Annotated in this window: 41 protein-coding genes, 2 tRNA genes and 2 pseudogenes (1 of these 45 running past the window's edge); 17 read left to right on the top strand and 28 right to left on the bottom strand. The window is 66.1% G+C overall.

Annotated features, from left to right (window positions below):
• The 3 genes from plsX to PVW49_RS01340 all read right to left on the bottom strand — a co-directional run.
• On the bottom strand, nt 1-197 hold the start of the coding sequence (plsX, locus tag PVW49_RS01330; RefSeq protein WP_048531891.1) for a phosphate acyltransferase PlsX. Its footprint begins 937 nt before the window's first position; the window shows 197 of its 1,134 coding nt (coding positions 1-197); the start codon lies at nt 195-197; its stop codon lies off the left edge, out of view.
• A 27-nt stretch (nt 198-224) separates the two neighbouring features.
• Nucleotides 225-431 (bottom strand): 50S ribosomal protein L32, encoded by a 207-nt coding sequence (gene rpmF / locus PVW49_RS01335; RefSeq protein ID WP_048531890.1) that lies wholly within the window; start codon nt 429-431, stop codon nt 225-227.
• A 244-nt stretch (nt 432-675) separates the two neighbouring features.
• Complete coding sequence (locus PVW49_RS01340) at nt 676-1,245, bottom strand: YceD family protein (protein ID WP_274589702.1); 570 nt, start codon at nt 1,243-1,245, stop codon at nt 676-678.
• An 88-nt stretch (nt 1,246-1,333) separates the two neighbouring features.
• Here PVW49_RS01340 and PVW49_RS01345 point away from each other — a divergent pair, with 88 nt between their 5' ends.
• The 3 genes from PVW49_RS01345 to PVW49_RS01355 all read left to right on the top strand — a co-directional run bounded on the left by PVW49_RS01345 (nt 1,334) and on the right by PVW49_RS01355 (nt 4,626).
• On the top strand, nt 1,334-1,795 hold the full coding sequence (locus PVW49_RS01345; protein ID WP_074835719.1) for an outer membrane protein assembly factor BamE: 462 nt from the start codon (nt 1,334-1,336) through the stop codon (nt 1,793-1,795).
• Between the two features lie 116 nt (nt 1,796-1,911).
• Nucleotides 1,912-2,643, top strand: coding sequence for a GNAT family N-acetyltransferase (locus PVW49_RS01350; RefSeq protein ID WP_074835813.1), 732 nt, complete (start codon nt 1,912-1,914; stop codon nt 2,641-2,643).
• Nucleotides 2,644-2,817: 174 nt separating this feature from the next.
• Nucleotides 2,818-4,626, top strand: a complete 1,809-nt coding sequence (locus PVW49_RS01355; RefSeq protein WP_074835717.1) for an ABC-F family ATP-binding cassette domain-containing protein — start codon at nt 2,818-2,820, stop codon at nt 4,624-4,626.
• A 97-nt stretch (nt 4,627-4,723) separates the two neighbouring features.
• Here PVW49_RS01355 and PVW49_RS01360 read toward each other — a convergent pair whose 3' ends face one another.
• Complete coding sequence (locus PVW49_RS01360; RefSeq protein ID WP_074835716.1) at nt 4,724-5,824, bottom strand: AbrB family transcriptional regulator; 1,101 nt, start codon at nt 5,822-5,824, stop codon at nt 4,724-4,726.
• A gap of 99 nt (nt 5,825-5,923) precedes the next feature.
• On the opposite strand from PVW49_RS01360, the gene PVW49_RS01365 reads away from it, so the two are divergent.
• A complete protein-coding gene (locus PVW49_RS01365; RefSeq protein ID WP_274589703.1) occupies nt 5,924-7,072 on the top strand; it encodes an acetoin utilization protein AcuC in 1,149 nt (382 codons plus the stop codon).
• Here PVW49_RS01365 and PVW49_RS01370 read toward each other — a convergent pair.
• The 7 genes and pseudogenes from PVW49_RS01370 to PVW49_RS01400 form a co-directional block, all read right to left on the bottom strand.
• Nucleotides 7,051-7,124 (bottom strand) — tRNA-Gly (locus PVW49_RS01370). The two genes, PVW49_RS01365 and PVW49_RS01370, sit on opposite strands and share 22 nt — an antisense overlap.
• A 141-nt stretch (nt 7,125-7,265) precedes the next feature.
• Entirely contained in the window at nt 7,266-7,808 is a 543-nt protein-coding gene (locus PVW49_RS01375; RefSeq protein WP_244526451.1) for a fasciclin domain-containing protein, read from the bottom strand.
• A gap of 12 nt (nt 7,809-7,820) precedes the next feature.
• Nucleotides 7,821-8,378 (bottom strand): annotated as a pseudogene (locus tag PVW49_RS01380) (fasciclin domain-containing protein); the annotation flags it as partial.
• Between the two features lie 149 nt (nt 8,379-8,527).
• Nucleotides 8,528-9,061, bottom strand: coding sequence for a cytochrome P460 family protein (locus tag PVW49_RS01385; RefSeq protein ID WP_048531880.1), 534 nt, complete (start codon nt 9,059-9,061; stop codon nt 8,528-8,530).
• Nucleotides 9,062-9,156: 95 nt separating this feature from the next.
• Entirely contained in the window at nt 9,157-9,996 is an 840-nt protein-coding gene (locus PVW49_RS01390; protein ID WP_274589704.1) for a class I SAM-dependent methyltransferase, read from the bottom strand.
• Nucleotides 9,997-10,027: 31 nt separating this feature from the next.
• On the bottom strand, nt 10,028-12,079 hold the full coding sequence (locus PVW49_RS01395; RefSeq protein ID WP_274589705.1) for an ASKHA domain-containing protein: 2,052 nt from the start codon (nt 12,077-12,079) through the stop codon (nt 10,028-10,030).
• Between the two features lie 88 nt (nt 12,080-12,167).
• A complete protein-coding gene (locus PVW49_RS01400) occupies nt 12,168-13,325 on the bottom strand; it encodes a CaiB/BaiF CoA transferase family protein (protein WP_274589706.1) in 1,158 nt (385 codons plus the stop codon).
• A gap of 239 nt (nt 13,326-13,564) precedes the next feature.
• Here PVW49_RS01400 and PVW49_RS01405 point away from each other — a divergent pair, with 239 nt between their 5' ends.
• Nucleotides 13,565-14,734: a pyridoxal phosphate-dependent aminotransferase gene (locus PVW49_RS01405; protein ID WP_274589707.1), complete on the top strand. Its 1,170-nt coding sequence runs from the start codon at nt 13,565-13,567 to the stop codon at nt 14,732-14,734.
• A 4-nt stretch (nt 14,735-14,738) separates the two neighbouring features.
• Here the strand turns inward: PVW49_RS01405 and PVW49_RS01410 are convergent, their stop codons facing one another.
• From PVW49_RS01410 to PVW49_RS01480, 15 genes are all read right to left on the bottom strand, one after another.
• Nucleotides 14,739-15,755 carry an ABC transporter ATP-binding protein gene (locus tag PVW49_RS01410; protein ID WP_074835708.1) on the bottom strand — a complete coding sequence of 339 codons (1,017 nt, stop codon included), beginning with the start codon at nt 15,753-15,755 and terminating at the stop codon, nt 14,739-14,741.
• Nucleotides 15,752-16,729, bottom strand: a complete 978-nt coding sequence (locus PVW49_RS01415; RefSeq protein WP_274589708.1) for an oligopeptide/dipeptide ABC transporter ATP-binding protein — start codon at nt 16,727-16,729, stop codon at nt 15,752-15,754. Before PVW49_RS01415 ends, PVW49_RS01410 begins: the two co-directional genes overlap by 4 nt.
• Before the next feature lies 1 nt (nt 16,730).
• Nucleotides 16,731-17,684 carry an ABC transporter permease subunit gene (locus PVW49_RS01420; protein WP_371398930.1) on the bottom strand — a complete coding sequence of 318 codons (954 nt, stop codon included), beginning with the start codon at nt 17,682-17,684 and terminating at the stop codon, nt 16,731-16,733.
• 4 nt (nt 17,685-17,688) lie between these two features.
• Nucleotides 17,689-18,612 carry an oligopeptide ABC transporter permease OppB gene (gene oppB, locus PVW49_RS01425; protein WP_274565488.1) on the bottom strand — a complete coding sequence of 308 codons (924 nt, stop codon included), beginning with the start codon at nt 18,610-18,612 and terminating at the stop codon, nt 17,689-17,691.
• Between the two features lie 54 nt (nt 18,613-18,666).
• On the bottom strand, nt 18,667-20,295 hold the full coding sequence (locus PVW49_RS01430) for a peptide ABC transporter substrate-binding protein (RefSeq protein ID WP_274589710.1): 1,629 nt from the start codon (nt 20,293-20,295) through the stop codon (nt 18,667-18,669).
• A 167-nt stretch (nt 20,296-20,462) separates the two neighbouring features.
• On the bottom strand, nt 20,463-23,081 hold the full coding sequence (locus PVW49_RS01435) for an AAA family ATPase (protein WP_274589711.1): 2,619 nt from the start codon (nt 23,079-23,081) through the stop codon (nt 20,463-20,465).
• Nucleotides 23,078-24,208, bottom strand: coding sequence for a metallophosphoesterase family protein (locus PVW49_RS01440; protein WP_274589712.1), 1,131 nt, complete (start codon nt 24,206-24,208; stop codon nt 23,078-23,080). The genes PVW49_RS01435 and PVW49_RS01440 overlap by 4 nt, the downstream gene beginning before the upstream one ends.
• A gap of 89 nt (nt 24,209-24,297) precedes the next feature.
• The gene (locus PVW49_RS01445) at nt 24,298-26,277 is read right to left on the bottom strand and encodes a TRAP transporter permease (RefSeq protein ID WP_274565485.1); all 1,980 of its coding nucleotides are present in this window, start codon (nt 26,275-26,277) and stop codon (nt 24,298-24,300) included.
• Entirely contained in the window at nt 26,274-26,741 is a 468-nt protein-coding gene (locus PVW49_RS01450; RefSeq protein WP_170850516.1) for a DUF1850 domain-containing protein, read from the bottom strand. Before PVW49_RS01450 ends, PVW49_RS01445 begins: the two co-directional genes overlap by 4 nt.
• Nucleotides 26,738-27,697 carry a TAXI family TRAP transporter solute-binding subunit gene (locus tag PVW49_RS01455; protein WP_074835696.1) on the bottom strand — a complete coding sequence of 320 codons (960 nt, stop codon included), beginning with the start codon at nt 27,695-27,697 and terminating at the stop codon, nt 26,738-26,740. The genes PVW49_RS01450 and PVW49_RS01455 overlap by 4 nt, the downstream gene beginning before the upstream one ends.
• A 261-nt stretch (nt 27,698-27,958) precedes the next feature.
• Complete coding sequence (locus tag PVW49_RS01460) at nt 27,959-29,383, bottom strand: carnitine 3-dehydrogenase (RefSeq protein ID WP_074835694.1); 1,425 nt, start codon at nt 29,381-29,383, stop codon at nt 27,959-27,961.
• Nucleotides 29,380-30,303: a 3-keto-5-aminohexanoate cleavage protein gene (locus PVW49_RS01465; protein ID WP_274589713.1), complete on the bottom strand. Its 924-nt coding sequence runs from the start codon at nt 30,301-30,303 to the stop codon at nt 29,380-29,382. Before PVW49_RS01465 ends, PVW49_RS01460 begins: the two co-directional genes overlap by 4 nt.
• Nucleotides 30,304-31,089: a carnitinyl-CoA dehydratase gene (locus tag PVW49_RS01470; protein ID WP_074835691.1), complete on the bottom strand. Its 786-nt coding sequence runs from the start codon at nt 31,087-31,089 to the stop codon at nt 30,304-30,306.
• Nucleotides 31,089-33,149 carry an acetate--CoA ligase family protein gene (locus PVW49_RS01475; RefSeq protein WP_274589714.1) on the bottom strand — a complete coding sequence of 687 codons (2,061 nt, stop codon included), beginning with the start codon at nt 33,147-33,149 and terminating at the stop codon, nt 31,089-31,091. The genes PVW49_RS01470 and PVW49_RS01475 overlap by 1 nt, the downstream gene beginning before the upstream one ends.
• Nucleotides 33,149-34,309 (bottom strand): acyl-CoA dehydrogenase family protein, encoded by a 1,161-nt coding sequence (locus PVW49_RS01480; RefSeq protein ID WP_074835688.1) that lies wholly within the window; start codon nt 34,307-34,309, stop codon nt 33,149-33,151. The genes PVW49_RS01475 and PVW49_RS01480 overlap by 1 nt, the downstream gene beginning before the upstream one ends.
• A 76-nt stretch (nt 34,310-34,385) precedes the next feature.
• Here PVW49_RS01480 and PVW49_RS01485 point away from each other — a divergent pair, with 76 nt between their 5' ends.
• The 3 genes from PVW49_RS01485 to PVW49_RS01495 all read left to right on the top strand — a co-directional run bounded on the left by PVW49_RS01485 (nt 34,386) and on the right by PVW49_RS01495 (nt 41,409).
• Nucleotides 34,386-35,330 (top strand): GlxA family transcriptional regulator, encoded by a 945-nt coding sequence (locus PVW49_RS01485; RefSeq protein ID WP_074835687.1) that lies wholly within the window; start codon nt 34,386-34,388, stop codon nt 35,328-35,330.
• 951 nt (nt 35,331-36,281) lie between these two features.
• Entirely contained in the window at nt 36,282-38,273 is a 1,992-nt protein-coding gene (locus tag PVW49_RS01490; RefSeq protein ID WP_274589715.1) for a Hint domain-containing protein, read from the top strand.
• A 529-nt stretch (nt 38,274-38,802) separates the two neighbouring features.
• Nucleotides 38,803-41,409: a Hint domain-containing protein gene (locus tag PVW49_RS01495; RefSeq protein WP_274589716.1), complete on the top strand. Its 2,607-nt coding sequence runs from the start codon at nt 38,803-38,805 to the stop codon at nt 41,407-41,409.
• Here PVW49_RS01495 and PVW49_RS01500 read toward each other — a convergent pair.
• Nucleotides 41,406-42,005, bottom strand: coding sequence for a nucleotidyltransferase family protein (locus PVW49_RS01500; protein ID WP_274589717.1), 600 nt, complete (start codon nt 42,003-42,005; stop codon nt 41,406-41,408). The genes PVW49_RS01495 and PVW49_RS01500 overlap by 4 nt on opposite strands.
• 148 nt (nt 42,006-42,153) lie before the next feature.
• Between PVW49_RS01500 and PVW49_RS01505 the strand changes: the two genes are divergently transcribed.
• From PVW49_RS01505 to PVW49_RS01540, 8 genes are all read left to right on the top strand, one after another.
• Nucleotides 42,154-43,560 carry a cryptochrome/photolyase family protein gene (locus tag PVW49_RS01505; RefSeq protein WP_274565474.1) on the top strand — a complete coding sequence of 469 codons (1,407 nt, stop codon included), beginning with the start codon at nt 42,154-42,156 and terminating at the stop codon, nt 43,558-43,560.
• Nucleotides 43,561-43,625: 65 nt separating this feature from the next.
• A complete protein-coding gene (locus PVW49_RS01510; protein ID WP_048531842.1) occupies nt 43,626-44,837 on the top strand; it encodes an SAM-dependent methyltransferase in 1,212 nt (403 codons plus the stop codon).
• The gene (locus PVW49_RS01515) at nt 44,837-45,277 is read left to right on the top strand and encodes a TrgA family protein (RefSeq protein WP_048531839.1); all 441 of its coding nucleotides are present in this window, start codon (nt 44,837-44,839) and stop codon (nt 45,275-45,277) included. The genes PVW49_RS01510 and PVW49_RS01515 overlap by 1 nt, the downstream gene beginning before the upstream one ends.
• 4 nt (nt 45,278-45,281) lie before the next feature.
• Complete coding sequence (locus PVW49_RS01520; RefSeq protein ID WP_274589718.1) at nt 45,282-46,424, top strand: NUDIX domain-containing protein; 1,143 nt, start codon at nt 45,282-45,284, stop codon at nt 46,422-46,424.
• 55 nt (nt 46,425-46,479) lie between these two features.
• A complete protein-coding gene (locus tag PVW49_RS01525) occupies nt 46,480-47,514 on the top strand; it encodes a cysteine synthase A (protein WP_074835680.1) in 1,035 nt (344 codons plus the stop codon).
• The gene (locus tag PVW49_RS01530; RefSeq protein ID WP_139211241.1) at nt 47,514-50,003 is read left to right on the top strand and encodes a DUF3772 domain-containing protein; all 2,490 of its coding nucleotides are present in this window, start codon (nt 47,514-47,516) and stop codon (nt 50,001-50,003) included. The genes PVW49_RS01525 and PVW49_RS01530 overlap by 1 nt, the downstream gene beginning before the upstream one ends.
• On the top strand, nt 50,000-50,719 hold the full coding sequence (locus PVW49_RS01535) for an alanyl-tRNA editing protein (RefSeq protein ID WP_074835678.1): 720 nt from the start codon (nt 50,000-50,002) through the stop codon (nt 50,717-50,719). The genes PVW49_RS01530 and PVW49_RS01535 overlap by 4 nt, the downstream gene beginning before the upstream one ends.
• 95 nt (nt 50,720-50,814) lie before the next feature.
• Nucleotides 50,815-50,904 (top strand) — tRNA-Ser (locus tag PVW49_RS01540).
• Between the two features lie 300 nt (nt 50,905-51,204).
• Here PVW49_RS01540 and PVW49_RS01545 read toward each other — a convergent pair.
• Nucleotides 51,205-51,699 carry a hypothetical protein gene (locus tag PVW49_RS01545; protein ID WP_274589719.1) on the bottom strand — a complete coding sequence of 165 codons (495 nt, stop codon included), beginning with the start codon at nt 51,697-51,699 and terminating at the stop codon, nt 51,205-51,207.
• 95 nt (nt 51,700-51,794) lie between these two features.
• Here PVW49_RS01545 and PVW49_RS01550 point away from each other — a divergent pair.
• Nucleotides 51,795-52,078, top strand: a pseudogene (locus PVW49_RS01550) (transposase); the annotation flags it as partial.

Below are 52,078 nucleotides of genomic sequence, written 5' to 3' on the forward strand. Positions count from 1 at the left end.
TTGGCGACAAGCGCGCGCAGTTCGTCCTCGGGACCGTGCAGGATAAAGCCCAGATCGGGGTTTTTGCGTGCCGAGCGGTCACATCCCGCGACAACGGGGCCGGGACCTCGGTCCCCGCCCATCGCGTCAATCGACAAGACAACACGCCTGTCACCCGGCCCGGCCTCTGCCGCAGTCTGTCTCGTGGGTGCGGTCATGAGGGAGAGGCCTTGCCAGAGGAAGCCTTAGGCTGCGTCTTCGTCCAGCTCGATTTCGTCTGCCACGGCAACGACTTCACGTTCCGCGTAATGGCCGCAGGACGGGCAGACATGGTGCGGGCGCTTCAGCTCACCGCAGTTGTCGCATTCGTTGGGGTTGGCAGCGACCAGGGAATCATGCGCACGGCGGTTGTTCCGGCGCGATTTGGACACTTTATTCTGCTGAACAGCCATGGCTCAATCTCAAGTCTTTCTCGGGGGGCACGTCAGCCGCGCCCGCGGTTTCGGATGGTTCCGGGCAGATACGCGCACATGTGCGGTATATACAACCCCAAATCTCTCAGAGGGCGCGAAAATACGACTTTTCGGCCCCCTTGCAAGCGATTCCTTTGTCGCAGGCAACCCGCGTCCCGGGCCCGGTGGCTGTGGCGGCAAGGAGGCCCCGGATCGGGGTCCGGGGCGCGCGGGCGGGCATGGCTCAGACCTCGCCCTCGCCGTTTTCCAGCTTGCCCTTGAGGGCCGCCAGGGCGGCAAAGGGTTTGGTGTCCTTGTCGCGCAGCGGTGTCTTGCCCGGCTCGGTCACCACCATTTCGCCCAGAGGCGGCGCAGTCTCGGCGCGCGGATAGTCGGGGATATGCAGCGCCAACGCCTCGAGCATCACCGCATGAGGGTCGATATGGCTGGCCAGCGGCTCGGCGGTGTCATCCTCAGGCATCTCGGTCTCGGCGCCTTCCTGCACGGTCTCCTGCCAGTCCGAGACATAACGGCGTTCGACATCGGCCTCGATCCGCGTGGTTACCGGCTCGAGCGTCTGCACGCAGGGCTGCACCACCGTCGCGCCAAGCCGTCCGGTCAGCACGAAGTCGCGTTTTCCGGCGCTGCGGATCTCGCCTTCGAAGCGCAGCTTGCGCAGCGCGCTCAGGTCGAAATCGGCCGCCAGCGCCCGGCGTTCGGGCTCGGTCGGGGCGAGGGCGAACCGATGCGGCCGGTTATGCGGCAGGGCGGTGACCACCAGCGCATGGCGGCTGTAATCGATCTCTTGTGACATGAACCTGAGCGCATCCTTTCTTGAACCACGGGCCAACCTTCTGTAAGCGGGATATAAAGTACGGCAGGTGCAAAGCAAGAGGGCAGAAATGACAGGCAGAACCAAAGCCATGCGCATGGTGGTTGCCTTGGCCTGCGCCGCCGTCCTGTCGGCCTGCGTGGCACAATACCGCAATCACGGCTACCTGCCCAGCGACAGCGAACTGTCCGATGTGATCGTCGGCGTCGACACCCGCGACACCGTGGCCGAGACCATCGGCGTGCCCGGAACCAGCGGCGTTCTGGATCAGGGCAATTATTATTACGTCGGCAGCCGGGTGCGCCACTACGGCGCCTTTCCGCCGGAAATCGTCGAACGCGAGATCGTGGCGGTGGAATTCGATGCCGATGGCGTGGTGCGCAATATCACCCGCTACGGGCTCGAGGATGGTCGCGTGGTCGCGCTGACACGCCGGGTGACGGTGACCGGCGATGGCGACATCGGCTTCATCCGCCAGCTCTTTGGCAACATCGGCGGCATCAACCTCGGTGGCATCGGCGACGGCGGCTGAGCCGGGCCGCGGCGCCACAGCGCGGGTGCGGCGTGACGTGTGGTCATCAATCCGTCATACTTGTCTGACAGCAGGAGGCCGACCAGCTGTTGGTCATTGCCAGGCGGAACATTCTGATGAAAGCACTGATCAAGGGCCGGTATATGTCGCGGATCGCCGAGACCGCCGAGGATGTCGCGGCCGCCCAGGCGCTGCGCCATCTGGCCTTTCACGGCCGCCCGGGCCGCGACGCCGATGAATTCGATGCCGACTGCACCCATCTGCTTGTCGAGGACCGGCGCGACAACAGGCTGGTCTGCTGTTTCCGCATCCTGCCGCTGACCGGCGGCTCGGAGATCGCGCGCAGCTATTCGGCGCAATATTACGAGCTTTCGGCGCTTTCCGCCTATCAGGGACGGATGGTCGAAATGGGCCGGTTCTGCGTGCATCCCGAGGTGGCCGACGCCGATGTGCTGCGCGTCGCCTGGGGGGCGATGACCGCCTATGTCGATGACAATGCGGTCGAGCTGCTGTTTGGCTGCGCCTCGTTCCGGGGCACCGAGGCCGGCGAATACTACGACGCCTTCGCCATGCTCAAGGAGCGCCACCTCGGGCCGAAACGCTGGCTGCCCAAGGTCAAGGCGCCGAATGTCTTTCGCTTTGCCGCCCGGCTGCGCCGCAAACCCGACATGAAGCTCGCCATGCGGCGGATGCCGCCCCTGCTGCGCACCTATCTGATGATGGGCGGCTGGGTGTCGGATCATGCGGTGGTGGACCGGCAGATGAACACGCTGCATGTCTTTACCGGGGTGGAAATCGGGGCGATTCCGCCGGCCCGCAAGAAGCTGCTCCGGGCGGTGGCGGGATAGCTGCCGGTTCGGGTGGCGGCCGGGATCGGGTGCGGGCCCGCGGCCCCGGCTTGCGGCGGTGTCGGGAGGCCGGCGCCGACCGCGCGATCTGGCCGGCGCAGAAGGTATTTTCGGCAAGAGGAAGCAGCGGTGTCGGGCCTTGACCATCGGGCGTGGCGCCTCTAGCTGCGAGCCATGGCACAGATACCCCTTTTGCAACTTTCCGGCATTTCCCTGACCTTCGGCGGCGATCCGGTGTTCGATTCTCTCGACCTGGTGGTGCAGGAGCGCGACCGGGTGGCGCTGGTCGGGCGCAACGGCTCGGGCAAGTCGACGCTGATGAAGGTGATGGCCGGGCTGGTCGAGCCCGACCGCGGCAGCCGCGTGGTGCCGCCGGGCGTTTCGGTGGGCTACATGGAGCAGGAGCCCGACCTCTCGGGCTTTGCCACCTTGGGCGATTTCGCGGCCAGCGGGCTGGAGCCGGGCGAGCTTTACAAGGTGGAGCGCGCCGGCGAGGGGCTGAAGTTCGATCCGGCGCGGCCGGTGGCGACCGCCTCGGGCGGCGAGCGGCGGCGCGCGGCGCTGGCCAAGCTGATGGCCGAGGCGCCCGACCTGATGCTGCTCGACGAGCCGACCAACCATCTGGATATCCAGGCGATCGGCTGGCTGGAGCGCGAGTTGAAGGCGCCGCGCGCCGCCTTTGTGCTGATCTCGCACGACCGGGCGTTTCTCAATGCGCTGACCCGGGCGACGCTCTGGATCGACCGGGGCATGACCCGCCGGCAGGAAAAGGGGTTTGCCGATTTCGAGGCTTGGCGCGACAAGACCTGGGAAGAAGAGGATCAGGCGCGCCACAAGCTCGACCGCAAGATCAAGAGCGAGGCCCGCTGGGCGGTCGAGGGCATCAGCGCGCGGCGCAAGCGCAACATGGGCCGGGTGCGCGCGCTCGGCGATCTGCGGGCGGAACGCGCCTCGATGATCAAACGCGCCGGCACGGCGGCGATGGCGCTGGAGGCGGGGCCGAAATCGGGCCGCAAGGTGATCGAGGCCGAGGCGATCTCCAAGACCTTTGGCGACAAGCCGATCTGCCGCGATTTCTCGTTGCGGATCCAGCGCGGTGACCGGGTGGCCTTTGTCGGTCCCAATGGCGTGGGCAAGACGACGCTGCTGAAGATCCTGCTGGGCGAGATCGCGCCGGATGCCGGGCGTGTCACCCTGGGCACCAACCTGATGCCGGTGGTCTTCGATCAGGCGCGGGCGCGGCTCGATCTGGAGGCGACGCTCTGGGACAATCTGACCGGCGATCCCGAGATGCGGGTTTCCGGCAAGGCCGATCAGATCATGGTGCGTGGCCAGCCCAAGCATGTGGTGGGCTATCTCAAGGAATTCCTGTTCGACGAGCGCCAGGCGCGGGCGCCGATTTCCTCGCTTTCCGGTGGCGAACGGGCGCGGCTGCTGCTGGCCAAGATCATGGCGCGGGAAAGCAACCTGCTGGTGCTCGACGAGCCGACCAACGATCTCGACGTCGAGACGCTGGACCTGCTCCAGGACCTGCTGGGCGATTACGACGGCACGGTGCTGCTGGTCAGCCACGACCGGGATTTCCTTGATCGGGTGGCGGCCACGACCATCGCCATGGAGGGCAATGGCAAGGTGACCGCCTATGCCGGCGGCTGGAGCGATTACCAGTCGCAGCGCCAGCCGGAGGCGGTGGTGGAAAAGGCCGAGACGCCAAAGCCGTCGAAGCCGAAGGTGAAGCGGCAGATGAAGGCACCCGCCGGCGGGCTCAGCTTTACCGAGAAGCACCGGCTCGAGGAATTGCCGGCGGTGATCGAACGGCTGGAGGCGGAAATCGGCAAGCTCGAGGGGCTCCTGGCCGACCCGGCGCTGTTCACCCGCGAACCGGTGAAGTTCAAGAAGGCCACCGAGGCGCTGGTCGAACGCCAGGACAAGCTTGAGGCGGCCGAGGAGGAATGGCTGACGCTGGAAGAAAAGGCCGGCTGAGGCGGGTTGGGCGCGTGGCCCCGGGGCGGGCCTGACCGTCTGGCGCGCGTCCCGGTCTTTGCGCCGGGTCCGCCCGGTGGCCGGGACGCCCGCTGGATCACCGCCGGGGCGGGTCGTTCTCGGACGGGACTTTTGCGGTCTGTCTGGTCGTTTGCACGCGGGTCAGCAGGGTCAGCTCCACCACCGTCAGCAGGATGCGCAGCACGTGGTGCAGGCTGACCAGCGCCGGGCTGGCGGCGAGGCTGAGGGCGATGATCGACATTTCGGTCACGCCGCCCGGGGCAAAGCTGATCAGCAGCACCAGGAAGGGCAGACCGGTGGCAATATGCAGGCCGGTGGCCAGCCCGGCGCCGAGGATCAGCATGAAGCCCACCGAGAGCAGCGCCAGCCAGACCGAGCGGCGCAGCATCCGCGCCGTGACCCCCTTGAACCGCAGCCCGAGGCTGGCGCCGACGACGACCTGCGCGGTGGCGATCATCCAGAACGGCACATGCAGATCGATATAACCCGCCATCGACAGCCCGGCGGTGAGAAACAAAGGGCCGGTGATCTGGCCCGCAGGCAGGCGCAGCAGGCGCGCCAGCGCCAGACCGACAGCGGCGGCGATCAGCACCAGAAGCAGCTCGCCCGCGGTGATCTGCGCCGTCTCGCCGGGAAGCGCGCCCGCGGCGCTGCCCACCGGGTGGCCGAGCCAGAGCGAAAGACCGGCGGGCACCAGCGAGACCACGACAATGATCCGCAGGAACTGCTGGATCGTCAGCAGGCGCAGATCGGCCCCGGCGCTTTCGCCCAGCAGAATGCTCTCCATCAGCCCGCCGGGGGTGCCGCTGAAGAAGGCGGTCGTGCGGTCGTAGCCGCCGAGACGACGGAAGATCACGACATTGCCGGCATGGGCGCAGGCGATAAAGACGATGAGCGCGGCCAGGGTCAGCGGCAGATATTGCAGCTGGGACAGCAGGTCGGGCGTGGCCTGGGTGCCGATCATCACGCCGATCAGGGTGATGAACCCGGTGCGCAGCCGCATCGGGAAGTCGTAACTGGCCAGCGGCCCGTTCTGAAACACCGCCACCGCCAGCGCCGAGCCGATCAGCGCGCCGATCATCCAGGGCATCGGCAGCCCGAGGGCCGCGGCCAGCGCGCCGAACAGACCGCAGGCCAGAAGCAGGAGACAGGTAAGACAGACAGTGCGAAAAGTCATTGCCGGCGTTCTATACCGCGACGTCAGGGAGGTGAAGGCCGGGCCGGCCGAACTTGCGATGGGCTCGCGCTCAGCGTGAAAACCGGTCAGACTGGCGGCATGACAGAGGCAGTTTTCATCGGTTCGGGCATCTATCGCGGCTCGACCTACGGCCGGCGTCATCCGCTGAGCATACCGCGGGTGCCGACGGTGATCGACCTGTCGCGCGCGCTGGGCTGGTTGCCGCCGGATCGCTACCGGGTCTCGCCCCGGGCCAAGCCGGTGGCCCTTCAGGCCTTTCACACGCCGGGGTATATCGCGGCGCTGCTGGCGGCCGAGGCGGCGCAGGCGGTGAGCCATGAGATGCGCGCGCTGCACGGGCTGGGCACCCTGTCGAACCCGGTCTATGCCGAGATGTACCGCCGGCCGGCCACGGCCGCCGGCGGGTCGCTGCTGGCCGCGGCATTGCTGCGCGACGGCGGCGTGGTGTTCAATCCCGGGGGCGGCACCCATCACGGCATGGCCGACCGGGCGGCCGGGTTCTGCTATCTCAACGATCCGGTGCTGGCCTTGCTGGCGTTCCGCGCGCAGGGGCTGCGGCGCATTCTCTATATCGATATCGATGCGCATCATTGCGACGGGGTCGAGGCGGCGCTGGCCGGCGCCGGCGACATCCGCATGATCTCGGTGCATGAGGCGCAGCGCTGGCCGTTTACTGGCGCCTTTGCGGACCGGGCCGGCGGTGCGGCGCTCAACCTTCCGGTGCCGCGCGGGCTGAATGACAGCGAATTCGCCGTGCTGCGCGACCGGGTGATCCTGCCCGCCATCGACCGGCTCGATCCGCAGGCGATCGTTTTGCAATGCGGCGCGGATGCGGTGGCCGAAGATCCGCTGGCGCGACTGGAACTGTCGAACCGGGCGCATTTCGACCTCGTGGCGCGGCTGCACGGCGCAGCGCCGCGGCTTCTGGTGCTTGGTGGCGGTGGCTACAACCCCTGGAGTGTCGGGCGGCTCTGGACCGGGGTCTGGGGCGTGCTGAGCGGGCAGGAACTGCCCGACAGGCTGGGCGGCGCGGCCTCTGCGATCCTGCGCGACCTGACCTGGGTGCGACAGCGCGGCCCGGTGCCCGCCTATCTCACCACCACGTTGCAGGATGCGGCGCGCCCGGGGCCGGTCAGACCCGAGGTCGGCGAGCTGGCAGAGGCGGCGGCAAAGCGGGCCCGACACTGGGCCTGGAGTGGGGAAAATGGAGCGGGTAACGGGAATTGAACCCGTAACTTAAGCTTGGGAAGCTCGCGTGATACCTTTTCACCATACCCGCGCTCTGGATCGTCGAAATAGCGCAGAGCGCGACGCTCTGCAAGAGCCATGGCGCAGGATCCGCATCCGGCAGCCGGCACGAAAAAGCCGCCCCGGCGTTGCGGGGCGGCCCTTTGTGCTCTGTGGGTGGCAAGATCGGAGATCAGCGCGGCAGGAGCACGCCTTCGACCACATGGATGACACCGTTCGATTGCATGACATCGGCCTGGGTCACCTCGTAGGCATTGCCGTTTTCGTCAAAGATGAACACCCGATTGCCGGCCGTCACCTTGGCCGAGAGCGCATCGCCCGAGACCGCTGCAAAGTGATAGAAGTTGTCGCGGCTCTTGCGTGCCTCGCGGATGATGTCTTCGGCGGTCCAGCTGCCGGCCACCACATGCGCGGTCAGGATCTTGGTCAGCTGGTCCTTGTTCTCGGGTTTCAGCAGGGTCTCGACGGTGCCGTCGGGCAGGGCGGCAAAGGCGTCATTGGTGGGGGCAAAGACGGTGAAGGGGCCGGGGCCCGACAGGGTTTCGACCAGACCGGCGGCCTTCACGGCGGCGACCAGGGTGGTGTGATCGGCCGAGTTCACCGCGTTTTCGACGATGGTTCTGTTGGGGAACATCTTGGCGCCGCCCACCATCGGAACATCGGCGTCCGCCATTTCCATCGCCGCATCGGTTTCCATAGCGGCGTCACTTTCCATCGCCGCGTCCTCGGCGGGCAGAAGTACGGTATCGATGACATGGATCACGCCGTTCGATTGCTTGACGTCGGCGATGGTGACGGTCGCGGTCCGGCCCTGTTCGTCCTCGATCATGATCTTGTCACCCATATAGGTGGCTTGCAGGGTGCAGCCGCCCACCGTCGACACCGGATGGGTGCCACCATCGTCGTCGATCATGCCCTTGATCGCCATCGACATCGCATCGGCGGCCACCACGTGGCAGGTCAGCACCTCGGTCAATTCGTCCTTCATGCCAGGTTGCAGCAGCGCCTCGACGGTGCCGTCGGGCAGGGCGGCAAAGGCGTCGTTGGTGGGCGCAAAGACGGTGAATGGGCCTTCGCCGGACAGCGTTTCGACCAGCCCGGCGGCCTTGACGGCGGCGACAAGCGTGGTGTGATCGGCGGAATTGACGGCGTTTTCGACAATCGTCTTGTCGGCAAACATCGCGGCGCCGCCAACCATCGGATTTTCGGTTTCGGAATGGCTTGCGGCGAAGCCGGCAGTCGCCATGCTGGCGGCGAGCGCGGTCGCGGAAAGAATACGTGTCATGAAGGTGTCTCCCTTTGAAGTCGCCGCACCGTCATCGGCGCGGGATGCAAGGAAGTACGGGATCACCAACGAATTAGTTTACCTGGATCACGGTTACGTGATGCCGCGTGTCCCGCAGCGTGACGCCGCGAGACCGCGCTGGCGCGGAGTTACGGGGTAATCGCCGCATTGGTAAAGAGATAGTTGTCCGAGCCGGAGTGACAGGCGATGCAGCCTGCATCGGCGCCCTTGGCCACCCGTCCCGCCAATTGCATCCCGGCCGGGTTCTGATCAAGCGTGCCGTCGGGCAGGTATTTCACCCAGAACCAATCCTGATTGTCCGCGTCATACCCTTGCTCGCGGCGGAACATGACGGTGATCGATCCGAGATGCTCTTCGGGCGCGGCCTGCACCTCGTCGGCCGAGACGCCCGCCGGGCCGTAGTTGCGCTTGACGATCAGCGTGCCGGTATGGCCATCGACGGTGCCTTCGGTGAAAAACGTCTCGAGCATCAGGCCATGCGGTTCGATGCCCTCATAGGGGATCGCGTGGATCATGCCGTCGCCGACCATCCGCAGCTCTTCCATCACGCTCCAGAGATCGGCGGCATAGGCCGCGTCGGCCTCGGTGCCGAACGGCGCATCCTGCGCGTTGGCGGTGGCCGCGGCCGCTGCGAGCGCCAGAGCGAAAATATGTTTGGTCATCTCAGTGTCCTCCCTTTTGATTGCACAGATAATCTAGCGCTTTCGGCCGGTCGGACCCTGTCACGATTTCTCACCCGCCCGTGTGTCGGGGCAGCTCAGGCGGTGGCAGTGATCAGGTGAACCTCACAGGGCAGGGTAATGCCGGTTTCGGTCTCATAGGGGGGCAGCGCCGCCGCGATGCCGTCGACGATGAACCGGCGATCCTCGGCGTCACCTTCGTGGTGGCGCAACAGAAACGATGCAGGCCCAAGATTGCCGGCCAGTTCGGCCACGTCGCGCAGCGTACCGGGCGGGCGGATCGGGATATTTTCGGTGACAGACCCCACGTCGGAAAACCCCGCGGCGGAGAGGATATCCCGCACCCGCGCCGCATCGCGAAAGGCCGTGGGGCCGGGGGCGGTCGGCTCGGCCTCGGGGGCGGGGCCGAGGCGGGCGGCGGCGATCCCGGCGGGGATCGCGAACCAGGGGATATGCGCTGGATCGCCCCAGCAGGCAAAGGCCAGACGCGCACCGGGCAGCATGGCGCGGCGGATATTGGCAAAGGCGGCCTCGGGATCGGCAAAGAACATCACGCCGAAGCGGGAAATCACCCGGTCGAACCGCGCGCCGCCAAAGTCATGCGTCTGCGCATCGGCCCGCAGAAAATCGATCCTGTCCGCGCCGGCGAAACGTTCGCGTGCCCGTGCCAGCAGCGGCGCGGAGATATCCGCCCCGGTAACATGACCGGTCGGCCCGACACGGGCCGCCGCCGCTCCGGTTGTCGCCCCGGCGCCACAGCCGATATCGAGCACCCGCTGGCCCGGCGCCAGCGCGGCCAGGGCGAGAACGCGGTCGAGCACCGCTGTCATCGAGGCGTCCATTGCCGCCTCATGGGTGATCCACTTGCGGCCCGCGTCGCTGCTCCAATAATCGGCCTGGGCGTCGTTGTCGGACATCTGCATTCTCCTGTTGCGCCGGCCCCCGGGATCAGCCGCGCCGCCGGCGCCGCCGGCGGCCACCGCTTTCCCCATCGTCGCCGCCGGTGTTGAAGCTCACGTCAGGCAGGGTGACGTGCTTGAGCAGTTCAGGGAACGGATCGGTGGCATGCGGGATGGCATTGGCGTTGACGAAATGCTCCTGGAATTTCGGCTCGATGGCGGTCTCGACCTTGGTGATCTGGCGCACCACCCGCTCGATCTCCTTGCGCGCGGCGATATTGCAGAGCGCGATCCGGGCGCCGGTGCCGGCGGCGTTGCCGGCGCTGGTCACCTTGTCGAGCGGCACGTCGGGGATCATCCCCAGCACCATGGCATGCAGCGGCGAAATATGCGCGCCAAAGGCCCCGGCCAGCACCACCCGATCCACCTTGTCCACGCCGCGGGTGTCCATCAACAGCCGCGCCCCGGCATAAAGCGCTGACTTCGCAAGCTGAATCGCGCGGATGTCGCCCTGGGTCACGGTGATGCGTGGCCCGCCCTCGGCGCTGGCGTCATGGATCAGATAGGCATGGGTGCGGCCCTCGGGGACCGAACGCGGGGTGCCGGTCTTTTCGGCGCCGCCAATCAGCCCCGAGGGATCGACAAGGCCCGCCAGCCGCATCTCGGCCACCGCCTCGATGATGCCTGAGCCGCAGATGCCGGTGATGCCAGTGGCCGCCGTGGCTTCGGCGAACCCTTCCTCGTCGGACCAGAGATCGCAGCCGATGACGCGGAACCGCGGTTCCTTGGTCTCGGGGTCGATGCGGATCGCCTCGATCGCGCCGGGGGCGGCACGTTGGCCGGAAGAGATTTGTGCGCCCTCAAAGGCCGGCCCGGTGGGCGAGGAACAGGCCAGAACCCGGCTCTTGTCGCCCAGCAGGATCTCGGCATTGGTGCCAACGTCGACCATCAGCGCCAGATCCTCGGATTTGCCCGGCTCCTCCGACAGCGCCACGGCAGCCGCATCGGCGCCGACATGGCCGGCGATGCAGGGCAGCACATAGGTCTTGGCGCGCGAGTTGATGGCGGTCAGGTCGAGTTCCTTGGCGTCAATCCGCAATGCCTCAGACGTCGCCAGCGCAAAGGGCGCCTGTCCCAGCTCGACCGGGTCGATGCCCAGCAGCAGGTGGTGCATCACCGGGTTGCAGACAAAGACCGTCTCGACAATCAGGCTGGCGTCGATCTCGGCCTCTTTGGCGATTTCCTCGGCCAGCGTGTTCAGCGCCTCGCGCACGGCGGCGGTCATCTCGACCTCGCCGCCGGGATTCATCATCGCGTAGGACACCCGGCTCATCAGGTCTTCGCCAAAGCGAATTTGCGGGTTCATGATGCCCGAGGATGCCTTGACCTCGCCGGTCTCGAGATCGGTCAGATGCGCCGCCACGGTGGTGGAGCCAAGGTCGATCGCCAGCCCGTAAAGCCCGGCCTCATGCAGCCCCGGCCAGATGTCGATGACGGTGGATCGCGCGGCCCGATGATCGTGATGCAGCGCCACGGTCACCCGCCAGTCGCCCTTGCGCAGAACCTTCTGAAGTTTGCCTATCAGGCTGAGGTCGGCGCGCAGGCCCTTGATATCCCATTGCTTTTCGAGCGCGCGTTCCAGCCGCTCGAAATCGCCGGTGGGTTCATGCATGTCGGGCTCTTCGACCTCCACGAAGAACAGCCGGGTGGCCGGATCCATGAGGATGGCGCGGGCGCTTGCCGCTTTGCGCACCACCTGCTTGTGCACCTGGCTTTCGGGCGGCACGTCGATCACCACGTCGCTCTGCACCGTCGCCTGACAGCCCAGCCGTCGCCCCGGTTTCAGCCCGCGCTTCTGGTCATAGCGCTCTTCGACGGCGTTCCACGCCGACAGCGCATCGGGCGCCACGGTCACGCCATGTTTGGAAAATTCGCCCACCCCCGGGGTGATCTGGCACTTGGAGCAGATGCCGCGCCCGCCGCAGACCGAATCCAGATCGACGCCCAGCTGCCGGGCGGCGGTCAGGATCGGTGTGCCGGCGGCAAAGCGGCCGCGTTTGCCGGAGGGGGTAAAGACGACAAGGGGATCTTGGGAGGACATGGGATTCTCTTTCGCGCGTTTGGCGCGACTATAGGCACGACAGGGCTGAGTAAAAGGCCCACAAGCGGCAAGCGCCGCCGCGGATACGTCAGCCGCCGGTGTCGTCCTCCAGCCAATGCAGGATTTCGCCGCGATTGCCGTCGAGATCGGGGGCCGGGCGTCTTGTGGTACGGTCCTCCATGCCGGAGAGCTTGATCGGGTTGCCGGCGGCGGTAAAGGCGTGGCGACCGTTGCGGTCGAGCACGTCGACAACCATCCTGCGCGCCTCGATCTGCGGATCCTTGAGCACCTGGGCCACATCCTGGATCGGGGCGGTCGGAATGCCGGCGGCGCCGAGCTTGGCGATCCAGAAGGCGGCGGTATTGTCGAGCGTCACCGCCTCGATCAAACGCTTGAGAAGGCGGGCGTTTTCACAGCGCGCCGGGTTGGTGGCAAAACGCGGATCCTCGGCGATCGGCAGGGCGAGGCAGACGCAGAGCCGCTCGAAGAGCTGGTCGTTGCCGGCGGCGATCACAAACAGCCCGTCAGAAGCATGAAAGGTCTCGAACGGGGTGATCGACGGGTGGCGTGCGCCGGTCCGCCCCGGCGGCGTGCCGGTGGCGGTGGTGATGGCAATGGCATGTTCGAGAATGGCGAGTTGGCTGTCGAGCATGGCGACATCGATCTTGCGGCCCTTGCCGGTGGTCTCGCGGTCGAACAGCGCCGCCAGCACGCCCTGGGTCAGATACATGCCGGCCACGATGTCGCCGATCGAGGCGCCGACGCGCACCGGGTCGCCGCCGGCTTCGCCGGTGATCGACATCACCCCGCCACGCGCCTGGGCCACCATGTCATAGGCCGGACGCCGGGCATCCGGCCCGGTGTGGCCAAAGCCCGAGACCGCGCCGTAGATCAGCCGGGGATAGGCGGCGTGCAGATCGCGCCAGCCGTATCCCAGCCGCTCCATCACCCCGGGGCGGAAATTCTCGACAATCACGTCGGCGCGCGCCAGCAGCCGGTGAAAGACCGCGCGGTCGTCCTCGGCCTTGAGATCGAGCGCGATGCTTTTCTTGGAGTGGTTGAGAGCCGAGAAATAGGCGCTCTTGCCATCCTTGAAGGGGGGAAAGGCGCGGGTGTCATCGCCGCTGCGGGGCCGTTCGACCTTGATCACCCGCGCGCCCAGATCGGCCAGCGTCATGGTGGCGAAGGGCCCGGCCAGCACATGGGTCAAGTCGAGCACGGTGACATTGGCAAGCGGATTGGGCATGGGCGAATCCCGGATGTCTCGGCGTCAGTCTATCCGGCAAGTATGACCGTTATTTTGACGCCGGCGGCAAGGCGGCAAACCCGGCTGGGCTGAAATCGGCCGGGCAGCGGCCGCACGGGGCGGAAAATCGGGCAGCCACGGCCGCACGACCGCCGCACGAAACCCGGTTTTCCATTCCCGGCGCCGCGGTGTAGCATCCGCGCGAAACCGCTCCCCGACACCAGTACGAAAGCTCCCCGATGTCCGACTTGATCTTTGCCGACAGCCTCTCGCGGCTGGGAACCGAAAGCGCCTTCATGGTGCTGGCGCGCGCCTCGAAACTGGCGGCAGAGGGCCGCGAGATCATCAACCTGGGCATCGGCCAGCCGGATTTCCAGACACCTGAACATATCGTCGAAGCCGGGATCAAGGCGCTGCGCGACGGCCATCACGGCTATACCCCCGCCAACGGGTTGCCGGTGCTACGCGAGGCGGTGGCGGCCGATCTGCATCACCGGCACGGTGCCGAGGTCAACCCCGACAACGTGGTGGTGGTGCCGGGCGGCAAGCCGACGATGTTCTTTGCCGTGCTGATGTTCGGCCAGCCGGGCACGGAAATCATGTACCCCAACCCCGGGTTTCCGATCTATGAGTCCGTCATCAAGTATTCCGGTGCGACCCCGGTGCCGATCCGCCTGCGCGAAGAGAACGGCTTTGCCTTTTCCGCCGAAGAGGTGCTGGGCCAGATCACCGACAGGACCCGGCTGATCATCATCAATTCGCCTGCCAATCCCACCGGCGGCGTCACCCCGCGCGAAGAGATCGACAAGCTGGTCGCCGGGTTGATGGAGCATCCGCAGGTGGCGCTTTTGTCGGACGAGATCTATTCCCAGATGCTCTATCACGGGCAGGAGCATGTCAGCCTGCTGCAATATCCCGAGATCCGCGACCGGCTGATCCTGCTCGACGGCTGGTCCAAGACCTATGCGATGACCGGCTGGCGGCTGGGCTTCGCGGTCTGGCCCGACGCGGCGGTCGATCATGTCACCCGGCTCTGCATCAACGACCATTCCTGCGTCAACGCCGCGGCGCAATTTGCCGGTCTCGCCGCTCTGACCGGGCCGCAGGACGCGGTGCGCGACATGGTGGCCGAATTCGACAGCCGCCGCGCGGTGATCGTCGCGGCGCTGAACGATCTGCCCGGCGTACGCTGTTCCGATCCGGGCGGGGCATTTTATGCCTTCCCGAATATCGAAGGCACCGGAATGAGCGCGATGGAGGCGCAGAACCGCTTTCTCGACGAGGCCGGGGTCGCGACCGTCGCCGGCACCTCCTTTGGCGCCATGGGCGAAGGCTATCTGCGCTTTTCCTACGCCAATTCCGAGGCGAACATCCGCAAGGCCATCGACCGCATCGGCGCCATTCTCTGACCGCTCAGGCTGAAACCGCGCCGCCCATGGCCCCGGCATCCTCGTAAAACGGGCAGGCGACACAATGGCCCGGCGCGGCCTCGAGCAGCGGCGGCCGGGCCTCGGCACAGCTCTCGCGGGCGATCGGGCAGCGGGTGCGAAACACGCAGCCCGACGGTGGGTCCATCGGTGAGGGCAGCTCGCCCTTGAGCACCGGCCGGTGCCGCGTCCGTTCCAGCCGTGGATCGGGGATCGGCACCGAGGAGATCAGCGCGCGGGTATAGGGATGTTTCGGCGCGCCGGTGACCTCTGCCGCAGTGCCGGTCTCGACGATGCGGCCAAGGTAGAGTACGTCGATGCGGCTCGAGATATGGCGCACCACCGAGAGGTCATGGGCGATGAACATCAGGCTCAGCCCCATGTCCTTTTGCAGCCCTTTCAACAGGTTGACCACCTGCGCCTGAACCGAGACGTCAAGCGCCGAGACCGGCTCGTCGCAGATCACCAGTTCCGGCTCGGTGATCAGCGCGCGGGCGATGCCGATGCGCTGACATTGGCCGCCGGAGAACTCATGCGGATAGCGGTTTTGCAGGTTGGGCAGGAGGCCCACGCGTTCCATCATCTCGCCGACGCGGCGGCGCTGTTCCTTGGCGTCGAGGTCGCCGCGATGGGTTTTCAGCGGTTCGGCGATGATCTGGCCGACGTTCATCCGGGGATCGAGCGCCGCCAGCGGATCCTGAAACACCATCTGCACATGGCGGCCATGGGCGCGGCGTTCGGCCGGCTTCAGGGCGGTGATGTCGCGGCCTTTCCACAACACCCGGCCGCCGGTGGGCCTGACCGTGCCGACGATGGCGCGCGCCAGCGTCGACTTGCCCGATCCGCTTTCGCCGACAAGGCCGAGGGTCTCGCCCCGGTGCACCGTCAGATTGGCCTTTGACACCGCCTGAAGCGCGTCGGGCCGGGTCCAGGGCATGGCGCCGCGTTTGGCAATGTCGAAGGTGACGTCGAGATCGCGGGTTTCCAGCAACACGTCGGTCATCGGTGAACATCCTCCCTTGCGGCGTGGCAGGCGCGCTTGCGGTCGGTGTCGAAAGACAACAGATCGGGCATCCGCTGCGGGCAGGGCTCATGCGCCAGCGGGCAGCGCGGGGTGAAGGGGCAGCCGCCCGCAAGGCCCAGCAGGTCCGGCGGATCGCCGGGAATGGTCAGCAAGTCCTCCTGCGGGATATCCAGCCGGGGCACGGCCGCCAGAAGGCCTAGCGTATAGGGGTGCGAGGGCGCCTCGAAGAGCTTGTCCGTGGGGCCGGTTTCCATCACCCGGCCGCCGTACATCACCATGGTCCGCTCGCAAGATCCGGCGACAATGCCGAGGTCATGGGTGATCAGGATGATCGCGGTGCCGAATTCCTCGCGCACCTCGGTCAGAAGCTCCATGATCTGCGCTTGCACGGTGACGTCGAGCGCGGTGGTCGGCTCGTCGGCGATCAGCAGCGCCGGACGGCAGAGCAGCGCCATGGCGATCATGATCCGCTGCCGCATGCCGCCGGAGAACTCGTGCGGGTACATGCCCAGCCGGCGTTTGGCATCGGGAATGCGCACCGCGTCGAGCATCCTTGCGGCATCTTCCATTGCCGCGCGCTTCGACTTTCCGAGGTGCAGTTGTAGGACCTCGGCCATCTGGGTGCCGATCTTGAGATAGGGGTTCAGCGAGGTCATCGGATCCTGAAAGATCATCGCCACCCGTTCGGCGCGGACCTTGTTCAGCTTGGCCTCGGGCAGGTTGAGAATGTCCTGGCCCTCGATCCTGACCGAGCCTTCCGAACGGCCGTTGCGCGCGAGCAGCCCCAACATGGCAAAGGCCAGCTGCGTCTTGCCCGAGCCGCTTTCGCCGACAATCGCCAGCGTGTCGCGTTTCGCCAGATCGAGCGAAATGCCGTTGACCGCGCGCACCGTGCCATCGGGCGTGTCGAAGCTGACCGAGAGGTCGCGGACGGAGAGAAGGTGCTCTGTCATCTCAGCGGTCCTTCGGGTCAAGCGCGTCGCGCAGCCCGTCGCCGACAAAGAAGAAGCCGAACAGCGAGACGACAAAGAAAGCAAGTGGAATCAGTAGCATCCAAAGTCCCTGGCGCATCTGGTCTGCGCCTTCGTTGATCAGCGCCCCCCAGGAGGTCAGCGGCTCCTGCACGCCGAGCCCGAGGAAGGAGATGAAGCTTTCGTAGATGATCATCGAGGGCACCAGCAGCGTCGCATAGACGATCACCACGCCAAGCAGGTTGGGCACGATATGGCGCAGGATGATGCGGAAGGGGTGCACGCCGGTGGCGATCGCGGCTTCGATGAAATCGCGGCCACGAAGACTCAGCGTCTGGCCGCGGGCGATCCGCGCCATGTCGAGCCAGGAGATCAGGCCGATGCCGATGAAAAGCATCAGGATCGACCGGCCGAAGACCACCAGCAGAAGGATCAGAACGAACATGTAGGGCACCGACATCAGCACATCGACCACGCGCATCATCATGTTGTCGAGCCTGCCGCCGAAATAGCCGGAGACCGCGCCATAGATCGTGCCGACCAGCACCGCGATCAACGCACCGACCACGCCGACCATCAGGCTGATCTGTGTGCCCTGCACGGTGCGGGCAAAGAGATCGCGGGCCTGGGCATCGGTGCCGAACCAATGGCCGGTCTCGGAACAGGGCGGGATCTCGTTGTCGGGGCCTGACAGGAAACAGGGGCCGCCGGCGTCATCGACCTTGCCGAGGATCGACCAATTGATTTCCTCGATGGAATGCTGCGCCACGAAGGGGCCGAAGATCGCAAAACCGGCCACAAGGCCCAGAACCACCAGCCCGCCAACGGCGGCGCGGTTGCGGAAGAAGCGCGCCCGGGCATCGGCCCAGAGCGAGCGGGGCGGCCCCATGGGGGCCGCGGCGGTCAGAGCCGCCGATTGGGAATGGGAGACAACCATTGCGTCAGTACCGGATCTTGGGGTCGATCCACGCGTAGAGGATATCGACCAAGAGGTTGAACAGGATCGTCAGCGCGCCCAGCAGCACCGTGATCCCCATCATCACGCCGTAATCGCGGTTCAGCGCCGAGGCGACAAAGAACTGGCCGATGCCGCCGGTGGAGAAATAGAGATCGATCACCACCGACCCGGTGATCATCCCCACGAAGGCCGGCCCGAGATAGGAGATCACCGGCAGGAGCGCCGGCTTCAGCGCATGGCGCAACACGATGGTGCGCCCCGGCAGGCCCTTGGCGCGGGCGGTGCGGATGAAGTTCGAGGTCATCACTTCGAGCATCGAGGCCCGCGCGATCCGCGCGATCGAGGCCATGAAGGAGGTCGAGAGCGCGATCACCGGCATGATCAGGTATTCGATCTGCCCGCCCTGCCAGCCGCCGCCGGGCAGCCAGCCCAGCCAGAGGGTGAAGACGAGCACCAGGATCGGCGCCATCACGAAGTTGGGCAGCACCTGCGCGCCGATGGAAATGCCGACGGCGAAGTAATCGAGCCAGGTGTTCTGCCGGATCGCCGCGACAACGCCCAGCGTGCCGCCGACGACAACGGCGACAAGGAAGCTCCAGAAACCATAGGTCAGGGTGACAGGAAATCCCTGTTCGATCAGGTCGTTCACGTCCTGGTCGCGGTATTGGAACGAGGGGCCGAAATCGAACTGGGTGACGATCTTCCAGATATAGGTGCCGATCTGGGCGAGGAAGGGCCGGTCGAGGCCGTATTCCCGCTCGAGATTGGCCAGCACGGCAGGCGGCACCCCGCGGTCCGAGGCAAAGGGGCTGCCCGGCGCGGTGTACATCAGGACAAAGGTGAGCACGATCAGGATCAAAAGGACCGGGATCGCGAACAGAAGGCGGCGAAGGATGAAGGCTGTCATGCGGAGTGTGTGGCGCCAGGGCAGGCAAGCTCAGCCCGCCCTGGCGCGCACCTGTTACTCGGCCGCGGCGCGGTAGAGATCGCGCACGTACCAGTTGTTCTCGGCGTTCTCCATCGGCCAGTTCCTGACCTCCGGGTTCAGCACGAAGTTCTGGGTGTAGTGGTAGATCGGGATGATCGCCATGTCGCGGGCGAGCACCTCTTCCGCCTGGGTGTAGAGCGGCTGCGGATCATCGGCCTTGGCGGCCTCGTCCATCAGCTGGTCGAACTCTTCCGAGATGTATTTGCCGTCGTTGTTGGCATTGTTCGAGGTCAGCAGGTCCAGGAAGGTCGAGGCTTCGTTGTAATCCGCGCACCAGGCCGAGCGTGCGATGTCGAATTGCTGATTGCCGCGAATGTCGAGGTAGGACTGCCATTCATAGTTCGACAGGGTGATGTTGACGCCCAGCGGTTTCCACATCTGGCTGACCGCGATGGCGATCTGCTTGTGGTTTTCCGAAGTGTTGTAGATCAGGTCGAGATCAAGCGGGTTGTCGGGGCCATAGCCCGCCTCCTGCATCAGCTCCATGGCCTTTTCCATCCGCGCGTCCTGCGACATCTGCGAATAATCGATGGTTGGCAGTTCGAAATCGGCGGTCGCCCAATGGGTAAAGCTGTAGGCGGGCTTCTGACCGGCCTGTAGGATCTGGTCGGTGATCACATTGCGGCGCACCGCATAGCTCAGCGCCTTGCGGACCTTGGGATCCTTGAGCGCCTCGTGCCCGCTCTCGGACTGGTTGAAAGTGTAGTAGTAGGAACAGAGCCGCGGCACCGCATGGGCGGTCTCAGGGCTTTCCTCTTCGAGATCGGGATAGGAGCCGGCGGGCAGGTCGTCCATCATGTCGAATTCGCCGGCCTGAAAGCGGCTCAGCGCCTGATTGGCGTCATTGATGACATAGCCGTAGACCTCGTCGATGATGACATCCTCGGCGCCCCAGTATTCCGGGTTCCGCTCGAGCCGGAAGAATTCGTTGACCCTGATTTCGGCCAAGGTATAGGCGCCATTGACCACGATGTTCTCGGGGTCGGTCCAATCGGCGCCATGCGCCTCGATGGTGGGCTGATGCGCCGGCATCAGGGTGTAATGCACCGCCATCTGCGGGAAATAGGGCAGCGGCTGGGTCAGCGCGACCTCGAGCGTATGGTCATCCACGGCGCGCACGCCCAGCGTGTCGGTGGCGGCGTCTCCGGCAATGATTTCCTTGGCGCCCTGCATCTGGGTCAGCTCGACATACCAGGCATATTCCGAGGCGGTGGCCGGATCGGCGGCCCGGCGCCAGGCATAGACGAAGTCATGGGCGGTGACCGGATCGCCGTTCGACCACTTGGCATTGTCGCGCAGCGTGAAGGTCCAGGTCTGGTTGTCCTCGCTCGACCATTCGGTGGCGACGCCGGGGCGCAGGGTGCCGTCGGCATTCTGGGTCAGCAGCCCTTCGAAGATCTGACGCGCCACATGGCCGCCGGCGGTTTCCTCGATCAGTTGCGGATCGATGGTCGGGAACTGGTCGAGCAGACGATATTTGAACACCTGGGTTTCAGCCAGGGGTTCGCCGGTTTCGGGGTGCGTATCCTGTGCGGCAAGCGTGGTGCCGCTGGCGGCCAGCAGGACTGCGGCGGCCGTTGTCAGCAAAAGATGGCGTGTCATTGTCGAGATCTCCCTTTCTCGCGATTGCGTCCGGGCCTCTTTTGTCGCGGGCCCGTGAGACAGACGCCAAACATCACCAAGATCGTGTCGATAGTCCAGAGCTGAGAACTTTCATGCTCTGGTTGACGTCGCGTGGCCGCCGGCGTGCGGCAATTTTTCGCTGAGCCTTACTCGGCGGCCTTGGCCGAGGGGACCGGCGAGAGATGCAGACTGTTGCCGCCGAGCCCGCGAAACGCCCGCTGGCGACAGCTCAGCACGATGATCTGAAGATCGCCGGCCTGGCGGTGCAGCGCGTCGAACATGCGCTCGATCCGGTCGTCATCGGTAAAGACCAGCGCATCGTCGAGGATCACCGGCGCCGTCCGCCCGGTTGCCGCCAGCAGCCGGGCAAAGGCCAGCCGCACCAGCAACGCCACCTGTTCCTGGGTGCCGCCCGAAAGGATGGTGATCGGCTCTTCCCGGCCATCGCGCACCAACGCGTCGGGCAGCAGCGAGCTGTCGCCCCAGGTCAGCTCGGCCTCAGGCCAGAGCAGGTGCAGCAGCGGCTTCAGCTCGCGGGCGATGGGGCTGAAATAGCGCTCCCGCGCTTCGGTGCGGGCGGCTTCGAGCGCCGCCTCGAGCCGGATCAGCACATCCTTTTCATGCACGATCCGCGCCAGCGCGGCCTCGGCGATTTCAAGTTCCTGCCGTGTTTCCTCCAGCCGTTCCTCGACCGCCTCGCCGGAGGAGCGGCCGATGCGTTCGTCGAGCCGGGCCAGCAGCGGCTTCAGCCGGGTGATCTCTTCCCGCGCGTTCCGTTCGACCGATGTGGCGCGGTTCAGCGCCGCTTCGGTGCTGGCCAGATCGGGGGCGCCGCGGGCCTTGTCGGCATGGCGGGTCTCGGCCGCGCGCAGCGCCGTTTCCGCCTGATGCAGTTCTGCGGCCAGCGTCACTTCGGCGCTGTCGCCCAGCCGGGCGCGGGCTGTTTCGGCGCGGGCCAGCCGGTCTTGCAGAGAGGTCAGCGTGGTGTCGCTGCGGGTCGCTTCGTTGCGGGCATCGGCGAAGTGGTCGGCGGCGGTCTGATGTGCGATGCGGGCGGCGTCAAAGGCCTGTCTCGCGGCGCTCAACGCCTGTTCCGCCGCCTCGGGATCGGGCGCCTCGGCCCGGTCTTCGGGCTGCGGAATGGCGGCCAGCGCCGCGCGCAATTGATCGATGCCGTCGGGCGCGAGACTGGCCAGGACCGCGCGGGCCTCGCCGGCCCGGCGTTCGGCGGCGACGCGGGTTTCGCCCGCCGCGCGGGCGGCCTCGAGGGTCTCGACATCCAGTGCCTCGAGCGCATCGCGCAGCGCCTGCGCCGCCGCCTTGACCGAGGTATCGTCGTGCTGGCCTTCGCCCGGGCGCACCTCGAGCGTGCCGATGCCGGCGATGGTCAGTTGCGTGGAGCGGGGCAGGGCGGTGGCCGTGCCCTCGGGCAGGGCGCGGTCGCCCAGCGATATGGCGCCGTCCTGTCCCGGGGCGTAGCGGGCAATGACTTGAGTGGCCGTAGCTTCGCGCGCGGCCTTGGCCGTGGCATGGGCGGTGGCGAGGGTTTCGAGCCGGCGCAACGCCGTGTCGTCGGGGCCCTGACGCGCGGCGGCGGCGGCGTCTTCCATGGCGCTGCGGGTCTTTTCGGCCTCGGCGATGCGCGCGGTGAGGGCGCGCCTGCGGTCGGCACCGTCGCGCGCCGCCTGGGCGCGCAGGGCGGCGGCGCGCTGTGTTTCCGCTTCGGTCAAAGCCTCTTGCGCGGTGGCAAGATCACCTTCGGCGGCATCCCGGGCCGCGCGGGCGGTCTCGGCCGTGGCACGGGCCTGCGCCGCTTCCTGCTCGGCCGCCGCAAGGAGCCTGGCCGCCTCGTCATGTTCGGCCAGCGTTTCGCGCAGGGTATTCAGGCGGGCGCGGGTGGTCTCTGCGGTGAGCCGGGCGGTCTGGAGCTTCTGCGCCTCGGCGGCGACATCTTCGGCATGGCGTTTGGCGGCGGTATGTGCCGCCTCGGCCGCCTCGAGCCGGGCGCGGCGTTCTTCCACCGCCTCGGGCGCCTCCCAGGCATGCAGCTCGCGCCGGGCTCGCTTGCGCTCGGCAAGGGCCGCGTGCAGCGCCTCCGCCGTTGCAGCGAGACTGTCGCGCCGCTCGGTCAGCGTTTCCACCCGGTCGAGCGCGGCGCGCCATGGGCCGCCCTTGCGCGGATTGCGGTTCTTGCCGGTGGCAAGATCGTCGAGTTCGGCGCGGCATCTGGCCAGCGCCATGTCCATGCGCCGCCCGCCGGTCATCTGCTCGACCTCTTCGCCGACCGAAGTCATCAGATCGCGCCGTGCCTCGAGCGCCAGCTTCTGCTCCTTGGTGGTGCCGCCTGTCAGCTCGGTCATGCCCTGCCGCACCCAGATCAGCCCCGAAGGCCCGCCCCCGTCACCGCCCAGAAGTTCGGCGATCCAGGCCTCGGCCTCATCGGCCTGGGCGATCAGCGTGCCGTCGCGGTGCACCGTCGCGGCGGCCTTGCCAAGCCAGCGTTTGAACAGGGTGAAGCGCCCCGCCTCGGTCTCGACCGTGACGCTGACCTCGGGCGTTCCGCCGGCATGGGGCCGCAGCGCGCTGACCTCCTTGTCGCGCGAGCCATGCGGTTTGAAAAACAGCGCCTGTATCGCGTCGAACAGCGTGGATTTACCGTGTTCGTTTGGCGCGCAGAGCAGGTTGAGCCCGTCGCCGATGGCGTCGATCGCCACCGGATCGGTGAAACGGCGGACATTGTTGACGGTGATGGCGCGGAGCTTCATTGCGCGTCCTCCCGAACATAGGCGTAGAGCCGGGCAAGCGCATCCCCGGCCACCTGCCGATCCTGGTGCGACAGGGTTTCGGATTGCGCCGCCTCCTGCAAGCTCTCGGCGGCCAGCCGCAAGGCACCGGCGCGGTCGATCTCGTCGAGGTCGCCGGCATCGTATTGCGTGCCGAGTTCGTCGGTCAGCAGCTCGAAATGCGCGAAATCGGGTGCGACCCGATCCGCCGCGTGGCGCAGATCGGCCTGATCCGACAGCCCGGCCCAGCCATTGGCCCGCACCCGCAACAGCACGTCGCGCCGCCCGGTTTCGGGCAGGATCGTCGCCAGCGCCTGCGCCGCGTCCTGCCGCGGGTGCAGCGCCAGCGGGCGCTCGGTCCAGAGGAAGGCGCCGGTCTCGACTTCTTCGACCTGCGGCGGGGCGCCGGGGCCCTCAAGCGTGACCGCAAGGCAGACGCCGCGCCGGCCATGCTTGAAACGGTCCTGCTCGGGGCTGCCGCAATAGTGCACCCGGTCCGAGACCGGCAGCCGCCCGTGCCAGTCGCCCAGTGCCAGGTAGTCGAGCCGCGCGCTGCGGTCGCGGTCGGGGGCGATGGCCTCGCCCGAGCCGGTGAAATCGGTGACGCCGCCATGGGCCAGCCCCACGCGCATCAGGCCGGCCTCGCTTTCCATGCGCACCAGCGGCTCGGTCGGATCGCTGGCCCCGGCGCGAAAGGCCACCGGTGCCGGCAGCAGCGTGGCCACGTCACCCAGTGGTTGCGGGTCCGCCTCGGTGAGCGCCACGACATTGGCGGGCGCGTCGCGGCGGATCGCCTCCCAGAGCGGCTCGGCATCGCGCAGGTTGTCGTGGTTGCCGGGCAGGAGCCACCAGGTCACGCCACCGGCTTCGCCCATCGCCGCCAGCGCCTGCCGGATCACCGCAGGCGAGGGCGTGGCGGTGTCAAAGGTGTCGCCGGCCAGCAGGACATGGCCGGCATCGCGGGACTGCGCCACCTCGGCCAGCCGGGCAATCGCGCCATGGCGGGCCTCCATCAACCGACCGCGGATGTTGCCGTCTTCGGGCTGTGGGATATTGGCGAACTTGCGCCCGATATGCAGGTCGGACGCATGGATGAAGCGCAAGGTCATGGCGGCACACTCCGGCAACTGGGTATCGGCGCCTTTATCGGCCGGGACGCCCGCAACCGCAATCAATCAGCCGGATTTCATGTGCCGCCTCATCCCGGTGCCGGTTGTCTGTGGTCGCGCGCGCCGAGCCAGTTCATCGCCAGCAGCGCGCAGAGCAGCAGGGCGCCCGCGATCTCGATCTGGAGGCTGGGCCAGAATACCGCGATCATCCCTGGCACCACCAGCAGCCGTGCCCAATGCGGCATCGGGCCGAAGAGATAGGCCTCGAGCGCGGCGGCAAAGGCGGTCAGCGCCAGGATCGCGATAAAGCCGTTCCAGAGCACCAGCGGCACCGGCCCGCCTTCGATGATCGACGGGTTGTAGACCATGAAGAGCGGGATCAGGTAGAGCCCCTTGGCGTATTTCCACGCCTGCACCGAGGTCTCCATCGGCGAGGCATTGGCAATCGCCGCGCCGGCAAAGCCGGCGAGCGCCACCGGTGGCGTGACGTTGCTGTCCTGGCTCCACCAGAAGACCACCAGATGCGAGATCAGCAGCGGAATGCCGAATTCCTCGGTCAGCGCCGGGCCGACGAGGATGATCAGCACGATATAGGCCGCGGTCACCGGCAGCCCCATGCCGAGGATCAGGCTGGCGATCACCACCAAAAGCAGCGCCAGCAGCAGGTTGCCATTGGAAAAGGCCAGCATCATCGCCGAGAACTTCAGCCCCAGCCCGGTCAGGCCGACGACGCCGACGACGATCCCGGCCACGGCGCAGGCCATCGAGACGGCAACGGCATTGCGCGCGCCCAGCTCCAGCGCTTCGAGCGTCTTGGCAAAGCCTGCCCTGGCCAGCGCCACCAGTCCGGCCAGCGTCGGGCCGGCGGCGAAATATTGCATCAGCCCGCGCAGCACCGCGGCGCCGATCACCGCGAGGATGGCGTAAAAGCCGACGCGCATCGGCGAATAGCCGACCACCAGCAGCCAGACCAGCGCCACCAGCGGCAAGAGGAAATGCCAGCCCTCGGCCAGCACCTCACGGACCCGGGGCAGATCGGCGGAGGGAATGCCCTTCATGCCCTGTTTGACGGCGGCGATATGCACCAGCAGATAGACCGCGCCGAAATAGAGGACGGCCGGAAAGATCGAGACCAGCACGATCTCGATATACGGCACGCGGGTGAATTCGCTCATCAGGAAGGCGCCGGCGCCCATCAGCGGCGGCATGATCTGGCCGCCGGTCGAGGCCGCGGCCTCGATGCCCCCGGCCTGCGCCGGGCGGTAGCCGAGGCGTTTCATCAACGGGATGGTAAAGGCGCCAGTGGTCACCACATTGGCGATCGCCGAGCCCGAGATCGACCCCATGCCGGCCGAGGCGATCACCGCCGCCTTGGCCGGGCCGCCGCGCTGGCGGCCGGTGGCGGCATAGGCCAGGTCGATGAAGAACTTGCCGGCGCCGGTGACTTCGAGGAAGGCACCGAACAGCACGAAGACAAAGATGAAGGTGGCGGCCACGCCCAGCGGCAGGCCGAAGATGCCTTCGGCGCCCAGGGTCATCTGGCTGGCCAGCCGGTCCAGCGTATAGCCCCGGTGGTTGAGGATGCCGGGCATCCAGTCGGCCAGCCAGGGCAGTTCGCCGCGCGACCCGGCAAAGGCGTAGAGAATGAACATGGCGCCGATGATCGTCATGCCGAGGCCGATGGCGCGCCGCGCCGCCTCGAGCACCACGAGGGTGGTGATGACGCCGACGACGACATCCTGCTGCCGCGGGATGATGGCATTGGCGATGGCGTCGATATTGGCCGGCACCCAATAGCCGACCAGCACGCCACAGGCGATCAGCGGCCCGTCGATGGCCCAGCCGACCAGCCCGCGCGGCCGGTTGCCGGTGACCGGATACATCAGGAAACAGAGTACCAGAATGAAGCCCAGGTGGATCGGCCGCTGAAAGAACAGCCCCAGCGGCTGGATGCCGGCGGCATAGAGCTGGAACAGCGACAGGGTGATGGCGACGATGGCGATCGCCATCAGCACCGAGCGCGGCTGGCGGTCGGCGCCGGGCGCCTTGACTTCATAGGTGTCGGTCATTCGGGGTCTCCCGGTTGCAGAGCGATCCGGACCCGCTGGCGCGCGGCGCGGGCCGAAAGCGGGATTTCGGCGTTACCTGCAACGATCCTGTGATTGACGGCAGCGCGGCCGGGGCGGAGCACATAGGCATCCCCCGGGACCGGCTCGTCGATGTCTTCGATCCAATAGCCGCCGGCGCCGTCGGAGACCTGCCGCCCCCGGCCGGGCAGATGGCCGAGACCGGCGGCGAAATCGGGCTGGTGCGAGCGCGTGAGCACCATGCGGCCCTGGCGGTTCTGGTAACAATCCTGCACCGGAAAGCCCTGCACCGAATGGTTCCACAGCACGCACCATCCACCGCCCTCGGCGACGGCAATGCGGCCGATCTCGGTGCCGTCGGGCAGGGTGGCGGTCAGAACGCCGGCCTGGACGGTCGAAACGGTGAGGAAGAGGGCCGCAAGCCCTCTTCCGAAAGCGCCGATCACGGGCGCAGATGGTCGGGAACGGTGGCGCCGGCTTCCTCGAAATAGCGCAGCGCACCGGGGTGCAGCGGCACCGGGGTGGCGTTCATCGAGAATTCGATCGTGGTCTCGTTCGCCGCCGGGTGCACCGCCTGCATGTCGGCAATGTTCTCGTACATCGCCTTGGTAATCTGATAGACGGTGTCCGCGTCCATCTCGGACGACACCACCAGCACGTTGGGCACGCCCACGGTGGACACTTCATCATCGACGCCCTGATAGACGCCGCCCGCGAGCTTCAGCGGGGCAAAGGTCTCGTCGGCTGCATCGGCCGCCGCGAGCTGTTCGTCATTCAGGCCGATCATGCGGATCGAGTTGGTGGTGGCAAGGTTGAGGATCGACGAGGTCGGCGCGCCGACGCTCCAGAAGCCGGCGTCGATATCGCCGTTGTTGAGCGCATCGGCGGTCTCGTTGAAGTTCAGCCGCTGGGCGTCGAAATCATCGAAGCTGATGCCATTGGCCTCGAGCAGGGTGCGGGCGTTGACCTCGGTGCCCGAGCCCGGTGCACCGACCGAGACGCGCTTGCCCTTGAGATCGTCGAGCCCCTCAATGCCGCTGTCGGCCAGGGTCACGATCTGCACCATATTGGCATAAAGCGAGCCCACGGCGCGGATCATCGGCAGCTGCTGGCCCTCGAAACGGCCGGTGCCGGTATAGGCCTGCTGCACGGTGTCGGCGAGGCCGATGGCGAAATCGGCGTCGCCGGTCGCGATCAGCCCCATATTCTCGACCGAGGCGCCGGTGACCTCGGCGGTCGCGCTGTAGCCGTCGACGTGATTGTTGATCACCTCGGCCAAGCCGCCGCCCATCGGGTAATAGACGCCGCCGGTGCCGCCGGTGGCGATCGAGAGCTGCATCTGCGACAGCGCCGGGGTGGCGGCGACCAGTGTGGCAATGGCAAAGTATCTGGCAAGTTTCATGTTATTGTTCCTCCCGTTTGATTTATGCCTGCCACCGTATCTTTCGGCAGAGATTATTCAAGAGGAACAAGCGGGAAGTCGGGGCGGGGCGATCTGTGCGGGTTTTGCGGCGCAGGCGGGGGCGCGGGGCAGGGTGAGGCCCCGGCGCGGCGGCCGGGACGCGCGAGAGAATCGGCGGGCGGCGGCCTGTCCCCGCGTCCCAGACCCCGATCCGGGACCTCCTGGCCAGCACGAACGCCCGGCCTCGGGGCCGCGCGTGGCTCAGCCCCGGTGACCCACCGCAAGCCCGACCCCCTTCGGCTTCGGCAGGCCGGCATGGGCCTCGGCAAAGCGGCCGAGCGCTCCGGCGACCTCCGTCGACGGCGGCGCGCTGCGGCGGGTGGCCATGTCGACATGCAGGAGCAGCGTTTCGACCGTGGCGGCCAATGTGCCGTCCGCCATCAGCAGACGGTGGAACAGATGCATCTTTTTGCCGGCACCCGCGAGCACCTGGGTCGTCACCGTCACCCGCCCGCCGGCGCGCATTTCGGCCAGGTAGCGGACGTGGTTCTCGACCGTGAAATAGCTGCCGCCCGCCGCCACATAGGCGGCATCGGCGCCGATCATCTCCATGAAACGGTCGGTGGCCTGACAGGAGACCTCGACATAATGCGCCTCGTTCATGTGGCCGTTGTAGTCGGTCCAGCTCTGCGGGATCACCCGGTCCACCGTCACCGGCAGGTCGGCGGACGCGGCATCGGGCAAGGCCGCCTCATGCGCGGTGATCGTGCCGCCGGCGCCGCTGCCGGACTTGCGCAGAGCCCGCATCATGCCGACAAGGTTGTCGTCGCGCAGCCGCTCGAGATCGCGGATCGAGAGATGCCCGGATTGCGCCTCTGATTGCCCGGCGATCAGGTCGACCAGCTCGGGCGTGAACTCGGGCACATCCATCAGCTTGGTCCAGGGCCATTGCAGCGCCGGGCCGAACTGGGCCAGGAAATGCTTCATCCCGGCCTCGCCGCCGGCGATGCGATAGGTCTCGAACAGCCCCATCTGCGCCCAGCGCAACCCGAAGCCCATGCGGATCGCCTCGTCGATCTCTTCGGTGGTGGCGATGCCGTCCTTGACCAGCCAGAGGCTCTCGCGCCAGACCGCCTCGAGCAGCCGGTCGGCTATATGGGCGTCGATCTCCTTGCGCAGCGTCAGGGGAGACATTCCGATCTCGTGCAGCATCTCTGCCGCCCGCGCGCAATGCCCGGCCTCGCCCACCAGTTCGACCAGGGGCAGCAGGTAGACCGGGTTGAACGGATGGGCGACGATCACCCGCGCGCCCTCGGCGGTCAGCTGCGAGGGGCGGAAGCCCGAGGTCGACGAGCCGATCACCGCCTCGGCATCGGCGGCCCGGGTGATTGCGTCATGCACCCGGTGCTTGAGGTCGAGCCGTTCGGGCACGCTCTCCTGCACCCAGAGCGCGCCGGCCACGGCCGCGTGCAAATCCGAGTGATAGCTCAGATTTCCCTCGGGTGGCAGCGCCTTGTCATAAAGCGCGGGCAGGGCCCGGCGGGCGTTGGCCAGCACCTCGTCGATCTTGCGCCGCGCCTCGGGGTCGGGGTCGAAGACCGCCACGTCCCAGCCATTGAGCAGAAAGCGCGCGGCCCAGCCGCCGCCGATGACGCCGCCGCCGATGATCGCTGCCTTGCGGGTCATGCGGCACCTCCTTGCGGCGCGCGTTTCACCAGCCCCAGCCTGTCGCGGACCTCTGCCGGGCCGATCACCTTTGCCCCCATGTTCTCGACAATCGTCACCGCGCGGTCGACCAGCTGCGCGTTGGTGGCCAGCACGCCCTTGTCGAGAAAGAGGTTGTCCTCCAGCCCGACGCGCACATTGCCGCCGGCCAGTACCGCGGCGGCGGCATAGGGCATCTGATCGCGGCCCAGCGAAAACGCCGACCAGGTCCAATCCTCGGGGATGTTGTTGACCATCGCCATCAGGGTGTTGAGATCATTGGGCGCGCCCCAGGGCACCCCCATGCAGAGCTGCACCAGCGCCTGCGGTGCCAGGGTGCCCTCTCGCACCAGCTCCTTGGCAAACCAGAGATGGCCGGTGTCGAAAGCCTCGATCTCGGGCTTCACCCCCAGGTCAGTCATCATCCCGCCCATGGCGCGCAGCATGCCGGGCGTGTTGGTCATCACGTAGTCGGCCTCGGCAAAGTTCATCGTACCGCAATCGAGCGTGCAGATCTCGGGCAGGCAGGCGCGGACATGCGCCATGCGTTCACCCGCGCCGATCATGTCGGTGCCGGTCTCGTTCAGCGGCAGCGGCGCCTCGGGCGGGCCAAAGACCATGTCGCCGCCCATGCCCGCCGTCAGGTTCAGCACCACGTCGACTTCGGCGGCGCGGATGCGTTCGGTCACTTCGCGGTAGAGCTCCAGACGGCGCGAGGGCGCGCCGGTCTCGGGGTCGCGGACATGGCAATGCACCACCGCCGCGCCGGCCTTGGCGGCGTCAATGGCGCTCTCGGCGATCTCGGCCGGGCTGCGCGGCACATGCGGGCTTCTGTCCTGCGTGCCGCCCGATCCGGTCACCGCGCAGGTGATGAAGACGTTGCGATTCATGTTCAATGGCATCTATTTCCCCTTCCAAACGGGATCGCGTTTTTCGGCAAAGGCGCGGGCGCCTTCCTTCTGGTCCTCGGAGCGATAGAGCCGCTCGACCGTGGCGAACTGGCTCTTGGTGATGCGGTTCATCGCATCCTGGAATTTCATGCCCTCGGCCTCGCGCACCACTTCCTTGATCGCCGCCTGGACCAGTGGCGGCCCGGCGGCCAGCAGATCGGCCAGCTTGCGGGCTTCTGCCATCAGTTCGCCGGCCGGATAGACGTGGTTGATCAGCCCCCAGCGCGCCGCCTCTGCGGTGTCGAGCCAGCGGCCGGTCAGCAGCATTTCCATCGCAATGTGATAGGGAATGCGCTTGGGCAGCTTGACCGAGGCGGCATCGGCGACGGTGCCCGAACGGATCTCGGGCAGGGCAAAGCTGGCGTGATCGGCGGCGAGGATGATATCGGCCGACAGCGCCAGTTCCAGACCGCCACCACAGCAGATGCCGTTGACCGCGGCAATCACCGGCTTGTTCAACCCGCGCAGCTCCTGCAAGCCGCCAAAGCCGCCGACCCCATAGTCGCCGTCCACCGCGTCGCCTTCGGCGGCGGCCTTGAGATCCCATCCGGGGCAAAAGAACTTTTCGCCGGCCGCGGTCAGCAGCGCCACCCGCAGATCGGGATCGTCGCGAAACGCGGTAAAGACATCGCCCATGATCCGGCTGGTGGCCAGATCGATGGCATTGGCCTTGGGCCGGTCCAGCGTCACTTCCAGCACATGGCCGCGGCGGTGGGTCTTGATCGGGCTTTCGGTCATCATTCCTCTCCGGTTCGGATCAATGCGTCCGCCGCCACCGCGCCGGTGGCGGTGCAGATCAGCGGGTTGATTTCAAGTTCCTGCGGCAAGGTTCTGGCTACATGGGCCTGCACCGCCATCACCGCGTCAAGCAGGGCGTCGATGTCGGCGGCGGGGCGCCCGCGATAGCCTTGGAGCAGCACCGCGATCCTGAGTTGCGAGAGCGCCTGGCGCAATTCCGCGCGGCTGGCAGGCACCAGCAGCGAGACCCGATCCTCGAGGATTTCGGTCAGCGTACCACCCGCCGCCAGGGTGAGGACATAGCCATGCGCCGGATCGGCGACGACGCCGATCAGCACTTCGGCGAGGCCGTCGGTCACCATCTCCTCGACCAGAAAGCTCGGCCCCGGCATGTCCGCCGCCGCCCGGGCCACGGCGTCGGGCGTGGCCAGCCCCAGCACCACCGCCCCGGCCTCGGTCTTGTGCGCGATGCCGCAGCCCTTGAGCACCACCGGGCATCCGATGCGCGCCGCTGCGGTGGCGGCGCTCTCGGGGGTTGCGGCCGGCGCCGAAGCCGGGATGCGCAGCCCGTCGGCGGCCAGGGCCGCCTTGGCCTCGGCCTCGCTCAAAGTCCGGCCCTGCGGCGCGACCGGCGGCACCAGCAGCGGCGCGCCCTCGGCCGGGCGCATCCGGGCGGCGGCGGAAAGGGCGGCGATGGCCTCGGCCATGCCGCCGAAAGAAAGGATGCCGTTGTCCATCAACCGCAAAGCAACCTCTTCCGGCAAGGTCTCGGGCAGGGAACTGACCAGCGCCAGGGGGGTGCCGGTCGCATCCCGGGCGCGTTCCATCGCGGTGATCACCGGCGTCCAGGCACCCGGGTCGCAGCGATCGGCGCGGGGAAGATCCAGCACCACGCAGCCCAGTGCCAGATCGCCGCCCGTCATCGCGCTGAACACCGTGGTCATCGCCGGGATGTCGCCCCAGATATAGGTGTGGTAATCCAACGGGTTGGCCAGCGCCACCCTGGGCCCGAGCACGCGCCGCAAGGCCGCCCGCCGGGTGGCGTCGAGCGGCGGAAAGACCAGCCCGGAGCCTTCCGCCATATCCGCCATCAGGCTGGCTTCGCCGCCGGAACAGGACATCGAGGCGATGCGGTTGGAGGTCAGCGGCCCGGTCACATGCAGGAGCTTGAGCGTTTCGAGCAGGACCGGCAGGGAAGCCACCTGGCCGATCCCCAGCCGGTGCAACAGCGCCCGCGCGCCGGCGTCGCTGCCGGCCAGCGACGCGGTATGAGTTACCGTGGCCGCGCGCGCCTGATCGGATCGACCGATCTTGAGCGCCACCACCGGTTTGCCCAGCGCCTGCGCCTCGGCCGCCATCGCCTCGAAGGCCCGCAGATCGTCGATCCCTTCGATATGCAGCCCCAGCGCCGTCACCCTCGGGTCGCGCAACAGCGTCTGTGACACGTCCGACAGGCCGGTCTGCGCCTGGTTGCCGACGGTCACCACATAGGCCAGCGGCAGCCCGCGCGCCTGCATGGTCAGGTTGATGGCGATGTTCGACGATTGGGTGACAATCGCCACGCCGCGCGCCACCGGCAGGCCGCCATGCTGATCGGGCCAGAGCGCCGCGCCGTCGAGGTAATTGAGAAAGCCGTAACAATTCGGCCCGAGCAGCGTCATGCCGCCCGCCGCCTCCAGCAAGGCCGCCTGCAACCGGGCGCCATCCGCGGTCTCCCCCCGGGCCTCGCGAAAGCCCGAGGCGAAACAGACCGCGCCGCCCGCGCCCCGCGCCGCCAGCGCCCGCACCACCGCGACGGTCGCTTCTCGGTTGACCCCGACAAAGGCCGCATCCGGCACGCCGGGCAGGGCGCCGACATCCGGAAAGCACGCCACCCCGCCAACCGTCGCGCGTGTCGGATGCACCGGCCAGATCTCGCCGCCAAACCCGATCTTGCGGCATTGCTCGATGACATTCCTGCACCAGCTTCCGCCGCCGATCACCGCGATCGAACGCGGCCGCAACAGCCGCTCGAGCCCCGAGGAGCCGCCCTGATCCCAGCATGTATCACGCCCGGCCATCACGCCCCCAAGGGCCGAAGCAGATCGCGGCTGATGATGTGCCGCTGGATTTCCGAGGTTCCGTCCCAGATCCGCTCCACCCGCGCATCCCGCCAGAACCGCTCGATGGGAAAGTCGTCCATCAGCCCCATGCCGCCGAAAATCTGCAAGCTGCTGTCGGTCACCCGTGCCAGCATTTCCGAGGCGTAGAGCTTGGCCGAGGCGATCTCGCGGTTTGCTGGCAAGCCCTGATCGAGCCGCCAGGCCGCCGCCAGGGTCAGCCAGTCGGCGGCGTCGATCTCGGTCACCATGTCGGCGATCTGGAAGCCCACGCCCTGAAACCTGCCGATCGGCTGGCCGAATTGCCGGCGCTCGGCGGCCTGGGTCAGCGCCAGATCGAAACAGCGCCGCGCCCGGCCGACGCAAAAGGCCGCCACCGTCAACCGGGTGGCGTAGAGCCAGGTGTTCATCACCTCGAAGCCGCCGTCGACCGCGCCCAGAACCTGGGCGTCGGGCAGGCGGCAATTGTCGAAATCCAGAATGGAGTTGCGATAGCCGCGATGGCTGACCGAGGCATAGCCCTCGCGCACCTCGAACCCCGGCGTGCCGCGATCGACGAGGAAGGTGGTGATCCGCTTCTTGGGCCCCTTCGGCGTCTCGTCCTCGCCGGTGGCCACGAAAACGATAAAGAAATCCGCGTGTTCGGCGCCCGAGATGAAATGCTTGGAGCCGTTTACCAGCCAGTCGCCGCCCTCGCGCACCGCGGTGCATTTCATCCCCCGCACGTCCGACCCGGCGTCGGGCTCGGTCATCGCAAGGGCATCCATTTTCTCGCCGCGTACCGCCGGAAGCAGGTAGCGTTCGCGCTGGGCACTGTCGCAGGCCATCAGGATGTTCTGCGGCCGGCCAAAGAAATGCGTCAGCGCCATCGAGCCGCGCCCCAGTTCGCGCTCGACCAGGGTGAAATCCAGCTGGCTCAGCCCGGCGCCGCCAACCTCTTCGGGGAAATTGCAGGCATAGAACCCGAGCGCGCGGCACTTGCGCTTGATCTCGGCGGCAAGCTCCGGCGGCACCTGTCCGCTGCGCTCGACCTCGGCCTCATGCGGATAGATCTCTTTCTCGACAAAGCTGCGGACGGTGGAGACGATCATCTCCTGTTCCGCGGTCAGTCCGAACTGCATGGCGCTCTCCCGGTGCTGCGTTGCCCCAGAGCTATCTGGCTTGACGCCCGGCAGGATGCGCTTCTAGACAGAAAACATGCGAAACTGGACAAATCCGGCCGTCGCGCCGCAGGAGGTGGCGGTTCTCCTCTTTCCGAGGTTCTCCAACCTCTGTCTGGCCAATGCGGTCGAGCCGCTGCGCGCCGCCAATGAAATCCTGATGCGCGAGGCCTATCGCTGGCGCTTCGTCACGCTCGACGGCGAGACGGTGGAATCCTCGAGCGGATTGCCGGTGCTGCCGCATGGGCCGCTGCGCGACCATCCCGGCGGAGATCACCTGGTGGTTCTGTCCAGCTACGACGTGCGCCACCACGCCACCCCGGCGGCGGCGGCCGCGTTGAAATCCGCGGCGCACCGGTTCGGCCATGTGGTGGGGATGGACACCGGCGCCTGGCTTCTGGCCCAGGCCGGGCTGCTCGATGGCGCGCGGGCGACAATCCACTGGGCCGAGATGACGGCGTTTTCCGAACGGTTCGACACGATCGAGACGGTCTCTGACCGGGTGGTGACCTGCGGCAACCGCACCACGTCGGGCGGGGCGATGGCGGCCTTCGACACGGTGCTGGCGATGATCCGCGCCGCCCATGGCGAAGCGCTGGGGCTCGAGGTCTCGGCGTTTTTCCTGCATCGCACCGCTGAGCCGCCGGTCGACCGGATGTTTCGCGGCCCTGCCTCGCCGCTGGTGGAACAGGCGATCACCCTGATGTCCGGCGCGCTCGAGACGCCGCTGCCGATTGCCACCCTAGCGGCGCGCTTGCAGACCACGCAGCGCACCCTGACACGGGCGTTTCAGGCCGATCTGGGGGCGGCGCCGAAAGCGGTCTACAAATGGCTGCGGCTGGCGGCGGCGCGGCGGTATGCGGAACAATCGGATTATTCCATCACCGAGATCGCCTTGCGCTGCGGCTATGCCGGCGCGGCGGCAATGACGCGGGCCTTCGTGGCGCAATACGGCCGACCGCCACGGTCGTTCCGGCCGTGACCCGATTGGCAATGGACGCGGCCGGCGATTGCGGCCTATCCCTATGCACAGGTCAGCACTGCGGAATGTCCGGCGACAGGAACGACGACTTTCGCTAGGGTCGAAAGCGCGGAATTCGGCGGAGAAAGGCAGCGCAATTGGCGCGAAAAGCAGTATCATTTTACCTGCCGTGACGGCACCAAACAGCCATTCGGAGCTTAACCCGCCGATATTTCGAATCAATTCGAGCTATTCGGCTCATCGTTCAGTTGTAATCAGTCCCCCGGAAAACAGGCCATTGGCGACAGAACGCCAACAATCCTCGGCGTTGTTATTGCACAATTTTCGTGGCGCCATGGGAAAATGCGGGGGGCTCCGGGCCGGAAAAACCATCCCGGACGAAGCCAGGCCCGCAGCAGCGTACCGGTTAACAATTCATTAATTTCCCTAAAAATATGGGGAAATTTGCAGGAACGCTCTGACCGGACGTGGCGAAACGACAGGTGCCGCGGGCCCGGCTCAACCCGTTTCCCCGCAAGAGACGGTCTGTTTTCCGAACAATTTCTGCTTTGTTTGAGCAACGCCTCGCCATACTCTCAATCCTGCCCACTGGGGGGTAACTGCTGGCCACGGGGGCGGCCGCTAAACAGTCATACTTCTGATGACGGACACGATCAGTTGGACGGGTGCGATTGCACTGCATCCGAAGGCATCCGGCGGATTTTGCCGGACCCGAGATCCTGTCTGCATCCCAGTTCGTATGGCACTTTCAAGAGCGGCGCGTGATCCGGGCGTTTTCAGTCTGCACGGTGATCCGAGCGTTAAAAGGTAAAGGGGGCGCGATGCCTGAGACCAGAAAGACTAGTGGTGACCTTCAACCGCCGTCTTGGCGGATCGTTTTTGGCATCCGCGAAGCGATGATGCAGATCGAAACATATTTCAACAGCATTGACGAAGGGAGGCGTTCCTAACGTGCCCGTATCAGAGAACAACAACAACACCCCGCCCACCACGCAGCAAAGCGGCAATGACGGCGGCCCCTCGAGCGGTCTCGACGGCATTGTCGAAGGCACCTCCGGCGACGATACCATCGACGCGGGGTATACCGGCGATCCCGAGGGCGACCGCGTCGATTTCAGCGACAATATCTTCTCGACCGATCCGGCCGATGCCGAAGACGACATCATCGAAGCCTACGAGGGCAACGATTCCGTCCTCGCCGGCGATGGCGACGATTCCGTCGATGCCGGGGATGGCCATGATACCGTGCGCGCGGGCGACGGCAGCGACACGCTCAACGGCGGCGCCGGCAATGACGAGCTGATGTCCGACGCCAATGACGAGGCGATCGACGTGCCGACCTTTCCCGGCGTGCCGGTCGACGACGACCCGGAGAACGACCGCGACAGCGTGTCGGGCGGCGCGGGCGACGACACCATCTCGACCGGCGATGACCGCGACACCATCGACGGCGGCGAAGGGGATGACGTCATCACCCCCGGCATCGACGACGACCTGGTGACCGGCGGCGGCGGCAACGACAGCATCAACGATATTCAGGGCGCCGACACCATCGACGGCGGCGACGGCAACGACACGATCATCGCCGGGATCGACACCTTCTCGGATTATGAAGGCGACGATCCGAACCTGCCGATTGGTGGCATCCTGTCCGATCCCAACACCGACGACGGCCGCGATTCCGTCATGGGCGGCGCGGGCGACGATCTGATCGCGACCGGCGACGATGCCGATACCATCGATGGCGGCGACGGCGCCGACACCATCGACGGCGGCATCGACGACGATTACATCGACGGCTGGACCGGCGACGACAGCCTGATCGGCGGCCACGGTTCGGATACCATCCTGGGCTATGACGGCGACGATTCGATCGACGCCAGCTCGCAGACCAGTTCGATGCTGTTCAGCAACGAACCCGACGCCACCGATCCGGTGCCGGACAATGATCGTGATTTCGTCGATGGCGAAATGGGCAACGACACCATCTTCGGTGGTGACGACGACGACACGCTCCTGGGCGGTGAAGGCGACGACGTGATCGATGGCGGGATCGACGAAGACCTGCTCGAAGGTGGCGCGGGCGCCGATACCGTCCTTGGCGGCGACGGACGCGACACCATCATCGGCTCGAACGTCGGCGACAGCGTCGATGGCGGCGACGGCCCGGCCGGCGACGGCGCGGACGGTCTGCCCAACGATTATGACACGCTCGATCTGACCGGCTCGGCGCCGGCGGGCGGCAGTCTCTCGGTGACCTATACCACGGCCGACCGCGAAGACGGCTTTGTCGAATATTTCGACGACACCGGCGCGCTGCTCGGCAGCTCGACTTTCGAGGACATCGAGAACGTCATTCCCTGCTTTACCCCCGGCACGACCATCGCCACACCCACCGGCGAGCGTCTGATCGAGGATCTGCGCGAGGGCGACCGGATCATCACCCGTGACAACGGGTTGCAGGAAATCCGCTGGATCGGCACCACCGAGCTGACCGGGCACAAGCTGGCGCGCGCGCCGCATCTGCGCCCGATCCTGATCCAGGCCGGCAGCCTTGGCCCGAACCTGCCCGAGCAGGACATTCTGGTGAGCCCGCAGCACCGCATCCTGATGAGCGGCGAGAAGGCGCAGCTCTTCTTCGAGGAACGCGAGGTTCTGGCGGCGGCCAAACACCTGACCGATCTCGATGGCGTCGACGAAGTGGGCACCCTGGGCGTCACCTACATCCACTTCATGTTCGATCAACACGAAGTGGTTCTGTCGAACGGCGTCTGGACCGAAAGCTTCCAGCCCGGCGATCAGACCATGGACAGCATGGGCGCCGGAGCCAAGGCGGAAATCTTCGAGCTCTTCCCCGAGCTTCAGACCGCCGAAGGCCTGCAAGACTACGCGGCCGCCCGCCGGTCGCTGAAGAAGCACGAAGCCAAGCTTCTGGTCCGCTAGGTTCTGATTATGCAGCGCACGGGCGTCCCTCTTTACGGGGGGCGCCTGTCTATCATGGCCAGGGGCGGCAGGACCGGCTCTGGCCGCATCTTCGCCGATCTCGCCGCGAAATCGCCACATTTCAGCGGCGCGTTTTGAGCGTGTCGCGCGTTGTCGTCAGCGCGGGCGGCGGGGCCAGTCCACGTCGGCCGGAATTAATCAAAAATTTTCATGTGATTACAGTGTTTCCACTTTGGAAACATCGCCCGCGGCGTCAAAGTTTGAACCGCTTTGGCTTTTGCCTCGCCGGGCCAACGCTCCATGATCTTTCCCGCAAGCCACCACATCGCTGACCCAAAGTCCGGTCACATCTGGGCCTGCACGCCGGCGCATCCCGTGTGGTCTTCGGTGTGCGCCGGAGGCAAGTGAAGGGGGTAACCAGTTACAGATGCAAGAATTGCGCCGCCGGGGAAGAATTCGCCCACGGATCACCGAAGGCCGGGCCAAGGCCAGCCCGTCAGACCGCACCCGGATCTTGGGGGGCTGATCGATGGCAAATCTCATTTCGAACGGTGTCTTCGAGACCAATACCGCCTCGGGCAGCAATCAGGCCCCGGCAGGCTGGACCCGCACCGAAGGCTCGCCCGATCTTCAGACCGATGGCGGTTTTGAATGGGCCGGAAGCTGGATGCCCGCCGATCTCGATGCGGCGGACGGCACTGGCTACATCACGATGTATTCCAACGAGAGCTACAACGAGGGGCTGACCACTACGTTGGCCGCGCCGGTTGAAGCGGGCAAGACCTACACCTTTACCTTCGACTATTACGTCAACGACTCCGACGGCTCGGTCAACCAGCCGGGCGCGACCAATCTGAACGTGACCATCGGCAGCCAGACGTTCAGCATACCAATCGACAGCACCGGGGTGACGGCGCCCTATTGGCAGGAAGTGAGCTTTACCTTCACCCCGACCGAGAGCGCCTCGGATTTCACCATCGCGACCGACAATGATCCCGGCGCCCAGACGCTGACCGGCATCGCGCTCGACAATCTGTCTCTGGATGTTGCGCGAAACTTCGTTGTCGAGGGCACCGCCGGCAATGACACCATCGATGCCGGCTATCTGGCCGACCCCGAGGGCGACCGGATCGATGCGCTGGATCACAGCGACGGCAGCAATGCCGATTCCGTCGATGCCGGCGCCGGCGATGACGTGGTGGTTGCCGGGCTCGGCAATGATACGGTGGAGGGCGGCCTTGGCAATGACAGCCTCTCCGGCGGCGCCGGTGACGATCTTCTGCATGGCGGGCAGGGCGCCGATACGCTGGACGGCGGCGAAGGCGGCGATACGCTGTATGCCGGCACCGGCCACGACAGCCTGGACGGCGGCGGCGGCAACGACTCGCTTTTTGGCGATGAGAACGACGATACGCTGCGCGGCGGCGCCGGGTCCGACACGCTTGACGGCGGCTCTGGCGACGATCTGCAATATGGCGGCACCGGTGACGACACCGTCTATGGCAACACCGGCAATGACACTCTTTTCGGCGGTGACGGCAATGATTTCCTGCGCGGCTCCTTTGGCGAGGATGTTCTCTATGGCGGGGCCGGCGACGATTCGATCTGGGGCGGCTACAACGACGATACCTTTGTCATCGAGGACAATTTCGGCAATGACACGATTGATGGCGATGCCTCGGCCGAGACGTCGGGCGACACGCTCGACCTGAGCGGCACCACCACCGGGCTAAGCATCGATCTGACCGACGTGAACCCCGAGAACGGCAGTTTTTCCGACGGCACCGCGACCGCCACCTTTACCGATATCGAAAACATCATTCTGGGCGGCGGTAATGACACGCTGATCCTGGCCGATTTCGGTGGCGCGGACATCGTTGAGGGCTTTGCCGCGCCGAGTGTGGGGGCCGACGGTACGCTCAGCGCCAATGACACGCTGGATGTCAGCGGGCTTACCACAGATGGCGGTGTGACCCCGGTCACTGCCCGCGACGTGGTGGTGAGCGACGATGGCACCGGCAATGCCGTGCTGACCTTTCCGGGCGGTGAAAGCATCACGCTTGTAGGCATCGCGCCGGACACCGCCGGCGATCTCGATTTCCTGGTGGCCATCGGTATTCCGTCGAACCGGATCGTTGACGGCACGTCGGCCGGCGATGCCATGGGGGTGGATTACGTCGATGCCGAAGGCGACCAGACCGATGGCAGCGACGGCACCGCCGACACGATCCATGGCTACGCCGGCGACGACACGATCAGCGGTGGCGAGGCGGCCGACACCATCGACGGCGGCGCTGACAACGATCTGATCGACGGTGGCGAGGGCGCGGATTCCATTCTTGGTGGCGACGGTGCCGATATCATCCACGGCGGCCGCGGCGACATGGTCGATGGCGGGTCTGGCGGGGAGGACAACGACACGCTGGTGATCACCGGCCCGGCCGTCATCACCTATGACGAGACCGATCTGGAAAGCGGCACGGTCACCTGGCTTGACGGCAGTTCCCTGACCTTCTCGGATATCGAGAATGTTGATTATATACCGTGCTTTACGCCTGGAACCTTGATCAAGACGTTAAGGGGAGAAGTGCCGGTCGAGGCGCTGCGCGTGGGCGACCGGGTGCTGACCCGCGACAATGGCTATCAGATGATCCGCTGGGTCGGGGCGCGCCGGCTCGACGCCAGTCAGCTGGCCGGGGCGCCGGCATTGCGGCCGATCCACATCCGCCGTGGCGCGCTTGGCCCCGAGACGCCCGACCGCGACATGAAGGTCTCGCCGCAACACCGGGTGTTGGTGGGCAATGCCGCGACGCAGATGTGGTTTGGCGAGGAAGAGGTGCTTGTCGCCGCCACCCATCTGACCTGTCTCGACGGGGTCGAGGTGGCCGGGGCCGAAGCGGCGGTGACCTATGTCCACATCCTTTTCGACCAGCACGAAGTGGTGCTGAGCGATGGAATCTGGACCGAGAGCTTTCAGCCCGGCGACATGACCCTGGCCGCGCTTGACGGCGATCAGCGGGCCGAGCTGTTGGCGCTGTTCCCGGAGCTGGCTGCGCGCGACAACCTGCATCAGGTCTATCCTGCCGCCCGCGCCACGCTCAAGGCGCATCAGGCGCGGGTGCTGTTTGCCGGTTAGGCCGTCTTGCGCTGACGCCAGGTCGCCCAGGCCTCGGGCGTGTCGAGATCGAGCCGGGCGCGGTCGCCCGGCAGGGCGACAAGCCGGCGCGCCGCCTTGTGCGCCTGAAGGATGCTCCGCGCGCCGGTGTCGCCGGTGAGCTGGTGAAACGCGTCGAACAAGGCGTTGCGAAACAGGATCGGATGGCCTGGCGCGCCGTCCCGGGTCGTGGCCTGAAATATCAGCGCCTCCGGGTCGGCCTCGGCCGCGCGGACCAGCGCGCGCAGATCGGCGCTGGTGATATCGGGCATGTCGGGCGGCAGGACGAGCGCGGCGTCAGTGCCCTCGGGCAGGGCCGCCACGGCGGCGCGCAGCGAGGCGGCCATGCCTTCGGCGGCGTCTGGCACCAGAACGCGCCGCACCGGGGTTTCCGCCAAGGCCTGGGCGCGCGGATGATCGGCGCCGGGCAGGGTAACGATCACCGACAGACCGGCGCTGAGCCCACGCAGGGCCATGGCGCGCAGGCAGGGCATGCCGCCCACGTCCTCAAGCAGCTTGTCGGCGCCGCGCATCCGGCTGGAGCGGCCGGCGGCGGGCAGGATCAGGGCGCAGGTCACACAGGCACCTTTCGAAAACTTCGGTGCGGCCAGACTAGACCTGCGCGGCTTGGCAGGAAAGGATTTCGCCATACCTTTGCGTCAGCTCAGAACATCTCGTGTGATCCGGGGGTTGCCGGGCTGCGTATCAGTGAAAAAGGGGGCATTCGTGACAACACTTCTCTGGTTCCGCCGCGATCTGCGGCTCTCTGATCACCCGGCTTTGACGGCGGCCTGCAAGCGGGGCCCGGTGGTGCCAATCTTTATCCGAGACGCCAGCGTCGACAGGCTTGGCGCCGCTCCGAAATGGCGGCTGGGCCTGTCCCTCGAGGCGCTGGCCAGCACGTTAGAGGACAAGGGCAGCAGACTGATCCTACGTTCGGGAAAATCGTCAGAGGTTCTGACCGACCTGGTGCAGGACACCGGGGCGACCCGCATCCTCTGTTCCCGGAGCTATCACCCGGAGATCGAGCGTCGTGACTTCAAGTTAAAGGATAAGTTCGACGCGCAAGGCATTGAATTTGAAATGCATGAAGGGCATGTCATCTCCGATCCGCGCTCGGTCGAGACCAAGAGCGGCGGGCCATACAAGGTGTTTTCACCCTATTGGAAGGCGGTCAAAGGCCGCGATGTGGGCGCCAATCTTAAAGCGCCGGATAAGATTCCGACACCAAGTCAATGGACTACAAGCGAAAACCTGAATGACTGGAACCTGGGCCAAGCAATGCGGTGCGGGGCGGAGGTTGTGCGCCGTTACACCGATCCCGGCGAGGCAGCGGCGCAGGCGCGGCTGGCGCGGTTCATCGACGAGGATGTCGCCGGCTACAAGGACCGGCGCGATTTTCCGGCGGACGATGCCACCTCGGGCCTGTCGGAATATCTGACCTATGGCGAGATCAGCCCGCGCCAGTGCTGGCACGCGGGCCAGAGAGCACGTCACGAGGGCAAGCCGGGCGCCGAGGCCTTTCTGCGCGAACTGGGCTGGCGCGAGTTTGCCTATCACCTGATGGTCAACATGCCGCGCATTCTGACGGACAACTGGCGCGAGGAATGGGACGGCTTTCCCTGGCGGGACGACGAACGCGCCGCCGAGATCAAGGCGTGGAAACAGGCGCGCACCGGCATTCCGCTGGTCGATGCCGGGCTGCGCGAGATGTATGTCACCGGGCGGATGCACAACCGCGTGCGGATGATCGTCGCCTCCTACCTGACCAAGCACCTGATGACCCATTGGAAGGTGGGGCTGCGCTGGTTCGAGGATTGCCTGACCGATTGGGATCCGGCGTCGAATGCCATGGGCTGGCAATGGGTGGCGGGGTCGGGGCCGGATGCCGCGCCCTATTTCCGGGTCTTCAACCCGGTCACCCAGCGCGAGAAATTCGATCCCCGGCGCGCCTATGTGACCCGTTGGATCGCCGAGGGGCAGGACGATCCGCCGGAGACCGCGCTGGCCTATTTCGAGTCGATCCCCCGGCGCTGGAACATGTCGCCCGACGATCCCTATCCCGAGCCGGTCGTCAGGCTCGACGAAGGCCGGCAAAGGGCGCTGACCGCCTATGAGAACAGAGGCTTCTGATCCGCGACTTGCCAGATGATGAAAATCGCGCCTAAACTATTCATATAACAGGGAAGAAGTGGGCAATGTATCTCACGTCGACGCATGGGCAGGCCAACCTGCCGCGGTATTTCAGCCAGGTCTTCGCGGCCACCAGCGAGATGAACCATGGCCGGCTCGATTTCGTGCTGCCCGACGGGCGGCGGTTTCGTGCCGAGGGCCGGGCCGCCGGGCCGGTGGCCGAGCTGGCCATTCACAACACCGATGTCTTTGCCCGGCTGATCCGCGAGGGCGATCTGGGGTTTTGCGATGCCTACCTCGATGGCTGGTGGGACACGCCCGACCTGATGGCCTTTCTTGATCTGGTGCATGCCGACAATGACGATCTGTATGACGGCTTTCCCGGCATGTCGCTGGTGCGCGCCTATGAACGGCTGCGGTTCTGGCTCAACAGCAATTCGCGGCGGCAGGCGCGCAGGAATATCTCGTATCACTACGATCTGGGGAATGAATTCTACGGCCTCTGGCTCGATGACACGATGACCTATTCCTCGGCGCTGTTCGAGACCGGTCAGGAAAGCCTGGAAAACGCGCAGATCGCCAAATATGCCTCGATGGTCGATCAGATGGAGGTGCAGCCCGGCGATCATGTGCTCGAGATCGGCTGTGGCTGGGGCGGGTTTGCCGAATATGCCGCGCGCGAGCGCGGGCTGCGGGTGACCGGGCTGACGATCAGCAAGGAACAGTTCAACTATGCCCGGGACCGGATCGCGCGGGCGGGGTTGGCCGGGCAGGTGGAGTTCAAGTTGCAGGATTATCGCGACGAGCGTGGGCAATACGACGGCATCGCCAGCATCGAGATGTTCGAGGCGGTGGGCGAGAAATACTGGCCGGTCTATTTCGACACAGTGCGCGAACGGCTGCGGCCCGGAAAATCGGCGACGCTTCAGATCATCACCGTGCAGGACAAGCGCTGGGAGGTCTATCGACGCGGGGTCGATTTCATCCAGAAATACATCTTTCCCGGCGGCATGCTGCCTTCGCGCAAGGCGCTGCTGGACGAGATCGAGCAGGCGGGTCTGGGGGTGCTGCGCTCGGTCGAATTCGGCGAGAGCTACAGCCAGACCCTGCGCCGCTGGCACGAAACCTTCAATGCCCGCTGGGACGAGGTGGCCCGGCTGGGCTTTGACCAGAGGTTCCGGCGGATGTGGAACTTCTATCTCACCTCTTGCGCGGCGACCTTTCACAGCGGTAACTGCGACGTAACGCAGATCACCGTTCGGAGGCCCGCCGCCTGATGCCCACCATCCCCAAGCTCGTTGCCGCGATCGTGCTCTCGGTTCTGGCCTATGTCGTGTCCAAGATGGTCATGGACGTGATGCCCGAGGCGACGGATTTCGGGATATTCCTGCCGCTCAACATGGCAATCGGCTTTCTCACCGGCTGGTTCTATACCGGGCCCTTGTCGACGACGCGGCTGGCCGATGCGATCAGCTTTGGCCTGACCGGCGCGGCGATCCTCACCTTCGTGGCACTGTTCGCGCAGTCGGCCAATGAAATGACCCGGCTGGCCATGCGGCACCGCTATGACGGGCCGATCGAGGCGATTGCGGCGGTGTTTCAGATCGGCGTCGATTTCGGCGCGCAGGTCTTCACGCTCGACGTGATCCTGACCCTGGCGGTGGGCGGGGTGCTGGCCGGGCTGCTGACCTACCTTGCCTCGCTGCGCTGGAACTGAGCCGATGGCCGATCTGTTTTTCTACGGCACCCTGTGCCATGTGCCGCTGTTGGAGCGGGTGCTGGGCCGGCCCGCGGCCGAGATCGCGCTGAGCCCGGCGGTGCTGCCGGGCTGGGCGGTCTATTGGGCGGCGGGCGAATGTTTTCCGACCATCCGGGCCGAAGCCCGCGGGCGCGCCGAAGGCCTGCTGTTGCTCGATCTGGATGAAGAGGCGCTGGCGCGGCTCGATCACTACGAAGGCGGGTTCGGCTATGCGCTCGAACCGCTCGAGGTGACGACGCCGGAGGGCGCCTGCCAGGCGCTGGTCTATCTGCCCGAGGGCGCGCGCTGGCCGGCGGGCGCGCCTTGGCGGCTGGCCGATTGGGTGGCGCGCTTCGGCCCGTTGACGCTGGCGGCGGCGGATGAGGTGATGGAGCGGTTCGGCGTGACCACGCCGCAGGACATCGACCGGCTGTTTCCCTGGATCCGGGCGCGCGGCTGGGCGCAATGCCTGGCGCAGGAGGCGGCGCCGACAACGCTGCGCCGGGCGCCGGCGCCGGACGATTACCAGATCGAAGCGACGCGGCCGGGCTATGACGGCTTTTTCCGTCTGCGCGCCTTTGATATCTCTTTCCGCCGGTTCGACGGGGCTCGCAGCGCCACCATCGGGCGCGAGGCGTTTCAGGCCTATGATGCGGCGCTGGTGCTGCCTTATGACCCGGTGCAGGATCAGGTGATGCTGGTCGAGCAATTCCGCTTTGGCCCGGTCTGGCGGCGTGATCCGGTGCCCTGGATGCTGGAACCCATCGCCGGGCTGGTCGACGCCGGCGAACGCCCGGCCGATTGCGCCCGGCGTGAAGCGATGGAGGAGGCGGGGCTGGAGCTGGGCGACCTGCGGCTGATGACGCGGGTTTATCCCTCGCCGGGTTATTCGACCGAGTTCTTTCATTGCTATCTCGGGCTCTGCGATCTTTCGGCTGAGGAGGGCCGTCTGGCCGGGCTGGCGCATGAAAACGAAGACATCCGCAGCCATGTGATTTCCTTTGATCGGGCCATGACGCTGGTTGAAAGCGGCGAGGCCAATGCCGGGCCTCTGGCGATGATGCTGCTCTGGCTTGCACGGCATCGTGAGGAATTGCGCCGGGGCGGGCTTGTTGCGCGCCCTTGAGTTCACGCCGCACGGCGCATACACAACGACAAATCCTTAGAGGAGAGCGGACATTATGCGCATTGCATCCGATCTGGCCGACGCCGTTGGCAAAACCCCGTTGATCAAGCTGAAGCAGGCCAGCGAAGAAACCGGCTGTACCATCCTGGGCAAGGCCGAGTTCATGAACCCCGGCCAGTCGGTCAAGGACCGCGCCGCGCTCTACATCATCAAGGACGCGGTGGAGAAAGGTCTGCTCAAACCCGGCGGCACGATCGTCGAGGGGACGGCGGGCAACACCGGTATCGGTCTGGCGCTGGTGGGGGCCTCGATGGGCTTCAAGACGGTGATCGTCATCCCCGAGACCCAAAGCCAGGAAAAGAAGGACATGATCCGTCTGGCCGGTGCCGAGCTGGTGCAGGTGCCTGCGGCGCCCTATCGCAACCCCAACAACTACGTGCGCTATTCCGGTCGCCTGGCCGAGAAGATGAACGAGAGCTCGGACAAGGGCGTGATCTGGGCCAACCAGTTCGACAATGTCGCCAACCGTCAGGCGCATGTCGAAACCACCGGCCCCGAGATCTGGGAGCAGACCGGTGGCAAGGTCGACGGCTTTGTCGCGGCGGTGGGCTCGGGCGGCACGCTGGCCGGTGTCGGCATGGCGCTGCAACCCAAGGGCGTCAAGATGGCACTGGCCGATCCCGATGGCGCGACGCTGAACCATTTCTACAATCACGGCGAGCACAAGGCCGAAGGCAGCTCGATCACCGAGGGCATCGGCCAAGGGCGGATCACCGCCAACCTCGAAGGCTTCACCCCGGATTTCAGCTACAACATCCCGGACAGCGAGGCGCTGCCCATCGTCTTTGACCTGCTCAAGAACGAAGGGCTCTGCCTTGGCGGGTCGTCCGGCATCAACGTCGCGGGCGCGATCCGGCTGGCCAGGGAAATGGGGCCGGGGCACACCATTGTCACCGTCCTCTGCGACTATGGCACGCGCTATCAGTCCAAGCTGTTCAACCCCGAGTTCCTGCGCGACAAGGGCCTGCCGACACCCGATTGGCTGACCCGCGCACCGGCCTCGATCCCCGGCGTGTTCGAGGACAGCTGATGCGTATGCCTGCCTTTCTGCCGGCGCTGTTGCTGGCCCTGTTCGCGAGCCTTGTTCTCTCCACGCGTGCGTTGCATGCGCAAGATATCTCGGTCGGAGACATCGAGCCGGATCTTCAAGTCGGAATGTCGCTGGCCGCCGCTGACGAGCCGATCGATTTCGAGGCCTGGAACGAGCTGGCGCGGCGCGCCGAGAGCGCACTGGCCGCCGGCCGCGCCTCTGACAGCGCCTTCGAGACGCTGCGCCGCGAGCTGGCGGATTGGCGTGCGCGCTTTCTGACGGCGCAGGACACCAACCAATCGCGGATCCGCACCATCCAGTCGCAGCTCGATGCCCTGGGCGAGGCCCCGGCCGAGGGCGAGACCGAGCCCGAAGAGGTGGCAAATCGCCGGGTCGAGCTGAACGAACAGCTTGCCGAGCTGCGCGCCCCGATCCGCGCCGCGGAAGAGGCCTATAACCGCGCCGACGGCATCATCCGGGAAATCGACGCGCTGATCCGCGCCCGCCAGACCGACGCGCTGTTCGAGCTCGGGCCGATCCCGCTGATGCCGGAGAACTGGGCGATTGCCCTGGGCGACCTGGGCCAGACCTGGACCGCCATCGGCAGCGAGATCGACAAGTCCTGGAGCTCCGACATCGGCCAGGCTGAACTGCGCCGCAACCTGCCGATGGTGCTGCTGCTGCTGGTCGTGGGGGGCGTGCTCGTGCTGCGCGGCCGGGCCTGGGCGCGCGACGGCGGCAACTGGATGCGAAAGAATTCGGCCCGCGGCGGCGCGGTTTTCAGCTTCCTTGTCTCGGTCGGCCAGATCGCGCTTCCGCTGATCGGCCTTTACGCGCTGACCGAGGCGATCTTTGCCACCGGCACGCCGGGCGCGCTGACCACCCTGCTGCTCGACAATCTTCCGGCCTGGGGCCTGGTGATCCTCGGGCTGCGTTGGCTGGTCGACCGGCTGTTTTCACAGCACGACGGCGACCGCATGTTGCCGATGGCACGGAGCCAGCGGCGCGAGGCACGGACCTATGCCAGCACCCTTGCGATCCTGTTGGTGCTGCGTGACGCGATTCATGAATTCGCCCAGATCGAGAGCTATGACGAGGCCACGGTCTCGGTGCTCGAATTCCCGCTGCTGGTGGTGACGGCGCTGATCCTGTTCCGCCTCGGGCAGCTGATGATCACCCATATCAAGTTCGACAGTGCCAACACCGAACGCCTGGTGCGCGCCCGGGTGGTCAGCTTTCTCGGCCGGATCGTCATCCTGGTGTCGATCGTCGGCCCGGTGCTGGCAGCCACCGGCTATGGCACCGCCGCCTCGCGGCTGATCTTTCCGACCATCGCGACGCTGGGCCTGCTCGGGCTGATCGTGGTGCTGCAACGCTTTACCAACGATCTTTACCGCTACGTGATGCGCCAGTCCGAGGAAGAGGCCGACAGCCTGATCACGGTGCTGATCGGGTTTACCCTCGCGCTCGCGGCGCTGCCTTTCCTGGCGCTGCTCTGGGGCGCGCGGGTGGCCGACCTGACCGAGCTCTGGACCCAGATCGGCGAAGGCTTTGCGATTGGCGACAGCCGCATTTCACCGATGGATTTCCTGGTGCTGCTGCTGGTCTTTGTCGCCGGCTACATGGCGACCCGTCTGCTTCAGGGCGCGCTCAAGAACTCGATCCTGCCCAAGACCAAGATCGACACCGGCGGGCAGAACGCCATCATCTCGGGCATCGGCTACGTCGGTATCTTCATTGCCGCGCTGGTGGCGATCACTTCGGCCGGGCTCGACCTGTCGTCGCTCGCCATCGTCGCTGGTGCGCTCTCGGTCGGGATCGGTTTCGGGCTTCAGAATATCGTGTCGAACTTTGTCTCGGGGATCATCCTGCTGATCGAACGGCCGATCGCCGAAGGCGACTGGATCGAGGTCGGCGGCATCCACGGCACGGTCAAGCGGATCTCGGTGCGCTCGACCAAGCTCGAAACCTTCGACCGCTACGACGTGATCATCCCCAACGCCGATTTCGTCTCGGGCCGGGTGGCCAATTATACCCGCGGCAATTCGATCGGCCGGATCATCATCGATGTCGGCGTGGCTTACGGCTCGGACACCCGCAAGGTGCAAGACCTGCTGCTCAAGGTCGCCCGGCACCACGATCAGGTGCTGATGAACCCCGAGCCGGCAGTGGATTTCATGGGCTTCGGGGCGGATTCGCTCGATTTCCGGATCCGGGCCGTGCTGCGCGACATTGGCGAAGGCATGGGCGTGCGTACCGAGATGCGCCATCAGATCGTCGAGGTCTTTGCCAAGGAAGGCATCGAGATCCCCTATGCTCAGCGCGACATCTGGCTGCGCAACCCCGAGGCGCTGCGCCCGCAGGAGGCGCCGAAGGCGTCAGAAGAGGACGCCCCGGCCCGTGAGGACACCGGCGCCGCGCCCCAGCGCGAGCCTTCGCCGGGCGACGGCACCGGCGATGTGACCGGAGACGCCGGGGGCGAGCGATGACAGCGCTGCTGTTTCGCGAAGACCCCTATCTCCGCGAGGCCCCGGCCAGGGTGACCGGCCACACGCCCGAAGGAGGCATCGTGCTTGACCGATCGGTGTTCTATCCCACCGGCGGCGGCCAGCCCGGCGACAGCGGCCTGCTGGTCTGGGACGGGATCGAGATGCCCATCGCCACCACCGTCAAGGGCGAGGGCGGGGCGGTGGTGCTTGTCCCGGCGGAACCGATGCCGCTGCCGGGCACCGGCACCCATGTAATGCAATACCTCGACTGGGAGCGCCGCCACCGCCACATGCGGGTGCATACCGCGCTGCACCTGCTGTCGGTCGTGGTGCCGCTGCCGGTGACCGGCGGGGCGATCACCAGCGAGAAGGGCCGGCTCGATTTCGACATGCCCGAGGCCCCGGCAGACCGCGACATCATCGAAGAGGCGCTGCAACTGCTGATCGAGCGCGATCTGCCGGTGTCGGAGACCTGGGTCACCGATGCCGTGCTCGAGGCGACGCCCGAGCTGGTCAAGACCATGTCGGTCAAGCCGCCGCGCGGCCAGGGCCGGGTGCGTCTGGTGCGGATCGGCAAGGGCGGCGACCAGGTCGATCTTCAGCCCTGCGGCGGCACCCATGTGGCGCGCACCGGCGAGATCGGCGCCATCCGGCTGGGCAAGATCGAGAAGAAGGGCCGCCAGAACCGGCGGCTGAACGTGATCCTCGACAGCTGAGAATCGACCTGTTGACACCGGAATACATCAATTGTGCGAATGACTTCGATTTGCCCTTGAAACCCGGTGAAGGTCGGGGCTAAACACCCGCGCACGGACAGTTGGCCGAGTGGTCGAAGGCGCACGCCTGGAAAGTGTGTAGGCGGGAGACCGTCTCGAGGGTTCGAATCCCTCACTGTCCGCCACTTGCCCCCGCGAAAGCGTTCTCCCGATCCGGCTGCGGTCGGATTTTTCCGTTTTATTCGAGGGTTATGCGTGAAGGGCTGAGCACTGGCCCGAGCGCTGGACGGCCCAGAAGCGGTCTCTCAGGGCCGATATTCTCTGGACCTCATGACTGCGTCTGTTTGGTGTTCAGGTTGTAAGTGTCTGAACCCAATGCCGTTTTCCGAAGAGCGGCTGAGCACTTCGACGTTGGTGGCGTTTTCCCAAAAGGGACCGAAATCAAACACCTTTCCCACATTTACAATGCCGCTCGGGCTCTCGGGTCAAAAGAGATCGACGTTGCCGTTGGCGTCAACCCGAACCGCAGATCCAACACGGGTGTAAACTGTTGAGTTTGCAGAAAACCGGCTCCGAAGTTGCTGCGCATGGGTATTATCCAAAAGCGTAAATGTAGCAGTCTCGCCAGCCCCCGCGGCGGCTAGACCCGCACCGACCATCAGACCGCCGACATTAGTTAGGAAGAAGCGATCGTGAAGGTCCTCTCCTCCTGGAACCTCTGTCCACTCATAGAGTTCGAGAGAATATCCTTGCGGCAAAATCCCATTGGTAAGAGCAGGAGCATTCTGCGCGAGAATATTCGGCGGAGGACGAGAGTCGTGTGACCGGAAGTGTACCTTAATGACTTTCGGTTTCGGCGTCGCAGCGGCGAGCTTGCTCAGCAGTGATGTCAATGGACCAGTGTAGTTGCCTCTTGCTGGACGCAGGTCAAAATAGGGGTCGACGATGTCAATTTCGTCAGCCACCAGCGCGATCAGCAATAGGGCATCGGCGATATCATCCGAGGTCCTTGTGACCTGCCACGGGATTTTTCCTCCACCGTTGATTAGAGTCCGCCCCAACTTGAGGACGGACAATGAAGCGAACGAGATTCACGGATGAGCAGATCATCGGCATCCTGGCCGAGCACGAGGCCGGCGCGAAGTGCGCCGACCTGTGCCGGAAGCACGGCATGTCGGAGGGCACTTTTTACAACTGGAAGGCCAAGTTCGGCGGCATGACGGTATCGGAGGCCAAGCGACTGAAGGCGCTGGAAGATGAGAACGCGAAGCTGAAGAAGCTTCTGGCCGAGCAGATGCTGGATCTGGCTGCGATGAAGGATTTGGTTGCAAAAAAGTGGTAGGGCCTGCCGTGAAGCGC

The organism is Marinovum sp. PR37, from assembly GCF_028807375.1.
In the GTDB taxonomy this organism is placed as follows: domain Bacteria; phylum Pseudomonadota; class Alphaproteobacteria; order Rhodobacterales; family Rhodobacteraceae; genus Marinovum; species Marinovum algicola.

Bases quoted from the DNA above. Each gene is read 5' to 3' on its own strand.
- rpmF (WP_048531890.1), bottom strand. From the start codon at position 431: ATGGCTGTTCAGCAGAATAAAGTGTCCAAATCGCGCCGGAACAACCGC.
- PVW49_RS01340 (WP_274589702.1), bottom strand. From the start codon at position 1,245: ATGTCACAAGAGATCGATTACAGCCGCCATGCGCTGGTGGTCACCGCC.
- PVW49_RS01345 (WP_074835719.1), top strand. From the start codon at position 1,334: ATGACAGGCAGAACCAAAGCCATGCGCATGGTGGTTGCCTTGGCCTGC.
- PVW49_RS01350 (WP_074835813.1), top strand. From the start codon at position 1,912: ATGAAAGCACTGATCAAGGGCCGGTATATGTCGCGGATCGCCGAGACC.
- PVW49_RS01355 (WP_074835717.1), top strand. From the start codon at position 2,818: ATGGCACAGATACCCCTTTTGCAACTTTCCGGCATTTCCCTGACCTTC.
- PVW49_RS01360 (WP_074835716.1), bottom strand. From the start codon at position 5,824: ATGACTTTTCGCACTGTCTGTCTTACCTGTCTCCTGCTTCTGGCCTGC.
- PVW49_RS01365 (WP_274589703.1), top strand. From the start codon at position 5,924: ATGACAGAGGCAGTTTTCATCGGTTCGGGCATCTATCGCGGCTCGACC.
- PVW49_RS01375 (WP_244526451.1), bottom strand. From the start codon at position 7,808: ATGGAAAGTGACGCCGCTATGGAAACCGATGCGGCGATGGAAATGGCG.
- PVW49_RS01385 (WP_048531880.1), bottom strand. From the start codon at position 9,061: ATGACCAAACATATTTTCGCTCTGGCGCTCGCAGCGGCCGCGGCCACC.
- PVW49_RS01390 (WP_274589704.1), bottom strand. From the start codon at position 9,996: ATGTCCGACAACGACGCCCAGGCCGATTATTGGAGCAGCGACGCGGGC.
- PVW49_RS01395 (WP_274589705.1), bottom strand. From the start codon at position 12,079: ATGTCCTCCCAAGATCCCCTTGTCGTCTTTACCCCCTCCGGCAAACGC.
- PVW49_RS01400 (WP_274589706.1), bottom strand. From the start codon at position 13,325: ATGCCCAATCCGCTTGCCAATGTCACCGTGCTCGACTTGACCCATGTG.
- PVW49_RS01405 (WP_274589707.1), top strand. From the start codon at position 13,565: ATGTCCGACTTGATCTTTGCCGACAGCCTCTCGCGGCTGGGAACCGAA.
- PVW49_RS01410 (WP_074835708.1), bottom strand. From the start codon at position 15,755: ATGACCGACGTGTTGCTGGAAACCCGCGATCTCGACGTCACCTTCGAC.
- PVW49_RS01415 (WP_274589708.1), bottom strand. From the start codon at position 16,729: ATGACAGAGCACCTTCTCTCCGTCCGCGACCTCTCGGTCAGCTTCGAC.
- PVW49_RS01420 (WP_371398930.1), bottom strand. From the start codon at position 17,684: ATGGTTGTCTCCCATTCCCAATCGGCGGCTCTGACCGCCGCGGCCCCC.
- oppB (WP_274565488.1), bottom strand. From the start codon at position 18,612: ATGACAGCCTTCATCCTTCGCCGCCTTCTGTTCGCGATCCCGGTCCTT.
- PVW49_RS01430 (WP_274589710.1), bottom strand. From the start codon at position 20,295: ATGACACGCCATCTTTTGCTGACAACGGCCGCCGCAGTCCTGCTGGCC.
- PVW49_RS01435 (WP_274589711.1), bottom strand. From the start codon at position 23,081: ATGAAGCTCCGCGCCATCACCGTCAACAATGTCCGCCGTTTCACCGAT.
- PVW49_RS01440 (WP_274589712.1), bottom strand. From the start codon at position 24,208: ATGACCTTGCGCTTCATCCATGCGTCCGACCTGCATATCGGGCGCAAG.
- PVW49_RS01445 (WP_274565485.1), bottom strand. From the start codon at position 26,277: ATGACCGACACCTATGAAGTCAAGGCGCCCGGCGCCGACCGCCAGCCG.
- PVW49_RS01455 (WP_074835696.1), bottom strand. From the start codon at position 27,697: ATGAAACTTGCCAGATACTTTGCCATTGCCACACTGGTCGCCGCCACC.
- PVW49_RS01460 (WP_074835694.1), bottom strand. From the start codon at position 29,383: ATGACCCGCAAGGCAGCGATCATCGGCGGCGGCGTCATCGGCGGCGGC.
- PVW49_RS01465 (WP_274589713.1), bottom strand. From the start codon at position 30,303: ATGCCATTGAACATGAATCGCAACGTCTTCATCACCTGCGCGGTGACC.
- PVW49_RS01470 (WP_074835691.1), bottom strand. From the start codon at position 31,089: ATGACCGAAAGCCCGATCAAGACCCACCGCCGCGGCCATGTGCTGGAA.
- PVW49_RS01475 (WP_274589714.1), bottom strand. From the start codon at position 33,149: ATGGCCGGGCGTGATACATGCTGGGATCAGGGCGGCTCCTCGGGGCTC.
- PVW49_RS01480 (WP_074835688.1), bottom strand. From the start codon at position 34,309: ATGCAGTTCGGACTGACCGCGGAACAGGAGATGATCGTCTCCACCGTC.
- PVW49_RS01485 (WP_074835687.1), top strand. From the start codon at position 34,386: ATGCGAAACTGGACAAATCCGGCCGTCGCGCCGCAGGAGGTGGCGGTT.
- PVW49_RS01495 (WP_274589716.1), top strand. From the start codon at position 38,803: ATGGCAAATCTCATTTCGAACGGTGTCTTCGAGACCAATACCGCCTCG.
- PVW49_RS01510 (WP_048531842.1), top strand. From the start codon at position 43,626: ATGTATCTCACGTCGACGCATGGGCAGGCCAACCTGCCGCGGTATTTC.
- PVW49_RS01515 (WP_048531839.1), top strand. From the start codon at position 44,837: ATGCCCACCATCCCCAAGCTCGTTGCCGCGATCGTGCTCTCGGTTCTG.
- PVW49_RS01520 (WP_274589718.1), top strand. From the start codon at position 45,282: ATGGCCGATCTGTTTTTCTACGGCACCCTGTGCCATGTGCCGCTGTTG.
- PVW49_RS01525 (WP_074835680.1), top strand. From the start codon at position 46,480: ATGCGCATTGCATCCGATCTGGCCGACGCCGTTGGCAAAACCCCGTTG.
- PVW49_RS01530 (WP_139211241.1), top strand. From the start codon at position 47,514: ATGCGTATGCCTGCCTTTCTGCCGGCGCTGTTGCTGGCCCTGTTCGCG.
- PVW49_RS01535 (WP_074835678.1), top strand. From the start codon at position 50,000: ATGACAGCGCTGCTGTTTCGCGAAGACCCCTATCTCCGCGAGGCCCCG.